Origin of the sequence: Salinivirga sp. (assembly GCF_035268865.1) — a bacterium.
In the GTDB taxonomy this organism is placed as follows: domain Bacteria; phylum Bacteroidota; class Bacteroidia; order Bacteroidales; family Salinivirgaceae; genus Salinivirga.
On the sequence record NZ_DATFKB010000073.1, the window covers coordinates 1 to 42,433 of the forward strand.

The 42,433-nt window shown below is 39.0% G+C and carries 39 protein-coding genes; 8 read left to right on the forward strand and 31 right to left on the reverse strand.

Features of this window, described 5'->3' with window-relative positions; genetic code table 11:
- The 3 genes from VJ937_RS04395 to VJ937_RS04405 form a co-directional block, all read right to left on the reverse strand.
- The coding region (locus VJ937_RS04395; RefSeq protein WP_324065677.1) for a DUF4397 domain-containing protein at positions 1-3,663 on the reverse strand (3,663 nt) is incomplete at its 3' end.
- Between the two features lie 436 nt (positions 3,664-4,099).
- Positions 4,100-4,678 carry a superoxide dismutase gene (locus VJ937_RS04400; RefSeq protein WP_324065678.1) on the reverse strand — a complete coding sequence of 193 codons (579 nt, stop codon included), beginning with the start codon at positions 4,676-4,678 and terminating at the stop codon, positions 4,100-4,102.
- Between the two features lie 185 nt (positions 4,679-4,863).
- A complete protein-coding gene (locus VJ937_RS04405) occupies positions 4,864-5,463 on the reverse strand; it encodes a superoxide dismutase (RefSeq protein ID WP_324065679.1) in 600 nt (199 codons plus the stop codon).
- Between the two features lie 131 nt (positions 5,464-5,594).
- Here VJ937_RS04405 and VJ937_RS04410 point away from each other — a divergent pair, with 131 nt between their 5' ends.
- The 3 genes from VJ937_RS04410 (at position 5,595) to VJ937_RS04420 (ending at position 8,603) form a co-directional block, all read left to right on the forward strand.
- A complete protein-coding gene (locus VJ937_RS04410) occupies positions 5,595-7,340 on the forward strand; it encodes a potassium channel family protein (protein ID WP_324065680.1) in 1,746 nt (581 codons plus the stop codon).
- Between the two features lie 132 nt (positions 7,341-7,472).
- Entirely contained in the window at positions 7,473-8,222 is a 750-nt protein-coding gene (locus VJ937_RS04415) for an alpha/beta hydrolase (protein WP_324065681.1), read from the forward strand.
- A gap of 21 nt (positions 8,223-8,243) precedes the next feature.
- The gene (locus tag VJ937_RS04420) at positions 8,244-8,603 is read left to right on the forward strand and encodes a hypothetical protein (RefSeq protein WP_324065682.1); all 360 of its coding nucleotides are present in this window, start codon (positions 8,244-8,246) and stop codon (positions 8,601-8,603) included.
- A 42-nt stretch (positions 8,604-8,645) separates the two neighbouring features.
- Here VJ937_RS04420 and VJ937_RS04425 read toward each other — a convergent pair whose 3' ends face one another.
- From VJ937_RS04425 to VJ937_RS04470, 10 genes are all read right to left on the reverse strand, one after another.
- Positions 8,646-8,933, reverse strand: a complete 288-nt coding sequence (locus VJ937_RS04425; protein WP_324065683.1) for a hypothetical protein — start codon at positions 8,931-8,933, stop codon at positions 8,646-8,648.
- 23 nt (positions 8,934-8,956) lie between these two features.
- Positions 8,957-10,120, reverse strand: coding sequence for a hypothetical protein (locus VJ937_RS04430; protein ID WP_324065684.1), 1,164 nt, complete (start codon positions 10,118-10,120; stop codon positions 8,957-8,959).
- Between the two features lie 57 nt (positions 10,121-10,177).
- Positions 10,178-10,573: a hypothetical protein gene (locus VJ937_RS04435; RefSeq protein ID WP_324065685.1), complete on the reverse strand. Its 396-nt coding sequence runs from the start codon at positions 10,571-10,573 to the stop codon at positions 10,178-10,180.
- Positions 10,574-10,895: 322 nt separating this feature from the next.
- Entirely contained in the window at positions 10,896-12,380 is a 1,485-nt protein-coding gene (locus tag VJ937_RS04440; RefSeq protein WP_324065686.1) for a BON domain-containing protein, read from the reverse strand.
- Between the two features lie 45 nt (positions 12,381-12,425).
- Entirely contained in the window at positions 12,426-12,743 is a 318-nt protein-coding gene (locus tag VJ937_RS04445) for a hypothetical protein (RefSeq protein WP_324065687.1), read from the reverse strand.
- A 159-nt stretch (positions 12,744-12,902) separates the two neighbouring features.
- Positions 12,903-13,652, reverse strand: coding sequence for a PRC-barrel domain-containing protein (locus VJ937_RS04450; RefSeq protein WP_324065688.1), 750 nt, complete (start codon positions 13,650-13,652; stop codon positions 12,903-12,905).
- Positions 13,653-13,671: 19 nt separating this feature from the next.
- Entirely contained in the window at positions 13,672-14,049 is a 378-nt protein-coding gene (locus VJ937_RS04455) for a hypothetical protein (protein ID WP_324065689.1), read from the reverse strand.
- Between the two features lie 288 nt (positions 14,050-14,337).
- On the reverse strand, positions 14,338-15,381 hold the full coding sequence (locus VJ937_RS04460) for a response regulator (RefSeq protein WP_324065690.1): 1,044 nt from the start codon (positions 15,379-15,381) through the stop codon (positions 14,338-14,340).
- Complete coding sequence (locus VJ937_RS04465) at positions 15,378-16,547, reverse strand: PAS domain-containing sensor histidine kinase (RefSeq protein WP_324065691.1); 1,170 nt, start codon at positions 16,545-16,547, stop codon at positions 15,378-15,380. The genes VJ937_RS04460 and VJ937_RS04465 overlap by 4 nt, the downstream gene beginning before the upstream one ends.
- 121 nt (positions 16,548-16,668) lie before the next feature.
- Positions 16,669-18,789, reverse strand: coding sequence for a M3 family metallopeptidase (locus VJ937_RS04470; protein ID WP_324065692.1), 2,121 nt, complete (start codon positions 18,787-18,789; stop codon positions 16,669-16,671).
- 116 nt (positions 18,790-18,905) lie between these two features.
- Between VJ937_RS04470 and VJ937_RS04475 the strand changes: the two genes are divergently transcribed.
- A complete protein-coding gene (locus VJ937_RS04475) occupies positions 18,906-19,409 on the forward strand; it encodes a hypothetical protein (protein ID WP_324065693.1) in 504 nt (167 codons plus the stop codon).
- 11 nt (positions 19,410-19,420) lie between these two features.
- Here the strand turns inward: VJ937_RS04475 and VJ937_RS04480 are convergent, their stop codons facing one another.
- A complete protein-coding gene (locus VJ937_RS04480) occupies positions 19,421-19,822 on the reverse strand; it encodes a hypothetical protein (protein WP_324065694.1) in 402 nt (133 codons plus the stop codon).
- A gap of 192 nt (positions 19,823-20,014) precedes the next feature.
- Between VJ937_RS04480 and VJ937_RS04485 the strand changes: the two genes are divergently transcribed.
- Positions 20,015-21,748: a right-handed parallel beta-helix repeat-containing protein gene (locus tag VJ937_RS04485; protein WP_324065695.1), complete on the forward strand. Its 1,734-nt coding sequence runs from the start codon at positions 20,015-20,017 to the stop codon at positions 21,746-21,748.
- A 98-nt stretch (positions 21,749-21,846) separates the two neighbouring features.
- On the opposite strand, the gene VJ937_RS04490 is transcribed toward VJ937_RS04485, so the two are convergent.
- The 11 genes from VJ937_RS04490 to VJ937_RS04540 all read right to left on the reverse strand — a co-directional run bounded on the left by VJ937_RS04490 (position 21,847) and on the right by VJ937_RS04540 (position 32,909).
- Complete coding sequence (locus VJ937_RS04490; RefSeq protein ID WP_057954269.1) at positions 21,847-22,200, reverse strand: hypothetical protein; 354 nt, start codon at positions 22,198-22,200, stop codon at positions 21,847-21,849.
- Between the two features lie 262 nt (positions 22,201-22,462).
- On the reverse strand, positions 22,463-23,161 hold the full coding sequence (locus VJ937_RS04495) for a Crp/Fnr family transcriptional regulator (RefSeq protein WP_324065696.1): 699 nt from the start codon (positions 23,159-23,161) through the stop codon (positions 22,463-22,465).
- A gap of 26 nt (positions 23,162-23,187) precedes the next feature.
- Positions 23,188-24,600, reverse strand: a complete 1,413-nt coding sequence (gene rlmD / locus VJ937_RS04500; RefSeq protein ID WP_324065697.1) for a 23S rRNA (uracil(1939)-C(5))-methyltransferase RlmD — start codon at positions 24,598-24,600, stop codon at positions 23,188-23,190.
- Positions 24,601-24,781: 181 nt separating this feature from the next.
- A complete protein-coding gene (locus VJ937_RS04505; protein ID WP_324065698.1) occupies positions 24,782-25,408 on the reverse strand; it encodes a class II aldolase/adducin family protein in 627 nt (208 codons plus the stop codon).
- 12 nt (positions 25,409-25,420) lie between these two features.
- Positions 25,421-26,518 carry an S-methyl-5-thioribose-1-phosphate isomerase gene (mtnA, locus tag VJ937_RS04510; protein ID WP_324065699.1) on the reverse strand — a complete coding sequence of 366 codons (1,098 nt, stop codon included), beginning with the start codon at positions 26,516-26,518 and terminating at the stop codon, positions 25,421-25,423.
- A 15-nt stretch (positions 26,519-26,533) separates the two neighbouring features.
- The gene (locus VJ937_RS04515) at positions 26,534-26,704 is read right to left on the reverse strand and encodes a hypothetical protein (protein WP_324065700.1); all 171 of its coding nucleotides are present in this window, start codon (positions 26,702-26,704) and stop codon (positions 26,534-26,536) included.
- A 96-nt stretch (positions 26,705-26,800) separates the two neighbouring features.
- Positions 26,801-28,201, reverse strand: a complete 1,401-nt coding sequence (locus VJ937_RS04520) for an adenylate/guanylate cyclase domain-containing protein (protein ID WP_324065701.1) — start codon at positions 28,199-28,201, stop codon at positions 26,801-26,803.
- 61 nt (positions 28,202-28,262) lie between these two features.
- Positions 28,263-29,045, reverse strand: a complete 783-nt coding sequence (locus VJ937_RS04525; RefSeq protein WP_324065702.1) for a class I SAM-dependent methyltransferase — start codon at positions 29,043-29,045, stop codon at positions 28,263-28,265.
- A gap of 25 nt (positions 29,046-29,070) precedes the next feature.
- Positions 29,071-30,165: a methylmalonyl Co-A mutase-associated GTPase MeaB gene (meaB, locus tag VJ937_RS04530; RefSeq protein ID WP_324065703.1), complete on the reverse strand. Its 1,095-nt coding sequence runs from the start codon at positions 30,163-30,165 to the stop codon at positions 29,071-29,073.
- A 220-nt stretch (positions 30,166-30,385) separates the two neighbouring features.
- Complete coding sequence (locus VJ937_RS04535) at positions 30,386-31,474, reverse strand: DUF1573 domain-containing protein (protein ID WP_324065704.1); 1,089 nt, start codon at positions 31,472-31,474, stop codon at positions 30,386-30,388.
- Between the two features lie 169 nt (positions 31,475-31,643).
- Positions 31,644-32,909 carry a mechanosensitive ion channel family protein gene (locus VJ937_RS04540; protein ID WP_324065705.1) on the reverse strand — a complete coding sequence of 422 codons (1,266 nt, stop codon included), beginning with the start codon at positions 32,907-32,909 and terminating at the stop codon, positions 31,644-31,646.
- 41 nt (positions 32,910-32,950) lie between these two features.
- Between VJ937_RS04540 and VJ937_RS04545 the strand changes: the two genes are divergently transcribed.
- On the forward strand, positions 32,951-34,240 hold the full coding sequence (locus VJ937_RS04545) for a M64 family metallopeptidase (RefSeq protein ID WP_324065706.1): 1,290 nt from the start codon (positions 32,951-32,953) through the stop codon (positions 34,238-34,240).
- 5 nt (positions 34,241-34,245) lie between these two features.
- Here VJ937_RS04545 and VJ937_RS04550 read toward each other — a convergent pair whose 3' ends face one another.
- The 4 genes from VJ937_RS04550 to VJ937_RS04565 all read right to left on the reverse strand — a co-directional run bounded on the left by VJ937_RS04550 (position 34,246) and on the right by VJ937_RS04565 (position 39,199).
- Positions 34,246-34,836 (reverse strand): TlpA disulfide reductase family protein, encoded by a 591-nt coding sequence (locus VJ937_RS04550; protein ID WP_324065707.1) that lies wholly within the window; start codon positions 34,834-34,836, stop codon positions 34,246-34,248.
- Positions 34,837-34,841: 5 nt separating this feature from the next.
- Complete coding sequence (murA, locus tag VJ937_RS04555; protein ID WP_324065708.1) at positions 34,842-36,149, reverse strand: UDP-N-acetylglucosamine 1-carboxyvinyltransferase; 1,308 nt, start codon at positions 36,147-36,149, stop codon at positions 34,842-34,844.
- Positions 36,149-36,739, reverse strand: a complete 591-nt coding sequence (locus VJ937_RS04560) for a DUF4290 domain-containing protein (protein WP_324065709.1) — start codon at positions 36,737-36,739, stop codon at positions 36,149-36,151. The genes murA and VJ937_RS04560 overlap by 1 nt, the downstream gene beginning before the upstream one ends.
- 132 nt (positions 36,740-36,871) lie before the next feature.
- The gene (locus VJ937_RS04565) at positions 36,872-39,199 is read right to left on the reverse strand and encodes an ATP-dependent helicase (RefSeq protein WP_324065710.1); all 2,328 of its coding nucleotides are present in this window, start codon (positions 39,197-39,199) and stop codon (positions 36,872-36,874) included.
- A gap of 160 nt (positions 39,200-39,359) precedes the next feature.
- Here VJ937_RS04565 and VJ937_RS04570 point away from each other — a divergent pair, with 160 nt between their 5' ends.
- Together VJ937_RS04570 and VJ937_RS04575 are read left to right on the forward strand one after the other, a co-directional pair.
- Positions 39,360-40,310, forward strand: a complete 951-nt coding sequence (locus VJ937_RS04570; RefSeq protein WP_324065711.1) for a formylglycine-generating enzyme family protein — start codon at positions 39,360-39,362, stop codon at positions 40,308-40,310.
- A gap of 258 nt (positions 40,311-40,568) precedes the next feature.
- Complete coding sequence (locus tag VJ937_RS04575) at positions 40,569-40,829, forward strand: RNA recognition motif domain-containing protein (protein ID WP_057954284.1); 261 nt, start codon at positions 40,569-40,571, stop codon at positions 40,827-40,829.
- A gap of 83 nt (positions 40,830-40,912) precedes the next feature.
- On the opposite strand, the gene VJ937_RS04580 is transcribed toward VJ937_RS04575, so the two are convergent.
- Positions 40,913-42,073 carry a hybrid sensor histidine kinase/response regulator gene (locus tag VJ937_RS04580; protein ID WP_324065712.1) on the reverse strand — a complete coding sequence of 387 codons (1,161 nt, stop codon included), beginning with the start codon at positions 42,071-42,073 and terminating at the stop codon, positions 40,913-40,915.
- A 111-nt stretch (positions 42,074-42,184) separates the two neighbouring features.
- Positions 42,185-42,433 (reverse strand): hypothetical protein (locus tag VJ937_RS04585; protein ID WP_324065713.1); only part of this gene is annotated, 249 nt, incomplete at its 5' end.

Here is a 42,433-nt window from a genome sequence, read left to right on the forward strand (position 1 = left end):
GTCGCTGATGTTTAAACTCAGCTTGTCGGCATTTGCTGCGCGCTGAATTACGATTTGACCCTGTGCATTAAATATTTCAACCTTTTCAATGCTACTGTCTGAAGCAATGTTCAAACGGTCACTGGTTGGGTTTGGATAAACGCTCAGGCTAATCGTGCTTTGTGGATTGTCAAAAATACCAACTGCGCTTAATGCTACGAGCTGTCCGCCTGATGGCAATGCTACATACAAGCCAAAAGCTTCACCATCGCTGTTGTTTGCAGGGTTCAAGAAACCTGAAGCCAGTACAGTTATAGCAGCATCGTCTAAACCTAAAGTAGCAAGTGGTGCTTCGTAAGCAGCCACAGTTGATGTGCCGGTTTCGTCGCGTACTTCGAGTACATAATCTTCGGTTGCAAGTTCAGCATATCCAAAGAAATCACCATACATTAAGTTGTCGATTAATTCACCGTTTACAACAGCGGTTTCATAAATATCAACGGTTGGTGCATCAGTACTTCCGTGGAATACCAATACGTCAGTATTACCTGAAGTGGCTGCCATTTCGCGTGCCATTGGGAATACATAAAGGTTAAATGCTTCTGCCGGGTCGTAACCTGACTCACTTACAATACCGTTAGCCACGATGATATATTTTTCGTCAGCTGTAAGGTTATAAGTAAATGAAGCAATTGTATCATTTACACTAGTTGAAGTTGAGGGAGCGATTCCAACAACTATATCTTGCTCAGCAGGAACTGTTAAGAATTCAGTAGCTGTGCGGAATGCAAAGTCATCACCAATTAATGCGCCATCAAGGTACACGTCTACATTTTCTGCAGCAGCATCAGCAGAGTTGTGAATGATCTGTACCTGGGCTTCCGGATCAGGCGTAACTGCTGGTAATTCTACCAGGGCACCACCTGAAGCCAGTGCAACGTAAAGACCAAAAGCTTCACCATCGCTGTTGTTTGATGGATTCAGGAAACCTGAAGCCAATACAGTAATAGCTGCATCATCTAAGCCTAAAGTGGCAAGTGGTGCTTCGTAAGCTGCAACAGTTGAAGTACCGGTTTCGTCGCGTACTTCTAATACATAGTCATCCGTAGCTAACTCAGCATATCCAAAGAAGTCACCATAAGCAAGGTTATCAATTAGTTCACCGTTTACAACAGCGGTTTCATAAATGTCCACTACAGGAGCGTCTGTACTACCGTGGAAAACGAGTACGTCAGTATTTCCTGAAGTAGCAGCCATATCACGAGCCATAGGGAATACATATAAATCAAAAGCTTCAGCAGGATCGTAACCTGAAGCACTTACAATACCGTTTGCAACGATAATATATTTCTCGTCAGCTGCAAGCGTGTAATTGAAAGCAGCGATTGTGTCATCAACACTTGCTGATGTTGAAGGCGCAATACCCACAACGATTTCTTCTTCAGCAGGTACCGTAAGGAATGATGTAGCTTCCCGGAACATAAAGTCATCTTTAATAAGGTCACCGTTCAGGTACACATCTACCATTTCAGCAGCAGCGTCAGCTGAGTTGTGAATAATTTGAACCTGGGCTTCCTGTACTAAGGGCAGTTCCACAAGTGGTCCACCTGCAGCAGTAGCAACATACAACCCAAATGCTTCTCCATCGCTGTTATTGGCAGGGTTCAGGAAACCAGAAGCCAAAATAGTTATTTCAGTACTATCTAATCCTAAAGTTGCAAGTGGAGCCTCATAAGCTGCAATAATTGATGTGCCTGTTTCGTCACGCACTTCCAGTACATAATCTTCGGTAGGTAGATTAGAATAACTGGCTGATTCTGTATAAGCCAGATCATTGAATAATTCTCCGTTTACCACGGCAGTCTCATAAATATCTACAGTAGGTGCATCGGTGCTACCGTGGAATACAAGTAAATTAGTGTTCTCTGCTAGAGGGGACTCCAGATCTGCAAATCGCAAGGAAATGTCAAAGGGTTGATTTGGTTCGTAGCCTGAATCACTTATAATACCGTGGGCAATAAGTTTATATTTGTAATCGTGCGCAAAAGCAAAATTAAAAGTTGCAATTGTATCATCTACGCTGGTCGAGGTAGAGGGCGCAATACCTAAGGCAACTACTTCTTCAGCAGGAACATCAAGAAACGGTGTAGCCTCGCGGAACATTAAGTCATCTTTGATTAATTCACCGTTCAGGTAGACATCTACCATTTCAACAGCAGCGTCAGCTGAGTTGTGAATTATTTGAACCTGAGTTTCCTGCACGAGCGGTAATTCCACAAGTGGTCCACCTGCAGCAGTCGCAGCATACAATCCAAAGGCTTCCCCATCACTGTTGTTTGCAGGGTTCAGAAAACCTGAAGCCAGTACAGTAATAGCTGCATCATCTAAACCTAATGAAGCCAGAGGTGCTTCGTAAGCTGCCACGGTTGATGTCCCGGTTTCGTCGCGTACTTCAAGTACATAGTCATCTGTGGCTAACTCAGCATATCCAAAGAAGTCACCATAAGCAAGGTTATCAATTAGTTCACCGTTTACAACAGCGGTTTCATAAATGTCCACTACAGGAGCGTCGGTACTACCGTGGAAAACGAGTACGTCGGTGTTACCAGTTGAGGCAGCAGCCTGGCGTGCCATTGGGTAAACATAAAGGTCAAATGCTTCAGCAGGATCGTAACCTGAAGCACTTACAATACCGTTAGCAACGATAATATACTTCTCGTCAGCTGTCAGCGTGTAATTGAAAGCAGCGATTGTATCATCAACACTTGCTGATGTTGAAGGCGCGATACCCACAACGATTTCTTCTTCAGCAGGTACAGTAAGGAATGATGTAGCTTCACGGAACATAAAGTCATCTTTGATAAGGTCACCGTTCAGGTACACATCTACCATTTCAGCAGCAGCGTCAGCTGAGTTGTGAATAATTTGAACCTGAGCTTCCTGTACTAGAGGTAATTCCACAAGTGGGCCTCCTGCTGCAGTGGCTGCATATAATCCAAAAGCTTCACCATCGCTGTTGTTTGATGGATTCAGGAAACCTGAAGCCAATACAGTAATAGCTGCATCATCTAAACCTAATGTGGCAAGTGGTGCTTCGTAAGCAGCCACAGTTGATGTGCCGGTTTCATCGCGTACTTCGAGTACATAATCTTCGGTTGCCAATTCAGCATAACCGAAAAAATCGGTATAAGCCAGATCATTGATCAACTCACCGTTTACAACATCGGTTTCATAAATATCAACGGTTGGCGCATCAGTACTCCCGTGGAATACAAGTACGTCGGTATTGCCAGCTGAGGCAGCTGCCTGACGGGCTGTTGGAAAAACAAAAAGGTCAAAAGGCTGAACAGGGTCGTAACCTGAAGCACTTATAATACCATTGGCCACAATGATGTAGCTTTCATTTGCTACCAGGTTATAACTAAAAGCAGCTAACGTATCATCCACGCTTGCTGATGTTGAAGGAGCGATACCTACAACAATTTCCTGTTCTGCAGGTACCGATAGGAATGCCGTTGCTTCACGGAAATTGAAATTGTCTTTAATTAGCGTGCCGTCCAAATACACATCAACTGATGATGCTGCTGCATCAGCAGAGTTGTGAATGATCTGAACATCGGCGGTTTGTGCTTTTAGTCCAAGACCAAAAAGCGCAATCAATGTCGAAAGAAGAATTGTTTTCATAATTTTTCAAGTTTAAATTAGAATTTAAGATCCTAACGTATTAATATAATAATTGTTTAATGTTTTATTTCAAAGATTAAACATCACAAAGTTTTGATAGATGATTTTTGTTAGACTTTTCCAGTTTTAGCAGGTGATAGGGAAGGATTATGCTGCTTTATTTGTATACGAAACTTTAACTTATTGTTAACTAAATTGTTGTCGGTAGCTTTTCTTATTTATGTTAATCTTGTTTTTACGAGTTATATTTTTCTATTATTCATCTTCTTAGTCTGTGTTTTAGGAAAATGATATAGACTCAAGCGAAAGTGTTTTGTTGATTTATAATATATAAGAATTAAACATTATAATTGTTTTACAGGTTGGCGGTACTATGAAAACAAAAAAAGGCTGTCCCTTTTAATCCGGACAGCCTCTATGTATAAGTTGGTTTTTTTTAGCCCAATCTTTTTTCAATAACTTCCCAGTCCAATACAGCAAAGAAATTCTCAATGTATTTAGGTCTGGCATTTTGAGTATCAAGGTAATATGCATGCTCCCAAACATCCATCGTCATAAGTGGTTTATATCCATCGCGAATTGGATTTTCAGCATTTTGACCTTGCATAATATCCAGGTCACCATCTTTATTTTGAATGAGCCATACCCATCCAGAGCCGAAAAGCGTAGTGCCTGCATTTGTGAAGTCTTCTATAAATTGCTCATAATTACCAAAAACTTTATCAATGGCTCCCAGAAGTTTTCCACCTGGTTTAGCTTTGGGGTTACCACTTAATGCTTCAAAATAGAAGGTATGGTTCCAGACCTGGGCTCCGTTATTGAATATGCCACCATCTGCATTTTTAATTATGGTTTCCAGATCTGCATTTTCAAACTCGGTTCCTTCAACCAGTTTGTTTAATTTGTCCACATAAGTTTTATGGTGCTTGCCATAATGGAATTCAATTGTTTTTGCACTGATATGTGGTTCTAAAGCGTCCTTTTCAAAAGGTAATTCTGGTAGTGTGAATTTCATAGCTTTCCTTTTTTTTATTATTTATAATTCAACCGTCTACCGTGATATACAAAAAAAGGTATCACCTTGTTTGGTGATACCCTTAATTAAGATTCATTCCAGATAATGTTGTGAAGTGGGAAAGCTTTACAACGGTTGGTAAATGTGAAATGCTCGGGTCATTGGGTATAATATCCGGAATGAACTTATGCTTTATATAACTCGTTGACTTTATCCCAGTTAATTACGTTGAAAAATGCATCAATGTATTCTGGTCTTCTGTTCTGATATTTCAGATAATATGCGTGTTCCCACACGTCTAAACCTAGTATTGGTTGTCCTTTAAACTCTGCTATATCCATTAATGGATTATCCTGGTTTGGGGTGCTACCTATTTTGAGCTTGCCATTGTCTTTTACCAACCATGCCCAACCTGAACCAAATCGTCCGGCTGCAGCCTGAGCAAACTCATCTTTAAAGGCATCAAACGAGCCAAATGTTTCTTTAATTGCTTTACCTATTTCGTCAGTAGGTTCGCCACCTCCGTTGGGGCTCATAATTTCCCAAAACAGGTTGTGATTATAATATCCACCACCATTATTTCTTACTCCTACAGAGTATTTTGAGACATTACTGAGTATGTCTTCAATATTATTGTTGTTTACACCTTCTTTCTCCAATGCGGCATTCAGTTTCTTGGTATAACCGCCATGGTGTTTATCATGGTGAATTTCCATGGTTTGGGCATCGATGTAAGGTTCCAGTGCATTAAAATCGTATGGTAAATTCGGTAATTTAAAACTCATAATACTATTTTTTTTTGATTTTATGTGGATAACGTCATACTTAAAAAATTGTTTAGTATATTTATATATTAAGATCAATATATATTAAATTGACTTGTATAATTTTTTCCTTTACCTTGAACATAAAAAAGATGTTCAGGACTTTCGATCATTTCAATGTTAAAACTGTTGATAAGCCCTATATTTCTGCACTTGGGACGCAATACGAGCAAACAGCCATAATATCTTTTTATGATTCTGCCAATCATCTTTTATCTACACGGGATTTTGGTGTTGCCAATATTGATAAAATTTATAATGAAATAGAGCAAGAGCGCATTATTGTGCTGGACGAAGCTTACATCCAAAATTTTTCAATAACAGCCTGGCGACGTTTGAATTTAATAGACAAAAATGAATTTGTAGCAATAAAAAAGATTATTGCCAACGATGCTTTTTTTAATGTGTTTAATAATGTTGACTTTTCTTATATTGCTCTTGAAGCGTGCGAGACTAATTTTAATAATAGTGTTTTTTATGGTGGAGATCTATCCTTTTCGCACAGTGTGTTTTCCGATGTAGATGCTGATTTTTCATATATAACACATCGAAAAGGCGGGTTGGTATTTAATTCTGCCAAATTTACCGGGGGCGGGCTTAGCTTCAAAAACTCCATTTTTTGCCATGGAGAAAAGAATTTTCAATACGCAAAATTTGAGCATTCCTATCTGGATTTCACCAATTGCGAATTTAATGATGGAGATATAAATATGGTTGATACCCGCTTTACCGGAGGCCTGAGCTTCAAGGTGGCGAGAATAGGAAAGGGCAATGTAAATTTTCAGTTTGCCCGTTTTACAACCAAAGAAGTTTCATTCGATCGGGTTGTTTTCGGAGAGGGCAATATTGACTTTCGCACTACTGAGTTTGAAAATGTAAAAGCCAATTTTAACCGCAGTATAGCCGGAAATGGATCCTGGGACTTTTCTGGTTGTGAGGCAAATGATGGAAAACTGACTTTTAAAAAGGTTTTGTTTGGTAGTGGTACGGTTGATTTTAGTGAAGTAATATTTAATCGAACAGACCTGAACTTTTCCAGGGCTGAGACACAGGAAGCACTCATAAAACTTGAAAATGCCAGGCTGCACAATGTGGATTTCAGCTATTGTTTTTTTAACCGTTATTTAAACTTCAGGCTGCACAGCGCGCAGCGTATAGATTTTAAAAATGCAATTGTACGTGATATTCTCGATTTGAATCTCCCTAAAGAGGGGCAGCCTGTTCCAATGTTGAACTTTACTGATATGAGTTTACCGGGCCTGCTCTATATCGACTGGAAGCGGAACCGGGTGGAACAGGCTATTTATAATCAAAATTCACTTACATCTGACTATGAGAAGGCTACACAATTTTTAATGCTTAAGGAAAATTTTAACACGAACGGTCAGTATGAGTCTGAGGACCTGGCGTATGTAGAATATCGCCGTTGCATTGCCCGATCAAGGTTAAGCAATAACGGCGGAGGGATAAATCAAAAAGTATTAAGAGGCTTTTTATACGGACTCGACCGGGTTTTACTTGATTATACCGGGTTATACGGCACCAGCCCCACACGCGTATTTACTACCATGATAATGGTTTATGTGCTTTTTAGTTTGGGATATTTGGCCATTATTCTGGGTGGTTCAGGCGATATAGTTGTTAGTGTTGGGGCCCAATACGACTTGTCATTGTGGTCTAAAAGCTTTTATCATAGTGCAATTACAATGCTAACCATCGGTTATGGCGACCATTTCCCCGTAGGAATTGCCCGGGGCTTAAGTGCGGTGCAAGGTTTTATCGGAATGCTTTTGCTTAGCTATTTTACCGTGTCGTTGGTGCATAAAATATTGCGTTAAATTGCATATCATATTTGTCTTAAATAGAAACCCTCAGGCTGTTTTGATTTAAAATAATACCAGTTTAAAGTATTTAAAATTTCCTGAATTTGATTAAATATCTTATCTTAAAGCCACCAATAATTTATATTGATGCCTTATTTTACAGTAAAAAACATACGGTTGTTTTATAATGAACGAGGTAAAGGTGTTCCCCTTATAATGTTACATGATAACGGCGGATCATCAAAAATGCTCAAAACTGAGATACGCTATTATAGTAAGCATTTCCGTGTTATTGCATTCGATTTACCCGGCCATGGCAGAAGCGACCGCATCCATGATTTTGACGGTGACTTTTGGCAATACAGTGCTTTTATTATTAAAAAGGCACTGGTTGAGTTAGATATTACCGATACGAATATTATGGGAACAAGCGGAGGTGCAATTGTGGGGTTTCATCTGGCTTTAGACCAGGATATAAATTGCCGTGCACTTATTGCTGACAGTTTTGAAGGACTGGCTTTACCACCTGAGCGTGCTAAACAAAAAATGGAGCAAAGATCACGTACAATAAAAATAAATTTCTTTCGCATGTTTTTTCAATACCTCCATGGAAAGGACTGGCAAGAAGTATTAAGAAGTGATGCAAATAATCAATTACATTTTGCAGAACATAAAACTGTGTGGTTCGATTCACTCGAGGAATTGAACTGCAAGGTTTTACTGACTGCACTTACAAATGATAATATGATTCCCCGCGCTGCCGAAAAGGTTAAGCTGGTACACGATTTATTGCCCAATAGCAGACTGCACCTATTCGACAAAGGCAAGCATCCGGCAATGCTGTCAAATAAAAAAAAGTATCGCAAATTGGTTTGTGATTTTTGCTGTAAACAATAACCCGGCAAACTTGTCGGGATTATGACTCATGGAAAAATACAGAGTTTATTAATTGTTCTGCACTATTTTATGCTGAAAATACCATCGAAATACCGTAAGTATATAAGACCATTTCTGGGCATATTTATTCTATTACTTGGGCTTGTTTTTATGTTTGTTCCCTTTATTCCACTGGGCTATATATTTTTGGCAGCAGCCCTTATTATCCTCTCGTATGAGCTGCCACCAATACGCAGATTACTCAATCGCCTTAAAAAAAACGGAAATGGAGATGAAATCGAAAAGATTGAAGCTGAAGTAGATGAAGTTGAAGACGAAATAAGCAAGAAGATTGTGGAAAACGAATCAACCCGGTATCAGAAAAAAGGCCCGGAGCAATAATGGCCACGGACCTTTAGTTATGAAAATGAACAAAGTGCACTCTTATGAGTTTTTAAAAAGAGTGCCAGCCCTGGTAAAGGTCTGATTGAATGATTTCATACTTTGGTGAATATTTTTATCGAATTCATCCCAGTCAGCTTCCGGATTGGCCTCCAGGGTGTCGAATTTTTCTGTTAATTCGGTTTGTATTTTTTCCAGTTGTAAAAGAAGTTTTTGTAGTTCATCATCCGGGTTTTCTTCCTTACTCAAGCGTTCACGAATACTCAGAACCTTTGAGTTTATGTCATCTATTTTTGCTTTTATGTTTTGCTTAAGTTTTGTATTACTCATAATTCCTCCTGTTTTTTTAAATTTTAATAACGTAGCAGCGCATTTGCATTTGTTTTATGCAAGGGCATTTTATCCTGGGGGAGCAAGTAAACTTTGCCATTATTTAGAACAGTATTCACTGCTGCAAGATTGTAGAGCGAGGCATTTTGGGTTTGCTTCTCGCGATCTATAATAATGGTGTTGTTCTCCTTATCGAAAAGGCCAAATGTTTCTTTACCAGGCTGAATAAATAAAGTATCAATTTGCCCATTAACAGCAGCTGGAACAATATCCTCTATCTCTGTAAGTGTTTTGTCAGTTGCAGAGTATTGACGGAAAGAATTGATCTTTTGTGTTTTGGTTTGTCCAAATTCTTCCTGTAAATAAATGGTGGCCTCGTGATGAAGGTCCAGTGGATCTATTTCTTTTGGGTTTAGCGGAATATGGTTTTTACTGAGGTTATTGTAACCCGATATGTCTTTATAAATGCCATAATGCTGTTGGTCGCAGGCCAATATCATTGGGTAGGATGATCCATTTAAAAGACCCGATATTTTTTTGTCAACCTCACGCAAAAATTGCTTAACCTCTGTTTGTTTATCGTCTTTTCCGCCTCCATGTCCATGGAAAATGGCATTTCCGCTATTATCATGACCGGTTCGCTGCTGTAGGTGGCGCTGTTCGGTTTCATTTCCTACAACATCTTCGAGTTTTTGTGGTACATCAGATGTATCCATTTCTGCAATTGTGTAGGGTGTGGATTCATAGAGTTTTACTTCGTCAAGATTAAATGCCAAAATGTAAAAAATATCATCATTGTTGAGCATTGGAATCAGCGGTTTCAGATAAAAATGATCAGCAATGTAGTAGTATGGTGCAAAATGAATCGGGACCTTAAACTTTTTTATGCTATTTGGGGTGATGAATATGGCCAAACCATCAGATTGATCTGTCCAGAATTCATTATCTTCCATAAGTGTTGTAAGTGGCCTCAGATATACATCAGCATCATTCTCACTTAATTCTCTTTTGAGCAATTCGCTGCGCACTTGCTTAATAATATTTTTCAATATTTTTTGTGCATGCTGCTCTTTTACTTCTTGTCCGGCCCTATAGGCAGGTACATAAACTGATAAACACAGCGGTTCGTGTGTATAGGCCAACTGTTTAAAATCCTCTGTGTTGAAAATTACACTCTTCGTCTGCATATTTCCTCCTCTAATTCTGTTATTGTCTCGATTTTATTTTCGTTCATTAAAGAGCACTTAGAAAACAAGGTTTGCTATACCAGCAAATAGAAGCACAATCATCAGGGTCCAGAAAAAGAATCCAAATGTGATACCCAGCGCCCTGGCTTGTTCTGCTTCTTCTTCGGCTTGTTCAAATGGTGTTTCGGGTTTTTCTGCTTTGGCTGGTACAAGAGCTGCAATTAATAGCATTGTAAAAAGCCCTATAATTAAATACCCAAGCCAGGGTACACCATAAAACAAGGGGCCTATTGGTGTAATCCATGATCCCACGGCCCATGAGAACAGAAAAATAATGAAGAAAAAGAAAAGAGAACCACTCATAGGTCCGGGACCTTCTCTTTTAAATACTGAAGGTAACAGTGCCGCAAATATTACTGCTATAAGTAATGATATGAATACGGGATATAACATAGTTTCTTGATTTTTGGAATTGAAAATTCAAACAGCTATCATGATACAACTTTGATAAAAGTGGAAATTAAAAGGAAAAATTATAGTTCTGAGCCTGCCGTAATGGCTTTTGATTGTTTATTGCAAAACAAAATTTATTTATGCGCTTCCATCCCATTTGCATCGGGACAGGTAATGACAACTGAAATCAAAATTATAAACATATGAAAATGAAATTGAGGACTACCTGAAATGGCCGTTAGGTGTTTTTAAGTTATGGGATTCATAATTTTGCATTTGACAACATGGCCATTTCTCCAGGTAGCCCCTGGGTTATTTCAGATTATTTAATTTTCAGGTTGTTTTCCACATTCCATGCTCCGCCTTCCCATGCATTTTCGGTAGCACGTTGGAATTCGGTCATGTTATCTGCTGTACCGGTAAGTGTAACATCACCGTTTTGAACGTTTACTTTTACATCGTCAGCATCTACATAAGGACTCCACCACAACTGGCTTTCAACATCTTTTTTTATTTGCTTGTCGTTTGGTGTAGTTATGGTTATGACCTCAGCAGTTGCCGCTGGTACGTAGTACCACTCGTGGAATGGTGTATCGTCCCACCAGTAATAGGAGTAGGGCGAGTTTACCGTAATCATGTTCTTCACCGTGGTTACCCCTTTTACACCACTGGCAACCCATTCGGCTTCCATTTTTTCCATGTAACTGTCTACCAGGCCGGAAAGGGTTACAATGCCGGCATTTACATCAACTGATATTTCATAGGATTCGGTAACTGAGTTGCGCGCCAGTGCGGCAATAACATTATCTTTTATTTCAAGGTCTGCAGGTGGCAGATCAAGCTCTACTTTTATTCGGTTTGTTACACCTTTTACACCAATGGTATGTTTGGCGAGGTTTTCTGCTGCCTGGCGTGCTTTCATGTTATCAACGGTACCTCTTAATGTAACCCAACCGTTATCTGATTCAGCTGCTATGTCGAATGAATAAACCCTTGGGTCGAATAAGGCGGCATCTGTTATGGCATCTTCTATTTTCTGATCCGATGCTTCCACATTCTTATTTTTACGTAAATTTTCGTCTTTGGCCCACCATTCAACATCTAAATTCGATACATCTACATCTTTTACACCGGTAATCCATGCTAAATATCTTGCATTGCGCTTTTCAGCAGCACTGCCAACCGTACCACTTAGTTTTACTACGTTGTTTTTAACTTTAACATCTATAAGGCCATCATCAACAGTTTTACTCCATTTCAGCGCACTTTCGATTTCATTTTGTAGCTCATCATCAGTGCGGGTGAGGTCATAATTTATCTCAATTTTGTTTGAAACAGATTTTACGCCTACCACCGATTTAGCTACATTTCCTGCAAGCTGCTTTTCGCGGTAAGAATCTACTTTACCAGAAAGCGTTACTTTTTTATTCATTACGCTTACATTTACTTCGTAGCTCTCTGTTGCAGGATCATTAAGCAGTGCCACAGTTACTTTTTTTTCAATGCTTTCATCGGTAAGCATAACTGGTGGGTTAACCGTGATGCGGTTCGACACTGAACGTACGCCCTTAACCATTTCAGCAATTTTTGTGGCACGTTCTTTAGCCTTAATGTTGGAAACGGTTCCTGTCAGTTCTGCAATACCATCGTTTACTTTAATGTTTATTCTGTTAAAATTAATAGCATGATCGAACTGATATTCTGTTTGAATTGCATCTGCAATTTTTTGGTCAGAAATGTTTTCCTGAGACCAACCAATTGTTGCCAATGCAATTAATAAGCCTGCTAACAATACTTTTAGTCTCATAATGATTTATTTTTGGGATTCTACAATCGAATGTTTTGGTTTATATTATGCCTGACCATGCTTCTGTTCCCTTTGGTCATTTTCAAAAATTTCTGCAATTTTTGCCAGACCGGCTTTAAAATAGTCGGCACTTTCCGAAAATTTATCTTTCGTCTCCTGCCAGGCCTGGCCGCTTGATAACTCGAGGTCTTTATATTGCTTTTCGAGTTCTGCAGATCTCGCTTTAAGCGCGGCTATTTGTTCATCATATTGTGCCTTCATATTTTTAGACACATGTTGTCGCTTTTTTTCTAAATCTTCTATTTGGTTGAATATATTATCAACTGTTTCTTTTGCTTTTATTCTGTATTTTTCTTTTTCCATTGTATTATTTTTTAGAGGATTCACGTAAAATTATTTCTATTTGCTGGCTTTTTTCCTCAAGGTCATCCAGCTTTTCAAATATTTTAGCTGCCGTTTGATGTTGATTATCCAGTTTGGTCATAGGGCCACTCCCTTTTTGGTTCGATTAATTTATGGTAATTATGGAATATTCCAGTTCATTTGGTTACGTCCGTAAAAATCATACACTTTCTTCTCAAACTCGATATTGACGGGAGTTGCCGGGTGGTATTCTGGCGCATGTACCATGTTTTTAAAATCTATTTCTAATGTAATGCGCTGGTTTACATAGCTTATCTCTTTAATCCAACCAATGGCAAGCATTACTTCTCGTTCTGTATCAGTATATTTGCTATTGGTTACGAAGTATACAATTTGCCAGTCGTCATCATCAATAATAATATCGGTAAGTTCTCCGTAGCTACCATCTGATGTGTCGACTTCATATCCGATTACCTCTTTAAAACTTCTCAGGTTTGTATCCACATCTTCTTCCTTTACCTGGTTTTCTGGAGTTACTATAGGGCGTGGTGGATATGCTGAAGTACCTATTATAGGTGGTGCTACTGCCCAATAGTTATTGAGCTGTAGGTGTTCTGCCAGCTCTTGTTCATATTTTCGCGAAACCGGAAGTGTTTCATCCGTAGCCGGGCATTTTTCAATATCTTCTTTAGACATTTTAACAGGGAACTTGCCTTTGCTCCATTCTGGTTGATCTAAAAATACCCTGGGTATTAAAACTTGCTTGCTTGGCAATATTTTACCCTGATCAGCTTCAAGGTATCTGATTACCCAACGCTCTTCATCGAATAAGAAGTCTTTTACTTTTCCCTTTTCTTTATCAGTTGTTGCCAAGTCGAATCCTAGTAGTGCTTTTAAACTCCGCTTCATAAATCGCTCCTTTCTTATCTTATTCTTTAAGTGAATTTTGGGTTTTTAAGATGTTTTTGTTCAGCGCTTCAATTTGTTGTTCTACAATTTTTCTTTTACTGGTAAAAACCGTATCGTTTTTTCTTTTTAAGTTTTTTAGGTTATAACTAAGTTTTTTGTATTCCTGCTCGATTTTATTGAGCATTTCTTTTGCTATGGTGTCTGACTTTCGAGCTTTAGATCTTAACTTCAGTCGTGTAATTTTATTCTGTATTTGTTCTGCTTCTTTCTCCAACCCCTTTATGATGGCTGTTTTTTCAGTTGCTACATATGCTTTTGTCGTTTCTCCAGTTTTTTTGGCTTCCTTCTGAATATTATTTCTCATTATTTTCTCCTGCTCTGTTGTATTACAACTCATCAGCATGAGTATGATTGAAAGAAGTAGGTTTATGTTTTTTATTTGCCTCATTTTCCTTTATTGTTTCTTTTACAAATATCAGCCTTAGTGCAAATATTAGCAATGAGCTGACTCAATGTGCATTATTGATTGTCATCAATTTTTTAAGCTTTTATTGATACAGATCAATCAATATCTGATTCAAGGTTAATTAGGAGATTCAATGATCAGGTGAGTCGTATTTTAGGTGCAGGAAATAGAAAAACAGTATAAAGCTGACCACACTTAATGGCAGGAGTAAACAGGGTACTAAAACCTGATTAGTGTGTTGCGTAGTTTTTTCACATCGGGTATTGTAATATGATGTTCATTTGTTTCTATAAGGCCATCATTTTTAAACTCAGTCAATGTTCTTACAAGTGTTTCCGCTGTAGTTCCTATCATTTGGGCTAAATCTGTTCTTGGCAAATCAATTATTCCTTCGGGATGGTTTTCACCGAGCTCAAGTAATTTAAATGCTATTCTGTAGCGTACAGAATTGTAGGCTACGCTCATCAATTCCTCTTCCTTTTTACTCAGACGCGTTGATATGTGCTGAATAAAGTGTTTCGACATTTGTGGATTGTTGTAGAGGGCATCGAGGAATGAATTTGCAGGTATTTTTTTTACCTCTGTGGGTTCGTTAGCTTCAGCAAATTGATTTGAAGGCCTTTTCTCTATTACGGGTTTGTAACCCAATAAGCTTCCGCTGTGAAAAATTCCTGTTATAAATGATTTTCCCTGGTTGCTGAGCTGGTAGGTTTGTATGCTTCCTTCTGTTACATAGTAAACGAAATGCGGATATTCATCCTGGTGGTATAACGTTTCACCGTCTTTCAGGTTTATTGATGTGGCTTTGCTCAGAAGCTCCTGCATAACTTCAGCATGGGTGCTTTGATGATTTTGTTTTATGTCCTCTTTTCCGGTTATGGCTGTTAATTGGTCTTGTTTTTTTAGCCGGCTTTGTATGGCATTGAGCAATTCAATATCCTCGAAGGGCTTGTATAAAAAGTCGTCAGCGCCCATTTCCATTCCCTGTCGGAGGGCATCGTTTTCTGTTTTTGCTGTAAGAAAAATAAATGGTATTGTGGCTGTTTGTTGATTTTGGTTAAGCGCATGCAGCACGCTATATCCATCTGTTTCGGGCATCATAATGTCGCATATAATCAGGTCCGGATGTTCGCTTGTAGCTTTACGTATGCCATCTTTACCATCCGGGGAAGTAACTACATCGTAACCCGATAAGGTTAGTATCTCGGCTGTATTTTCACGTAATACCTGATCGTCTTCTATGATAAGAATTTTTTTGTTCATACGCTTTTAAATGGTAATTCAACATTAAACTGTGTGCCCTTATTTTCCTGGCTCTCGAAAGTAAGCTGCCCATTCATTAGTTGTACATATTTTTTTGTAATGGTCAAGCCAAGGCCTGTCCCCTGCAGGTTAGCTACATTATCGGCCCTGAAAAAATGATCGAATATTTTGGATTGTTGCCCTGTAGGTATGCCCATACCCTGGTCTTTAACCGTAATAAATAGTTTGTTGTTTTTGGTGTGGGCTTTTAAATTAATTGTAGTGTCCTTAGGGCTGTATTTTGATGCATTGGATATCAGGTTGTTTAAAATGTTGTGCAGGAAAGTTTTATCCATTTCTACTTTAATGTTGCAACGATTACAATTATAATTTAACTGCTGTGGTGGTGTAATAATTTCATTAACCTGCTCCTTATGGGTATGAAAGAAATCTCCCAAATGAAATATTTGAGTTTGGCTTTCGAGCTTTCCTGCTTCAAGTTTTCCTATTGATAAAAATTCGTTTAAAATACTTTGCAGGTTATGCAGGGCTTTTTTGAGTATTTTGAGGTGCTTCTCAATGTGTGTATGATAGGGAAATTTTTCCCAATGATTTTTACTGTTGGTTATGTACCGATCAATGAGATTTACAGAGGAGAGCAGACCTGCCAAAGGCGCTCTGAATTCATGCGAAGCCATGGATACAAAACGGTTTTTTAATTCACTTATAGCCTGCTCCTTTTCCAGGTTAGCTTTAATTTTTTCTTTCTCTGCTTTCTGTTCTTCAAGTTTTTTTTGTAGTGCTTTTTCCGGCGTAATATCTTTAACCACGCCAATAAAGAAGAGTTCTTTGCGAATATAAGTGTCAGATAAGGCTAATTCAATATGCCTGTCACTTTTTTCAGGTCTGTTTATTTGTAATTCAATGGTTTCTTGTTTTTCATCTTCAGGTTTTTCAGCGCTATGCTGCATATATTCGCTAAGCAGCTCTTTGCTTTTTTTGTTCAGGAATTTCTTAATAGACGTACCTTCTAAGCTATTTTGAGATTCGCCCAGTTCATCGGCCATTGCCTGGTTGATTGATTCTATATCTCCATTTTTATTGAGTATGTTTAAACCAGCTATTGGATTATTAAAAACTGCTTCCAGTTTGAGCACATGTTCAATATCAAATTTTGTTTTCGACATAAGCGATATTTACCTCCTTATAATCATAACAAAGGCAATGGTTTATGGTTTAAATTTATTTCCGGAAAAAGAAAAGGGTTGCTACACCCTTGTAACAACCCTTTTTTATTGTGTTTATATTTTAGTTTAAACCGCGTCGTTCAAGTAATGCATCAATTGTGGGCTCTTTTCCACGGAATTTCACATAATTTTTCATGGCTTCATCACTTCCGCCAACACTTAGTACATGGTCGCGGAATTTTTTAGCTGTTTCCTCATCGAATAGGCCGTTTTCTTTGAATGCCTGGAATGCATCTGCATCAAGGATTTCTGCCCATGCGTATCCATAATAGCCTACGGCATATCCGCCGGCAAAAATATGAGAGAAGTATGGGCTTCTGTAGCGGAATTCAATTTCAGGAATAAGTCCGATTTTTTCACGCACCTCGTTTTCAAAAGCTTTTACTTCTTTAATATCTTTATCAGTTTGCATATGCCAGTGCATATCCAAAAGACCGGCTCCAATGAATTCTGTTAACCCAAATCCCTGATTGTGCAAGCTTGCGGCTTTCATTTTTTTAATAAGTTCATCAGGTATTGTTTCGCCTGTTTTGTAGTGTTTGCCAAGCATTTTAATTACCTCTGGCTGGGCTGCCCAGTTTTCCATAATTTGTGATGGTAATTCTACAAAGTCTCTTGGTACGCTTGTCCCAGACTGGGTATAGTATTTGGTGTCTGAAAGTAAACCATGTAAAGCGTGGCCAAATTCATGGAACAGTGTGGAAACCTCGTCAAACGTTAATAGTGAAGGTTTATCACCTGTAGGTTTGGAAAAATTTGTTACCACTGAAATCACAGGAGCCACACGTTGGTCATCTTTGGTGTGTTGTTTCATGAATGAGTTCATCCATGCACCTGACGATTTGCTTGCTCTTGGGAAGAAATCCATGTAGAGTATGCCAACATGGTCGCCATTTTCTTCCATCACCTGGAATGCCATAGCATTTTTATGATAAACCGGCAGGTCATCACGTTTTTTAAACTTCAGGCCCCAGAGTTTATTGGCTACTTCAAACATGCCATCGCGCACAGTTTCAAGCTTGAAATAGGGGCGTGTAGATTCTTCGTTAAAGTTGTATTTTTTAACTCTGAGTTTTTCAGCGTAGTACCACCAGTCCCATGGCTTTAGTTTGAAGTCGTTCCCTTCATCATTAATCATTTGCTGCATTTCTGCACGTTCTTTTTTAGCAACTTCATTACCGGCATCCATCAGTTGGTTTAGAAGTTCAAATACACGCTCAGGCGTTTTGGCCATGCGGTCGTCAAGTACATAGTGCGCATAGGTATCGAAGCCCATGAGCTGACCTTTCTCTACACGCAGTTTTACCATTTTTTTGAGTATCTCTTTGTTGTCGTACTCATCATTATGGTCACAGCGTGTGATGTAGGCTGTGTAAAGTTTTTCCCGTAGATCGCGTTTTTCAGAAAACTGCAGAAATGGAATCAGACTTGGTTTATGCAAAGTAAATAACCACTGTCCATCTTTGCCTGCAGCTTTAGCCGCTTCTGCTGCACCTGTGCGTACAGATTCGGGCAATCCTGCCAAATCAGCTTCATTATCTATGAAAAGCTTATAGTTGTTGGTTTCGGCGAGCAGGTTTTCGTCAAATTTGAGCGAAAGTTGTGAAAGTTCTTTATTTATAGTACGCAAACGTTCTTGCTTATCTGCCGGAAGGTTAGCTCCATTACGTACAAATTTTTTATACGTATCTTCCAAAAGTTTAAGTTGAGCAGTGCTTAAATCAAGCTCATCTTTTTTGTCATATACAGTTTTGATGCGTTCAAACAGCTCTGCGTTGAGGTTGATGTCATCGTAGTGTTTCGATTTTAGCGGCGAAACTTTGTTGGCAATTTCCTGAAGCTCATCATTGGTGGTAGATGATTTCAGGTTGCTGAACACTGAACTTACGCGTCGAAGCATCATGCCGCTATTATCCAGTGCTTCTATAGTATTTTCAAAGGTTGCAGGCTTTTCATTGTTGATAATTGCCTGAATCTCCTTTTTGTGCTCCTCCATGCCTTTTTTAAAGGCCGGCATGTAATGGGTTGTTTTAATTTTATCAAAAGGGGGTACCTGATACGGCGTATCAAATTTCGAAAAGAACGGATTCTCGCTTTTATCTGTTCCTTTATCTTTGCTACCATTGCTGCAAGCGCCAAGTAACAGCCCCGATGCCAATACTGCTAACATTATTTTTTTCACGGTTAATTAATTTTGTGGTTTGACTTTAACAAACAAAAATAACCAATGCGTGTCATATATCCGAACAGGGTATGAAAAAAATATTAATTGTACGGTTTTGAACACTTTAATAATTTATGATGGAAAAAACACCTTTTGACAATCAGGATAGCCGAAAAATTAATCAATTATTAATTGTAAGAGTACTACTAAGTCTTGTAGCTGGTAGTGCAGTTAGCCTAATGGTATGGTATATCTCAAAAGAGCAGGGTTTTGATTTGAATATGATTTTACCAGTTGTTATTGGTATTTTACTGACAATTATAATTGCTACAGGTTCTTCGTATGCTTTATTTGCCGATGCCATAAATAAAGAGAAGATAGTAGAGCAGAAGGCCATTCAAAAAAAATCAAATGATAGTTTTTTTAAACAAATGGAATCGCCCGTCTCTGCAAGATGTACACAAAAACAGAGTTTTGGTACAAATGCTCAGCAGGCTCCGGGTAAATATGAGGTGAAATCCGGTGATGAAAGCATTTCGCTATCGCCTGAGTTGTATGAGGAACTTAGTGATGGTGATGAGGTTAAAATACACCGGGCTGCAAAAAGCGGACTATTATTACGTATAGAAAAAGGTTAATTAAAACCAGGCTATTCTTCGAAGCTTTTAAACCATTCAATTGCTTCGGCTTCTGAATTGAAAAGCTTTAATGGCATTCCGAATTTGTTGGATACCTTTATGATCATGTTCATGTAATATTTTTTAAATACGTTACCATCGAAAACTGATCCGGCTCTTTTTAGGCCGGCTTTAATAGCTTTGGGTAGCATTTCGCTTTCAAACCATTTGCGGTTTTCAGGTGCCACCACACCCTGGTTTCTTATGTCTGATAAAAAATTATCAACATCATGGGTCTTACTAAACTCCAGCAATGTTGTGAATGCGTGCCTGTATTCTTCGGTAGGTGTTTTCTTTTTCCATATAATTTTGCCCAATTTTAAATCAGCATCATAGGAAACTTCCGCATATTCGTTGTCTTCAATAATGTTCATAGCTTATTTGGTTTTAGTTGGTATCTCAAATTTAAGAATAAAGATATAATTGTCCTAATTGTGTCCGGCTTTATTGAAAGTAGATTATTTAGTAAACTCAATTGCCTTCAAAATCATTCAATTGCTTTTTGTAATAAAAGTCAATAGATTTACCTTTGGTAAATAATTATTCACTTTATAAAATATCAAGCTATGAGAAAATTATTAATTATATCATTAGGTTTGCTGTTAAGTACCTCCTTATCAGCTCAGTATATTTCAGGAGGTTCCGGGGTTACTTTTACGCCATCTGTGTTGGCGGATTCTGCTGGAAGTCACTTCACTTCTGAGGGCACTAACTACATACTCGATGGCGAAATTATTATCTCAGCTGGTGATACTTTGCTGTTTACAGGCTTAGATACCTTGTTTTTCAACTCAACGGGTGATTTGCGTATTGAAGGAACTTTTATTGCGCAGCCTGAAGAGATAACTGTTGTTACTGCTACCGATTCTACGCTTGGCTATCCAGGTATTACGTTTGACGAAAGTAATGGGTCGGTTATCGAAAATATTGAGTTTAGTCATGGAGGAGGAGTAAAGTTACTATACTCTGATGTGTATATTAAGGATTGTAGTTTTTATAAAATGACAGATGCCAATGGTTCCGGGGCAGTTAACCTGTTGCAATCAAATCCTGTTATAGAATCCTGTAATTTTACCCGAAACATGCGTTCTGCAATAAGCTCAGGAGCAACTGCTGCGTCTTCACCGGTAATTAAGTATAACCATTTGTACCATAATAACACTGAAAATGGTAACAGACCTCAAATTAATCTTGGTACAAGCGATGGCACAAATAACATTATTATCAGGGGTAACATTATTGATGGAAATTATGACGAGACCGGTGGAATTAGCCTGGCTACCCTCGCAGGAGGTGAAGTGTCTGCTGTTGTGGATAGTAATACAATAATAAACAACAGGTATGGAATAAATATTCAGGGTACAGTAAGTGCCGATATCGCTCATAATCATATAATTAATAACAATCTGGAAGATAACCCTTACTACGGAGGTTCCGGGATTGCATTTAGTAGTGGAGCACAAGCTTTTGTAGCCCACAATATTATCAGAGGTAACTTGTGGGGCATTACCATTCAGAGTGATGCACAACCAAACTTTGGTGAAATTGAGCCTGATACAGCTAATATCGGTCATAACTATATTTATGAAAATGGAAATGGTGGCATTACCTATAATTTGTACAATAATTCAACCAGCACCATTTATGCACAAAATAACTACTGGGGAACAACCTCTGCTACTGAAGCAGGGGATTGGATCGTGGATCAGGCTGATGATAATACACTTGGAGAAGTTATTTATGAACCCATTTATACTTTAAATACCGAAAAAGCTTTCCAGTATTTTGCATTTGAACTGAATGATACCATTATTGAAGCCAGTATAGATGAAGGAAACAAGCTAATTACTGCTACATTACCGCCAGAGACTGATATTTCTGGTCTTTCTCCAATATTTACACTGAGTGAATATGCCAGCGCAGAGGTGGATGGTCAAGTACAGGTAAGTGGGCAAACAGTGCAGGATTTTACTGACACATTGCATTATGAGGTAATTGCAGAAGATTCAACTACTACAACCTATAAAGTAGCAATCGATGTAGCTACTTCTATTTATTCCGATAGCGAGATTGCCCAGAATATTTTTCCGAATCCTTTTAACGAGGTGCTACATGTGAAAAGTAAAAATCAGGTTATTAGGGCAACAATATTGAATATGGCCGGAAAAGTTGTGCAAATGGTAAACACAAAAGGTACCCAAATAAGCTTCAGAAGCACAAATTGGTCTCCGGGCGTTTATTTAATCAGGTTGCATTATGTTGATGGCACACATGTCACAAAAAAAGTGATTAAAAAATAATATAAAGTGAGTTCGATTTAGATTTCGAATTCAAATTGAAATAAAAATTAAAGCCGGCTGGGAGGCCGGCTTTAGTTAAGTGTTATGGAAATAAATACTTACCTCTTTTCTTTATTAAAAACTATTTTAATCATATAGGTTTTTCCATGGAGGTAAGGGTTAGTTACTTGCACGGTTTTTAGCTCTTTTTTTACATGGTCTACAAATGCTTGCTCGCCCTGTACGTTTTTTGCATTGATTGTGCCATCTTCTTCTACTTTAAAGGTTACCCAAACATTAGTACTGGAAATATCTTCCTCAATATTTGAAGGATAATCCATTACATCTTCAAGGGCATTGTAAAGAGTGGCATTTAGCTCTGCTGCTGGTACAGGTGGGTTGCTTGCCAAAGCGGCAGCATTTAAAAAAATAACTGAAACAAATGCAATAGCAATTACTTTTAATTTTTTCATGGTTTTAGGTTTTAAAGGTTAATAATAAAATGGGTTCTGTAAACAAGACGACAAAAATCGCCAGGTGTTACAGTTTATTTAAGACGAAATATATGCCATTGTGTTTATTTATCTTATTATTAGTGGGTTGTGAGAATAAAAAAATATTAAAAAATATTTTTTATGTTCGATAGCGGGCAATGGTGTTTCATAAAAGCACAAAAGAAACACCTTTGAGCGTGTTTCTTTTGTTGAATATATAAGTTGTGTATAATCCTGGAAACTATCCCAGGTCATTAATCCATTCTAGCTTTTTCATGTCCTTTATGGAAATGCGTCTGCCATTAATATCAATGATTCCCTCTTTGGCAAATGCTGATAGGGTTCTTATGGCATTTGAGGTAGTCATATTTGAAAGGTGCGCTATGTCTTCTCTCGAAAGATAAATATTTATTGTGTGCCCGTCTTCTTCAAATCCGTAGGTATCTCTGAGGAATAATAGTGATTCCGCCAGGCGGCCCCGAATGTGTTTTTGCGTAAGTGTAACGGTTCTTTTATTTGCAAAACCCAGTTCGTAAGCCAATGATTTAATAATTCGTAATGAAAAGTCCGGATTTTGTCGAAGGATGTTTTCAAGGGCTTCTCTTCTTATGGTACAAACAACGCTATTCTCAATAGCCTGAGCAGAAGCAATGTGGTTTTCATCGGCAAATAGAGCTCTGTAGCCAATAAAACTGACAGGCTTGGCCATTCTAACAATTTGCTCCCTACCACCTACACCTTCTTTAAAGATTTTTACTTTGCCTTCCTGTAGGCATAAAAGTCCGGTTGGGCGTTCGGCTTCTTTAAAAATAATTTCATTCTTTTTGAAAGAAGTGCATGTGTAATTTTCATACAGCAGCTTAATTTCATCTTCATTAAGCGCACTGAATACTGAGTTATTTTTTACTAATACATCTATGCAGCTGTGTTGATTTTCCATAAGTTGATTTTTTCACACGACTAAAATTATATATTTTTTTCCAGTAAAACCACATTTTCAATATGATGAGTATGCGGAAACATATCTACTGGTTGGATTTTTTTTACATCGTATTTTGTATTAAGCATTGCCAGGTCGCGTGCCTGAGTTGCCGGATTGCAACTAATATAAACAATTTTTTCTGAATCTGATTCCAGAATAGCATTTACCACATCCTGATGCATTCCTGCACGCGGCGGATCTGTTATAATTATTTCAGGTTTCCCATGGGTTTCGAAAAATTCGCGGTTCAATAAATCTCTCATGTCTCCAGCATAAAACGAGGTGTTACCGATTTTGTTTAATTCCGAATTAAACCGCGCATCTTCAACCGCCTCTTCTATATACTCTATCCCGATAACATTTTTTGCTTTTGAAGCTAAGAAATTGGCTATGGTTCCTGTGCCTGTATATAGGTCATAAACAGTTTCTTCTCGGGTAAGTCCTGCAAAATTGCGGGCTACTTTGTATAGTTCATAGGCCTGGTCACTGTTGGTCTGATAAAATGATTTGGGGCCTATCTTGAATTGTAACCCTTCCATTTCTTCCAGTAAATGGTCTTTCCCGGCATAATTGACCACTTGCTGATCTGCAATTGAATCGTTTGCTTTGGAATTGATGATATAATTCAGTGAAGTAATCTCCGGAAAGGTGCTTTTCAGGTGTTCCAGAAGTTTTTCTCTTTTATCCTGAGCGTCCTCATAAAAAACCACGATAACCATCCATTGCCCCGATGCTGTATTTCTTATAATCAGATTACGCAGGAGGCCGTGATGGTTTCTGATATCGAAAAATGTATAATTGTTTTTCAATGCAAAGTCTCTGACTTCATTTCTTATCTTGTTCGAGAAATCGTCTTGTAAATAACAGGTATTTACATTCAAAACTTTGTCGAACAATTTGGGCACATGAAAACCTAATGCGTAAAGATCTTCATGGGTTTTGTCTTCCTCTATTTCTTCCTTTGTGAGCCATCTGCGATTTGAAAAAGTAAACTCAAGCTTATTTCTATAGTACCTTGTTTTGGCTGAGCCCATTATCGGAGAAATTTCAGGCAATGGTATTTTAGCAATTCGTTCGAGGTTGTCGGCTACTTGTTGTTGCTTTGCTTTGAGTTGTATTTCATAAGGTAAATGCTGCCATTTACATCCACCACAAGTTCCAAAATGTTCGCAAAATGCATCAATTCTATCTTCTGAATATTTGTGGTATTTTGTAACAAATCCCTCCAGGAAGTTTTTTCTTTTGCGTGTTACCTGTATATCTACTATATCGCCCGGGGCTGTGTAAGGCACAAAAACAACTTTGTTTTCTACACGTGCCAATGCCTTCCCTTCAGAACCAATATCAGTTATTTCAACTTGTTCGAGTAATGGTTTTTTCTTATTTCGTCTTCCCAAAGCTATTTGTATTTTTAGTGTATATTCAGTTAATCAAAACCTATGCCGAAACCACTGTTTCCTGCATTATTCGTGCCTTTTAAGTCGTAAATCAGTAATTTTACGTGGTTGTTTGGAGCTTCTGTATGTTAGCTTTTTGTTTTTAATTGAATGCTTCATATCACGGTTAATGAATAAAGTTTTATGGCTGGTCGAACATGCGATCAATAATGGCTATTTGTTCCCCGCTGATGTGGTCTTCTATGTTTGCAATTTTACGTAAAATTGTAGCTCTTGCCGTCATCTCCATTAGTTCAAGGCGGTCAAATGCCTGCAGTAGGGTTTCTCCTGCTGTGAGTATCCCATGATGTTGCAGGATTATGGCATTGCTGTGCTTTATGGCATCTGCTGCGATTTTTGCTAAATCGGGTGTGCCCATTGTAGCATAGGGGGCAAAAGCCGGCTTCCCCAGCATTGCGCGCGCTTCGCCATTTATCCGGGTGTCGATCATATCAGGTGTAGCTGATAGCGCAGTGGCGGTGTAGGGGTGGGCATGCACAATGGCGTTCACATCTTTGCGCGATTTATAAATGGCTATATGCATGCCTGTTTCCATGCTTAGCCTGAGCTTTGGCGTGAGGTTACTGCCTTCTATTGTAACAACTCCAATTTGTTTAGGCTTCATGTTGCCTTTATCTGTTTGGGAGGGGGTGATATATATTTTATTATTAACCCGGATACTCACATTTCCCCCACTTGTGGTGGTAAGCCCTTTAGCGTAGAGCCTGTTCATGAATAGGGCAACTGCCTTTTTGTGTTTGTTTCTCATCGACTTGTTAGGTTATTTTTTGAGTAAAACAGATATGGCTTTTTTGTTGGGTTCAATGATGCCTTTTTCCGTAATTATTCCTGTTACCAATGCTGCCGGCGTTACATCAAATGCAGGATTAATGGCTGGCGATCCAGGGTTGGTTAACCTGATTGTTTGCAGCTCGTTATTGGCATTTGGTCCGGTTGCGTAATGTACTTCATCTTCATTACGGTCTTCAATTGTAATTTTGGTCCCTTCGGGTAAATTTGGATCGATGGTGGAAATTGGTGCTGTAACGTAGAATGGAATGCCATAATATTTGGCGGCGATGGCTTTTTCGAGGGTACCTATTTTATTGGCTACGTCTCCATTGGCTGCTATTCGGTCGGCACCGGTAATTAGTACATCTATTTTACCGTTTTGCATGAGCGATGCGGCTGCGTTGTCTGCAATGATGGCGTGTGGTATGCCCTGGTTATGCAGCTCCCAGGCAGTAAGCCGGGCTCCCTGACTACGCGGCCGGGTTTCATCGGCATATACAAATACGTTTTTCCCTTTTTCGTTGGCCACATAAACGGGGGCGAGGGCGGAGCCATAATCAACAAAAGCGAGCCAACCTGCATTGCAATGGGTGAGTACTTTTGCGTTTTTGCCTAATATTTCATTCCCATATTCTCCGATAGCCTTTCCTGCAGTTGCATTGGCATCGGCAAGTTCCTGAGCTTTTTTTATAGCCGCCTCAGGAGAATTTAAAGCCGCCGTGTAAACAGCTTCTACGCTGTAAAATAAATCGTAAGCCGTTGGGCGTGTTGCTTCAATTATTTTTCTGGCCGTGTTAATGAATTCTGTGTAATCGTGCGATTTTGCTTCACAGGCTGCTTGCGCCATGGCAAATGCAGCCGCTCCGCCAATGGCTCCTGCACCACGGGTAATCATTGTTTTAATTGCTTTGCAGGTATCTGTATATTTTGGGGCTTTATAAATCTGAAACTTAAAAGGCAACAAGTTTTGTTCGATTAGATGAACGGTTGTGCCATCTATCCATACACTGCGGTAGTGTTGATTATTAACTTTCATGAATGCGGTTAATAAAAAATAAGCCCGTAGTTTATCACTTACGGGCTTCATATTTTAATCAATTTCTTATTCAATATATCGTCCAAGGACAATCTGCACGATTAATCCTATAACAATTAAGCCTCCGCCAATGGCCAATGGTGCGTTGCTTAAGCCACTACTTAATGTTTTAATGACCAGTATTATCACGCCTATCAGTATGATTATTATCCCGAGATTTTTAAGAAAATTTTTCATGGTGCTTATAGTGTTTAGATTTTTGTTTACAGATGCGGCCATAAAAATAGGAATTTTGATCGGAAAAAAGTGAAAAAAGCCTTAAACTTTCTTCTGCTATTCATCAGGTATTAATTGTTTAATACGCTCGATCTGTTTTTGTTTGTTTACTTCACGCAGATTGTTTGCGGTTTCTGTAAAATACTGATGCGATGAAATAAACTTAACCTGCAATTTATTCCACGAATCTATATCTCCGATTTTATCCTGTGCTTTTAATTCTTTGTAAAGTGTATTCGATACTGGTATAAAATCGCTTCGCCCAAGGTAATCGAGGTCGGCATCACACATTATTTTTTCCAGTTTGGATTGAGGTTCCGGCGGGAGTTTCGTGGCCAAAATTAAATCGCAGATCTGATTGATTTGTTCTTGTGTATAGTGAAAATTAGGTAACATTTTTTTGGCCATTTCGGCTCCATGGTACTCGTGGTTTTCGTAATTTATTGTATGACCTGCATCGTGAAACAAGGCTGCTGTTTTTAATAGCAGAATTTCTTCATCGTTTACCCCTTCTCCAATGCCTATGAGTTCGGCTTGTGAAGTAACATCAATGGTATGCTTCACATTGTGGTAGTAAAGATATTCTGGTAGTCCTTTTTCAAGAATATCTAACACAATTTCCTGTAAATCGGAGAACTGCCTGAGTAAATAGCGTATATTGAAATCATGATTCGGTTCTCTGCCTTTGCCGTTTTTTGATAGCTCCGGACGTATTCCTTTCACGTAATACATGTCGACATCGCCTTTGTATTTTACAGGCATTTTACCGAAGTATTCGCATACAAAATATTCGCGTACCATTTCGTAGGTCATTACTGAGATGTTGATCTGACCGGCTTCGCACGAGGCTTTCATTCGAGTGGCAATGTTCACCGTGTCGCCTTTAAGATTATATGATACTTTTTTCTTTCCCATGGTTGTGGCTGTTACCGGACCTGTATGCATCCCAAATTTGATGTCCCATATTTTTTTATTATTCTCGAGTCTTTTACTCTGAATATCATTAAGTTTATATCGCATCTCCAATGCTGCCATTACAACGTCTATGGGGTTGGTAATATTTTTTACAGGCACACCACCTGCGCTCATATAAGTGTCGCCAATAGTTTTAATCTTCTGTATATTAAATCGTTGCGATATTTGGTCAAACTCAAAAAATATTTGGTCGAGCTCATCAATAATGTCGTGTGAGTTGGTTTCTTCGTAGAGTCTGCTGAATCCTTCTATATCGGCAAACAACACAGTGGCCATTTTGAAACGGAGTGTTTTTTCTCTGCTTTTTCCTTCGTGGCCCTGATGGATGGTTTTTAACTCTTTGAGTTTATCTTTTAGTTGGTCGTTTTCTTCTTCGAGCGACTCATTGGCGTCTAAAAGCTTCTTGTTTTGCATGGATAGCTTTTTGTTTTCCTGCATCAGGCGAGCAATCCGTTGCACAAGGTCTTTTTCTTCGCTACTCATTTTGGTTCATTTTAAGCAAAATACTAAAAAAGGAACAAGTCGCCAAAAAAAGATGTTCAGGCTAATTCGCAGTTTTCTCAGCTTTCTGACAAAAGATAATTTTTTCGGAAGAGAGCAAACCATACCTTTTTAGTTGTACTTCAGATAGCTCTTCTGTAAGATCGACTACATTTATTTTAAATCCTGCTTCTTGCAGCCTGTCTGTATAATCAGCTCCATAGTACCTGACATGGTCTCTTTGTCCAAAACGTTTCTCTTTTTCTACCGGGTCAGTAATGGTATTGTCTTCGATGGTTTTGGGTGTATTCCATCTGATGGGGACCTGAAAAATTGCCCAGCCACCGGGCTTCAGAACCCTGTAAAATTCTTTCATCGATTGCACATCTTCCCAAACGTGCTCGAATACGTGGTTACACATGGCAGCATCAAATTCATCGTTTTTGAAGGGCATTTGCCTGATGTCCATTTTTACGTCGGCCCATGGCGACGATAAGTCACCGGTGATGTAGTCGAGGTTCTTTTGTTTTTTGAAAAGTCGTAAAAAGCAATACTCGGGTGCTACATGCAAAAACCTGATTTGCTCTGTAAAGAAGTTGGTATGGTTTTTTAAAAATAGCCATATCCCGCGATGTCTTTCCAGCGACATGCTGTCGGGTGCCAATGCATTTTGTCTGGCATTAATTCGGCCGTAGGGTAATAATTTACGATATGTGATTCCGTTTATTGGGTCTTCGTATTGCTTACCACGGTAAAAAAGACTTACGATTCTTAGAAAAAAATGTGCAAGCCGCTGCATGGTTTCGCGCGGAATAAATCGGGTTACAAATTGTATGATTTTTTGCATGTTGCCTGATTACTAATTGTGATGGTTATTTTTTTAGGTATTCGTCTAGTAACTGCTGAGCTGCCTGGAACGAGCTTTTTCGGTTGTTTAAAACATCTGCTTCAAAGTTTTGAAGTTTGGTTTTTATATCTTTTTGGGTATAGAAGTGACTTTTGAGTTTTTCATTGATGGTTTCGTACATCCAATATTTGGCTTGTTCATTCCTTTTGGCCTGCCAATATTGATTTCCAGTTGTCAGATCTTTATAATCCATTATGGTTTTCCATACATTATCAATATCGATATTGTGTAGCGCAGAGCAGGTGACCACTTTGGGAGTCCAACCTGAGGGAGAAGGAGGAAATAGGTGAAGTGCGCTATTGTACTCTGCTTTAGCCTGGTTGGCTTTATCTTTATTATTCCCGTCGGCTTTATTAATGGCAATTGCATCGGCCATTTCCATAATTCCCCGCTTAATGCCCTGTAGCTCGTCACCGGCTCCGGCGAGCATTAATAGCAGAAAAAAGTCGACCATGCTGTGCACAGCAATTTCACTTTGGCCTACACCAACAGTTTCTATAAATATGATATCGAAACCAGCAGCTTCGCATAAAAGCATCGATTCGCGGGTTTTTCGCGCAACCCCGCCCAGAGAGCCTGCAGAGGGTGATGGGCGAATAAAAGCATCGGGATTGTTGGCAAGGGTTTCCATTCTTGTTTTATCACCAAGAATGGAACCTTTTGATCTTTCGCTGCTGGGGTCAATTGCAAGTACCGCAAGCTTATGCCCGCGTTTGGTAATTTCTCCTCCAAGTGATTCAATAAAGGTACTTTTACCTACACCGGGAACCCCTGTAATTCCAATACGCATTGAGTTTCCAGCCAAAGGCAGACATTGTTCAATAATTTGTTGGGCCAACTCCTGGTGGCCCGGGAGTGAGCTCTCTACAAGTGTTATGGCTCTGCTTAAGATAGCGCGGTCGCCACGCTTAATGCCATTTATATAGTTGTCGAGCGAAAGACTTTTTTTACGGAATTTTTGAAAGTTTTTCCTTGCTTTTGGACTAATGCTTGGCGGTTGGTCTACTCCCTTATTGACGTGCAGTGCACTTTTATTGGATTTTTTATTTTTGGAATTCATCAATCACGTTTTTCTGGTCAATAAAATGACAAAAAAATAAATGCTTTGTTTAACCTGATATGTTCAGAGTTTGCTGCAAATTTGCTCAAAAAACCTATATAGTGAAAATTGAGGCTGTCTAAAAAGGATTGCAAATAATCGCTAATGTAACTTTTTAAACGGCCTCAACAACTCTAAAATTTTATGCTTTTATTCTAAAAAAGCTTCGGACCTTCAGCTTTTACTTTTTTTTTACTGTTCCTCTGATAATTAAGGTTGTTACACTGTTGTCAGGATCGTTGGCATAAATCCGTATGCTTTTATGCTGTCGGTTTCTTTTTCCTCTGGAATGGAACGTAGCCTTAATACTACTTGATTCACCGGGTTTTATTGCTTTTTTTGGAGGAGCAACAGCAGTGCAACCACAAGATGCGCGTACCTTTTTTATGATGAGGTTACTTTTACCTGTATTTGTAAATTTAAATTCATGCGTAACCTTTGCACCTTCTGTGATGGTGCCAAAATCAAATTTGGTGTCTTCAAATTTAATGTGTGGTGCATTGGCTCGCTCTTCTGCCGTAAGATGTGAGAAGTCTTGTTTTACAATTGCAGTAGTAGCAATTCTGTGTCGTGGATTTTCGTTTCCGTTTATTACCAAAGACATTCTTCCCCGCATGTAATCAAGGTCAGTGGTTTTTTCTCCATGAAATGTGGCACTGATTGTGCCTTTTTCACCAGGTTTTAGTGTTTTGGGTTTAAAGCTAACGTCAATATATTTCGGTACTCTTTTCATTGAGAGTGTAACAGGTTTATCCGATACATTCACGATCTTAAGCTGTTTGAGCTTTTTCTCACGATTGGTTACATGCATAAAAGCAAATTGGTTATTGTTTAACCTTATTGCACCCATTTTTCTGGGGTAGTCATCTTCAATTGAACGTGGCCTGGGATTGACTTTTCCTTTTATACGAAGTACTATACTTGGATTGTCTGCAGAATTGCTATATACCCTAATTGTTTTGCTAAATGGTCCGGGTCTGTTTTTGGGATTGTATTCTGCTGATACAAAACCTTTTTCGCCAGGGTTTACAGGCTTTCTTGTATGCTCTGAACTGGTGCAGCCACAAGTAGGTTTTACCCTGTTGATGATTAATGGTGTTGAACCTGTATTTGTAAATTCAAATTTGTATTTGGAAACTCCATCCTGTTCGTTGATAGTACCATAATCATGAACGGTTTTGTCAAAAGCAATGTGTGGTCCCTGTTGCTGTGCTGATATCAGGCTCACGTTAAATAAGGTGGCAATGATTATCAAATATAATTTGTGCATAATTGAAGTTTTTGAGATTATAAAGGTTACAAATTTAAAAATTGTTTGTGCTAAATGTTCAAATTAAAAAATTATTTGATCATCTGGTACGTTTTTTACTCTATTGGTTATATTTTGAATACGAGTATCATATCCTGGTATAACAAATTTCCTGCCCCGAATGTATTTTTTATTTCGCTCTTAATTCCAGTGCTTTTGATATATCGTTACCAGATGGATTTTGGTACAGACTTAGCTCGAACTCATTAATTGCAGCAAGTAAATGATCGAATATGTCGGCCTGGATGCTTTCAAATTTAACCCATTCCTTTTCTTTGCTAAAAACGTAGATTTCAATAGGAACTCCTTTTTCAGTGGTTTGAAGTTGCCTGATCAGGAATGTCATATCTTTATTAATCATTGGGTGATGCTTCAGGTATTCTTCAATATATTTTCTGAAGACCCCGATATTTGTCATTCGGCGTCCATTAGCCATGATACTTTGATCTACTCCCTGGCTTTTGTTGTATTCTTCTACTTCTTTGCGCCGCTTTTCAATATAGTCCGTGAGGCGGTGTACGCGCTGGAGGTTGTCAAGCAGCTCTTTTGAACAGAATTTTATGGAGCGAATGTCGATGTATAACGATCTTTTTATTCTGCGGCCTCCCGACTCAAGCATTCCACGCCAATTACTGAAAGATTCAGAAACCAACGCATAGGTAGGAATGGTGGTAATGGTTTTATCAAAGTTCTGGACTTTTACCGTATTGAGTGTTATTTCGGTAACATTGCCATCGGCATTGTGACTGGGCATTGTAATCCAATCACCAATTTTTACCATTTTGTTTAAAGAGAGTTGTATGCCAGCCACTAATCCTAATATACTGTCTCTGAAAACCAACATGAGTACGGCTGCCAAAGCTCCCAGTCCGGCAAGCAAAGCTCCCGGGGATTTCCCAAGAAGTACTGCAAGTATGGTGATTACACCAAAGAAATAAATTACTATCTGTACAACCTGCACATAACCCTTGATAGGGCGGTCTTTGGAAATGGGGTTTCGTTTATATATCTCGTGTAGCGCTGTTACAAACGAGTCCAAAATCAGGATTCCGATGAAGACCATGTACATGTAAGTGAGCTTTTGTACAAAGTTTACCCATCCGGAAGCCTCCGGAAATGCAACTTCTATAAGATAGTAAATTACAATGGCCGGGGCCAGATGACTCAGGCGGTTAAATACCTTCCGTTCAAAGATGACATCGTCCCATGTAACTTTTGATTTGCGCACAATCTGTTTGATGGTTTGCAATATGATGCGCTTTGCAACCCAATCTGCAATTATGCTTATGGCTATGATAGCCAGTATGTTGGCGCCAACATAGAAAATATCGGCAAGGCTGCTGTTAATTCCTGTATTGAGTAACCATTCTTTAAAGATTGCCTCGAATTTTTCCATTGGGCACTAATTTTGATTATAATTGCTAAAATATATAAATTATGAATAGAGTATTTCCTTTTCTGCTGATAATATTTACATCTATTCTTGCGCATTCTTTATCGTTTGCTCAGGGGCATAAAGATTTTGATTTAGATCGCGCTTTGCGAATTGATTTTATCCTAACGGGAGAAAAGGATTGGCAAAAAGCGGGAATATTACGTTTAAAAGAAGAACAATACTGGTCAGGGACGGAACAAAGCTTGATTTGGCCGTTTCAATATGGTACGTATCAAATTGAGGTTTATAATGAAAGTAATGAGCTTATTCTGAAACAAGGTTTTTCAACTTTATTTGAAGAATGGCAATCAACCGGATTACCGCGAGATGGTGCTGCCTCATTTGAACAGTCATATAGCATACCTTATCCCAAAGGTGATGTTTTGGTCAAGCTTTTAGTAAGGAATAAGAATAAATTTGAATTACTCAATACCTGGAGTATTGACCCCGATGCTGATAATATTAAACAAGAGCCAGTTAACCAGGAGGCCATTTTAATTTTAGGTGGCGGAGACTACAGAAACAAGCTTGATTTAGTTTTTCTGGCTGATGGTTACTCGGAGTCTGAATTAAAAAAGGCAAAGAAAGATGCCAGAAGGTTTGGTAAATTTTTATTCCGGAATGCTCCATTTAATAAATATCGAAGAGACATTAATATATGGCTGGTGCATAAACCTTCGATAGAAAGTGGTACGGATGAACCATGCAAAGGGGTTTTTAAGAAAACAGCACTGGGCACCAGTTTTAATACTTTAAACCTGAAGCGGTACCTTTCTGTAGAGGAATTCTTTAAAGTTAAGGATGTTGCGGCAGCTGCACCATACGATTTTATTTTGGTTATGGTAAATACAAAACGATATGGTGGCGGTGGAGTATTTAATCATTTTTCAGTTTTTTCAGCTGACGGCCCATCTGCAGAAAAAGTCTTCTTGCATGAGTTCGGGCATCACTTTGGTGGTTTGGCTGATGAGTATTTCAATAGTGAGGTTACTTATGAGGATATGCTCGATACCACAATAGAACCCTGGCAACCAAATATTACAACATTAGTTGACTTCGATAGCAAGTGGCCTCATTTGATTAGTGAAGGCTTGCCAGTTCCAACTCCCCGCATCGCTAAATTCGAAAATTATACAGGTGTGTTCGAGGGTGGTGCTTATTTAAATAAGGGGGTTTTTAGTCCTGCTATGGATTGCCGGATGCGGACAAATAAAGCAAAAGATTTTTGTACCGTATGCCAGTTAGCCCTGGAAAAGATGCTGCTAATTTACACTTCGCAGAATATTGAGTAGAAGATCTATTTCACTAATTGTTCTAAAACTTTTTCAAGTCTGGGGCCACGTAGGTTACGTGCTACTATCTTGCCGTTTTTATCAATAAGAAAATTACTTGGTATGCTCCGCACATTATATTTTTGTGCTGGCTGTGCATACCAGCCTTTCAGGTCACTTACATGGTATGGCCATTGTAAATTATCTGCTTTTATGGCATCGGTCCACATTTTTTTGTTTTTATCAAGTGAAACACTAAAAATTGTAAAGCCTTCACCATTCACAAATTCTTTGTCTTTGTATTTCTCCCATGCGCTCACCAGGTTAGGGTTTTCGTATCGGCACGGCCGGCACCAGGAGGCCCAAAAGTCCACGAGCACAAGTTTACCTCGTAATTCTGATAGTGCGAGCTGCTTGCCGTTTGGTGTAGTATTTTGAATTTCGGGGGCTATATCTCCAACCTTGGTACCGGTTTCCTGAGAAAATGCGATGCCCGATATAAACAAAAAAGCAAAAATGAATCCGCTTAGTTTCATTCCTTTGAAAAAAATTAATTTAGAGAAAATCTGGTTTATTTCATTTGGTTCTTCACAAATATTAACGGTATCAAAGCGCATTTGTTTTATTCCATTCTGGTAATTTTTGCACCAAGATTATTTAGACGTAAATCAATATTTTGATAACCACGGTCTATCTGTTCTATGTTGTGTATTTGGCTTACCCCATCGGCAGAGAGTGCTGCAATGAGCAGGGCTACTCCTGCCCGAATGTCCGGGCTGGTCATTACGGTTGAGCGCAACTTGTTTGCTCTGTTTAGTCCTATTACGGTTGCTCTGTGCGGATCGCATAAGATGATTTGTGCACCCATATCAATTAATTTGTCGACAAAGAATAGGCGCGATTCGAACATTTTTTGATGAATTACGACACTTCCATTGGCTTGCGTGGCTATAACCAGCATTATACTGAGCAAGTCGGGCGTTAAACCTGGCCACGGAGCATCATCAATGGTGAGTATTGAGCCATCGATAAATTTCTCTACTTCGTAGCGTGATTGTTCTGGTATGTATATATCGTCGCCTTTAAACTTGAATGCTATTCCAAGTTTCTCAAAAGACCTGGGAATGATACCCAAATGTTCGACACCTGCATTTTTAATTGTGATTTCACTTTGTGTCATGGCTGCCATTCCTATGAAAGAGCCCACCTCGATCATGTCTGGCAAACAGCGGTGATCACAACCATCCAGTTTGTCGACACCTTCAATGGTAAGCAGGTTTGATGCAATACCTTCGATTTTGGCGCCCATTTTCACAAGCATTCTCGATAATTGTTGCAGGTAAGGTTCGCAGGCAGCATTATAAATTTTTGTAGTGCCTTTTGCCAGCACGGCACCCATCAATACATTTGCTGTACCGGTTACGCTGGCCTCTTCGAGTAGCATGGTATTGCCTTTTAAGCTTTTTGTTTTGGCTGTAAAAGCGCTCTTCTTTGAGTCGAACTGAAAATCGGCTCCAAGTTTATTCAAACCCACAAAATGCGTATCAAGGCGGCGTCTGCCTATTTTATCTCCACCAGGTCTTGGGATGTAAACTTCTCCAAATCTGGCCAAAAGTGGTCCTGCAATCATAATTGAACCTCTTATGGTTTGGCTTTGCTGTCTGAATGCATCAGATTTTAGATAATCGAGATCTATATTATCTGCCTGGAATGTGTAGCTGTCGGTAGCATTTTGGGTTATTTTTACGCCCATTCCGCGCAAAAGTTCAATTAATTTATGCACATCGCGAATGGCAGGAATGTTGGTTATTGTTACGGGCTGGTCCGTGAGCAATACGGCACAAATAACCTGAAGTGCCTCGTTTTTAGCTCCTTGTGGGGTGATTTCTCCTGATAATTGATGCCCTCCTTCAATTACGAAACTAGCCATTAATTGCGGTTTTTACGGTTTGTTTTTTTCTTTTTGGGTTTGGCAAGTATGTTACGAGTCTCTACCAATTTGATGTTGTCCTTGAAATTTACATCTTTTTCGGCCAATTCAATGAAATCACTTATTATGACATCATCATTTACAGAGTCTTTATTCCATTTTACGTATGATTTTTTAAGCTGATTGGCCAGGAGTTCAACAAGCACTTCCTGCTCCTCTGGTGGATAATCATCAATTTTGTCCATCATATTTTGGATGATTTTACCATAGTGCTTTTTCTTAAACTTGCCTTGCGAATAGGGCAGTGGATCGGGTTTACGATTAAGTACCTCTTTATCGGGCATCTCAAACGGTGCATCTACATCCAGGTCAAAATCGGCCATAATAAAGAGGTGGTCCCAAAGTTTATGTTTGTAATCACCGTTTTCCCGGAGATTAGTATTTACCTGCGCCATAATTGGAATAAGGGCATGTGCTGCTTTTGTGCGCTCTTCCCTGTCCTCAATCGTTTTAATGTGCTGCACCAGCTTTTGAATGTGTCTGCCATATTCTGGCAGTATCAATTCATTTCTTGTTGTATTATATTCCATTTTCGTTCTATTTTCGGTAAGCTATAATTGTAGCGAATATTAATGGTTGGATTTGTTCTGAAGGTTTGATTTGGTAAAAATAGTTAATTTTTTTGGGTTATAAAAACGTATAATCATAAGTGTGTCTTTTTGCTAGCTTGCTTTAATGACCTTTAGTTTTGCAAATCTGAGCAACAGGGTTTTCCGGCCACTTGCGAATTGTACACTTGCCTTCCGGTTGGTGCCTTCGCCTTCAATACGGGTTATTTCGCCTCTTCCAAATCTTTGATGTATGACGGTTTGTCCCTCTTTAATATTTTCTGGCGGTTCAGGTGTAAAGTTTGGGTCTGCTGCAGGACCTTGATTTGCTGTAGGTCTTGAGCGCATGGGTTGCCGCATGTTTCGGCTTTTAATTGTGCCGGATTTTCTGGTAGAAGAATTTTGAAATGCGGGTTGCGACGTGGGTTTGCTAAAATGTGTTTGACCGGGCTCGGGATTTTCGAAGCTGTAGCTATCATCAGATGAAGCATCAATATAGGCCTGATCCAGCTCTTTTAGAAATCTGCTAGGGCTTTTTGATTCTACAGACCCCCATTTATAGCGGCTTTGGCACCAATACAGGGTGGCTGTGTGCTCTGCGCGTGTAAGTGCTACATAAAAAAGGCGTCTTTCTTCTTCTATTTCCTCCGGGCTCTCCATCGACATGGATGAGGGGAACAATCCTTCTTCAAGGCCTGCAATATAAAGGTGCTGAAATTCCAGCCCTTTGGCAGAGTGTATGGTCATCAGCGTAATGCGCTCCTGGTCTTCATCCTTGTTTTTATCCATATCGGTAAGTAAGGCAATATTTTCAATGTAGGTGTGCAGTTTTACATCGGTACCTTCCTCGTGTGCATTGGAAACAAAATCCTTGATTCCGTTGAGTAATTCCTGAATGTTTTCGTAACGGCTTCTACCTTCGGGTGATTTATCATTGTAAAGGTCTTTAAGTAAGCCTGAGTTGGAAGCAATTTGAAGGGCTGCATCATAGGCATCGTTATTGGCTGCAAGTTCTGTGAATTGCTGCACCAGGATAATAAAACCCTGGAGCTTTTTTGTGGTGCCGCTGTTGATATTTACTCCATATTTTTGTGGTGCAGCAAGTACCTGCCATATTGAAATTCCATTGGCTGTTGCAGCCGATTCAAGTTTCGACATTGTGGTATTGCCAATTCCCCTTGCCGGGTAATTGATTATACGCTTAAGCGCTTCATCATCGTTGGGGTTGATGGTCATGCGTAAATATCCTACCAGGTCTTTGATTTCTTTACGCTGATAGAATGAAAGACCTCCGTAAATGCGATATGGAATATTTCTTTTGCGCAAGGCCTCTTCAAGGATACGCGATTGTGCATTGGTTCGATATAAAATGGCAAAGTCGCTGAATTTTTTCTGCTCATTTAACCGTTTTTCCTGAATGGAATTGGCTATTAGATGGCCTTCTTCGACTTCTGTAATGGCGCGAACGATGCCTATTTTTTCTCCTTCGTCGTTTTCAGTGAAAACCTTTTTCGGCAGCTGTTTTTGATTGTTGGCTATTACGCTGTTGGCTGCATTTACAATGTTTTGGGTCGAACGGTAGTTATGCTCCAGTTTGAATACTTTCATTTCCGGATAATCTTTCTGGAAATTGAGTATGTTTTCAATTTTAGCACCCCTGAAGGCGTAAATACTTTGCGAATCGTCGCCAACCACACAAATGTTGTGGTGCTTTTCGGCCAGTTTTTTCAAAATTAGGTATTGAGCGAAATTTGTATCCTGGTACTCGTCGACAAGTATATAGTCAAATCTTTGTTGATACTTTTCAAGCACCGCTTTATGGTCGCGCAGCAATATGTTGGTATTGAGTAAAAGATCGTCAAAATCCATTGCACCTGAAATTTTACAACGCTTCATATAAGCGGCGTATATTTGCCCGGTGTATGGTACCCTGTGAGCTTCATCGGTGGAATAATAAGTTGAGTTGTTTTGATAGGTTGAGGGCGTAATCAGATTATTCTTTGCCCGCGATATTCTACCAAGGATTTGGCCGGGTTTATAAGTTTTTTCATCCAGTTTTTTTTCTTTTATGATGCTTTTTATCAGGTTTTTACTGTCTGAAGTATCATAAATTGTATAGTTGGAATCGTAACCCAGATAGGCCGATTCATAGCGTAAAATACGGGCAAAGATTGAGTGGAAAGTCCCCATCCACAGGTTTGATGCGTGTTCGAACCCTACTATTTCGCCAATACGCTGTTTCATTTCCCTGGCAGCTTTATTGGTAAACGTGAGTGCAAGAATTTTATACGGAGGTACACCATTGGCCAGCAAGTGGGCAATCCGGTATGTTAAAACCCGCGTTTTGCCCGATCCGGCACCGGCTATGACCAGTGATGCTCCTTTTGTGTTAACTACAGCTTCTCTTTGTGCCTCATTGAGTTTCTTGAGGTAATCATGCATAGTATTTATCGCTTAAGGTGTGCAAATTTCATAAAAAAATACGGGCTTTAAAAGCATTAATTTAATATTGGCCCGATTTTTATATTTCATTAATTTAAAAACCTGTTGGATTTCGGTTTTTGTATTTTCATATTAAATTTGTTCGCTTAATAATGCGGGTATGAAGTTAAATTCTTTTACTTTTCTTATAGGAACCGTAATAGTTGTTTTTTCTTTCTCAGCTGAGGGTCAGACCTCTAATAGTGACGCTGGTTTGGGGTATTGGCTTGTTGCTGTTATGAGTGACAAAGCTCATCCGGCTTTTGAAGATTATACGGAAGATTCCTGTGGAGTAAATTTAGAAATGGTTGCAGTAGAAGGGGGGCAATTTGAAATGGGATGTACATCGGAGCAGTTCGATTGTGGTGTAGATGAGCAGCCTGCACATGAAGTAAGAGTTGATGATTTTTATATTAGTCGGTATGAGGTGACAAATGCTCAGTTTTGTTCGTTCTTAAACAGTGTTGATGTAGGAGCAAATGCCTCAAAAAATGGCAAGCAATTTATAGCGCTCGATCAAAAGCTTAGTCAAATTCAATATGTCAATGGTGAGTTTGTACCAGAGGCGGGAAGGGGTAATTACCCTGTTGTAGAGGTGAGCTGGTTTGGAGCTGCAGCTTTTTGTAAATGGGCCGGTGGCCGTTTGCCAACTGAAGCCGAATGGGAGTATGCTGCGCGTGGGGGATCAAAAAGCGAAGGTTTTTTGTACAGTGGTGGAAACCAACTTGATGAGGTTGCCTGGCACTATGGCAACTCAAAGCGTGATAACAGCTCAGGATTTTATGAAAACCATGGGACTATGCCTGTTGGATTAAAGCAACCCAATGAACTTGGTATTTATGATATGACCGGGAATGTGTATGAATGGTGTTCCGATAGGTATAACCGCGACTATTATGGCTATAGCCCGGTCGAAAACCCCAAAGGTCCTGAAAGCGGCTATTCAAGAGTGCTGCGCGGAGGAAGTTGGGGCGATGAGCCCAAAGCCTGCAGGGTGGCTTATCGTGTGAGCGTTGGCGAATATACCAATTATTTTATGTATGGTTTCCGTTTCGTAAAAGATCGCAAATAGCTTTAAATTGCTTGTTGTCAGCTGATTTTGATTTTTCGCGTTCTTTCCTGATTTCTAAAACTGTGTGATTTTCAAAGGTTTTGACATTTTATTCACAATTTTTTTTTGTTTTTATAACAGTTTATCTTTTACTTTGCTATAGTAATTATGAATACATTAAACTTTTGAAAAACCTGCCTGTTAAAACTCTACAATATTGGAATTCGATTAGCGGATTCCTGCTTTAATCATTTCTTTTTTAATTTAAATTATTTCACAATGAACATTTATGTAGGTAACCTGAATTACAAGGTTAAAGAAGACGACCTGAAATCTGTATTTGAAGACTACGGACAGGTCGATTCAGTTAAGATCATTACCGACAAAATGAGCGGCCGCAGCAAAGGTTTTGGTTTTGTAGAAATGCAAGACGATGCTGAAGCACGTTCCGCTATGGAAGCTCTGAACGAATCAGAGTTTGAAGGTCGTAAAATGATCGTGAACGAAGCACGGCCACGCCGTCAGTTTAACGATCGTTAATAGCAGAATTGTTTTTCGATTAACTTCAACATATAAAGTTTTCGATTAAAAGATTAGTCTCTATTACCGGTTATTTAGAGTAATTACAGGCTGCCCGAGGCATCGGGCAGCCTTTTTTCAGGCAGTGGCATTGATATCATAAAAGTACTACCTTCACCTAACACTGAGCTCACAGCTAATTGCCCGTTCATGTTTTCGATGTGCTTTTTAGCTATGAATAAGCCCATTCCGATACCTTTTTTCGGAGCAAAAAGTCGCTCTTTGGTTTGGTTAAATGGTTCAAAAATGCTCTCAATTTCAATTTGGTCCATTCCACAGCCATGATCAGATATTTCTAATTGAATTGCATTTTCTGTGGTTGCTGAGGTTACCTCGACAGGTTTATTCTCGCCATATTTTACGGCATTTTCCAAAATATTAACCAATAAATGGATAAATTTTTCATGGTCAACTAAAATACTATAGTTTTTTTCAAGGTGCGTACTGAAGTTTGGCCTGGGAGTGCATTTTTGTTCCATAATTTCAAAAGCCTCCTTTATCAGGTCATTAAAACCGATTGATATTATGTGATAGTCTGTTTGGTCGGTAATTAGCTTTGCACCCTCCAGTATATTATCAATTATTTTAAGCAAATCGTATCCTGCATCAAGAGAACATTTTGTATATACTGCCAATTTGTTAGTGTCCGATGAGCTGGCAATTAGTTGGTTAAACCCAAGAATGGAGTTTAATGGTGTCCGTATTTCATGTGAAATATTTTCCAGAAAAATATTTTTTAGTTCATGTGCTTTATGTTCATTTTCGATGGCCTTTTTTAGTTGCGCATTTTTTTCTTTTAGGGCTTTGGTCAGTCTGGTTTTTTCCTGTCTTTCGCTAAATACATTACTGGCATTTTTTAGCATTATGGCTACTTCATCATAATTCCATGGTTTTTGAATATATCCGTAAATGTTGTGTTGGTTTATGGCTTTTATTACTATTGAAGCATCGGTATATGCAGAGATGATAATGAAGATGATGTGTGGTGTGCGCTTTTGTTCCAGATTGATAAAGTCAACGCCATCCATTTCCGGCATTTTAAAGTCGATAATCGCAATTTGGATATCTTGCTCCGAGAGTATGTTTCGGGCCTCTTGTATAGTTTGTGCTTCAAAAATATTGTAGAGCTTACCAAATGTTGCCGCAAAACCAACTAAATTTTCACGATCGTCATCAAGATAGAGGATATTGACTTTTTGGTTCATTATGCATTGATTTAACTTTTTTGATATTAAACAGGGCAGCTCATGTTAAACCTACTAAATATTTTTACGAGCCACCCTGCTTAAAACTTATGCTTTAGTTTTTAAGAATCATTAAAAGTTTTCAAATTCGCTATCGTCTTCGCGGTTAAGATTCAGATTAACCCCTTTGGTGTTGGTTGTTTTAGGGTTTTGAGGTTTTTCAGCACGAGGTTGTTGATCAGTTTTTTGTTTTGTTTGCTGTTTCTTTTTTCTTTTATTATTGCCATCATCAAATTTGAAGAATGAAACTACATCACGCATATTGTCTGCCTGGCTGTTGAGTTCCTCAGCACTTGTTGCCAGCTCTTCACTTGCGGCAGC

Coding starts and splice junctions, on each gene's coding strand:
- VJ937_RS04465 (WP_324065691.1), bottom strand. CDS start 16,547: ATGTCGAAAACAAAATTTGATATTGAACATGTGCTCAAACTGGAAGCA.
- VJ937_RS04565 (WP_324065710.1), bottom strand. CDS start 39,199: ATGCATGATTACCTCAAGAAACTCAATGAGGCACAAAGAGAAGCTGTA.
- VJ937_RS04475 (WP_324065693.1), top strand. CDS start 18,906: ATGATGGAAAAAACACCTTTTGACAATCAGGATAGCCGAAAAATTAAT.
- mtnA (WP_324065699.1), bottom strand. CDS start 26,518: ATGAAGCCCGTAAGTGATAAACTACGGGCTTATTTTTTATTAACCGCA.
- VJ937_RS04440 (WP_324065686.1), bottom strand. CDS start 12,380: ATGAGACTAAAAGTATTGTTAGCAGGCTTATTAATTGCATTGGCAACA.
- VJ937_RS04570 (WP_324065711.1), top strand. CDS start 39,360: ATGAAGTTAAATTCTTTTACTTTTCTTATAGGAACCGTAATAGTTGTT.
- meaB (WP_324065703.1), bottom strand. CDS start 30,165: ATGAATTCCAAAAATAAAAAATCCAATAAAAGTGCACTGCACGTCAAT.
- VJ937_RS04415 (WP_324065681.1), top strand. CDS start 7,473: ATGCCTTATTTTACAGTAAAAAACATACGGTTGTTTTATAATGAACGA.
- VJ937_RS04485 (WP_324065695.1), top strand. CDS start 20,015: ATGAGAAAATTATTAATTATATCATTAGGTTTGCTGTTAAGTACCTCC.
- VJ937_RS04525 (WP_324065702.1), bottom strand. CDS start 29,045: ATGCAAAAAATCATACAATTTGTAACCCGATTTATTCCGCGCGAAACC.
- VJ937_RS04460 (WP_324065690.1), bottom strand. CDS start 15,381: ATGAACAAAAAAATTCTTATCATAGAAGACGATCAGGTATTACGTGAA.
- VJ937_RS04575 (WP_057954284.1), top strand. CDS start 40,569: ATGAACATTTATGTAGGTAACCTGAATTACAAGGTTAAAGAAGACGAC.
- VJ937_RS04425 (WP_324065683.1), bottom strand. CDS start 8,933: ATGAGTAATACAAAACTTAAGCAAAACATAAAAGCAAAAATAGATGAC.
- VJ937_RS04480 (WP_324065694.1), bottom strand. CDS start 19,822: ATGAACATTATTGAAGACAACGAATATGCGGAAGTTTCCTATGATGCT.
- VJ937_RS04535 (WP_324065704.1), bottom strand. CDS start 31,474: ATGCACAAATTATATTTGATAATCATTGCCACCTTATTTAACGTGAGC.
- VJ937_RS04435 (WP_324065685.1), bottom strand. CDS start 10,573: ATGTTATATCCCGTATTCATATCATTACTTATAGCAGTAATATTTGCG.
- VJ937_RS04545 (WP_324065706.1), top strand. CDS start 32,951: ATGAATAGAGTATTTCCTTTTCTGCTGATAATATTTACATCTATTCTT.
- VJ937_RS04520 (WP_324065701.1), bottom strand. CDS start 28,201: ATGAGTAGCGAAGAAAAAGACCTTGTGCAACGGATTGCTCGCCTGATG.
- murA (WP_324065708.1), bottom strand. CDS start 36,149: ATGGCTAGTTTCGTAATTGAAGGAGGGCATCAATTATCAGGAGAAATC.
- VJ937_RS04540 (WP_324065705.1), bottom strand. CDS start 32,909: ATGGAAAAATTCGAGGCAATCTTTAAAGAATGGTTACTCAATACAGGA.
- VJ937_RS04450 (WP_324065688.1), bottom strand. CDS start 13,652: ATGAAGCGGAGTTTAAAAGCACTACTAGGATTCGACTTGGCAACAACT.
- VJ937_RS04445 (WP_324065687.1), bottom strand. CDS start 12,743: ATGGAAAAAGAAAAATACAGAATAAAAGCAAAAGAAACAGTTGATAAT.
- VJ937_RS04420 (WP_324065682.1), top strand. CDS start 8,244: ATGACTCATGGAAAAATACAGAGTTTATTAATTGTTCTGCACTATTTT.
- VJ937_RS04430 (WP_324065684.1), bottom strand. CDS start 10,120: ATGCAGACGAAGAGTGTAATTTTCAACACAGAGGATTTTAAACAGTTG.
- VJ937_RS04405 (WP_324065679.1), bottom strand. CDS start 5,463: ATGAGTTTTAAATTACCGAATTTACCATACGATTTTAATGCACTGGAA.
- VJ937_RS04550 (WP_324065707.1), bottom strand. CDS start 34,836: ATGCGCTTTGATACCGTTAATATTTGTGAAGAACCAAATGAAATAAAC.
- VJ937_RS04495 (WP_324065696.1), bottom strand. CDS start 23,161: ATGGAAAATCAACACAGCTGCATAGATGTATTAGTAAAAAATAACTCA.
- VJ937_RS04560 (WP_324065709.1), bottom strand. CDS start 36,739: ATGGAATATAATACAACAAGAAATGAATTGATACTGCCAGAATATGGC.
- VJ937_RS04410 (WP_324065680.1), top strand. CDS start 5,595: ATGTTCAGGACTTTCGATCATTTCAATGTTAAAACTGTTGATAAGCCC.
- VJ937_RS04400 (WP_324065678.1), bottom strand. CDS start 4,678: ATGAAATTCACACTACCAGAATTACCTTTTGAAAAGGACGCTTTAGAA.
- VJ937_RS04505 (WP_324065698.1), bottom strand. CDS start 25,408: ATGAGAAACAAACACAAAAAGGCAGTTGCCCTATTCATGAACAGGCTC.
- VJ937_RS04515 (WP_324065700.1), bottom strand. CDS start 26,704: ATGAAAAATTTTCTTAAAAATCTCGGGATAATAATCATACTGATAGGC.
- VJ937_RS04580 (WP_324065712.1), bottom strand. CDS start 42,073: ATGAACCAAAAAGTCAATATCCTCTATCTTGATGACGATCGTGAAAAT.
- VJ937_RS04455 (WP_324065689.1), bottom strand. CDS start 14,049: ATGAGTTGTAATACAACAGAGCAGGAGAAAATAATGAGAAATAATATT.
- VJ937_RS04490 (WP_057954269.1), bottom strand. CDS start 22,200: ATGAAAAAATTAAAAGTAATTGCTATTGCATTTGTTTCAGTTATTTTT.